Below are 57,671 nucleotides of genomic sequence, written 5' to 3' on the forward strand. Positions count from 1 at the left end.
TTCTTTGAAGCTTTTGCTAAGGAGAGATGGAAGGAGAAGTCTGCTTCTTCACCAGTTTCTTTATGTGCTTCTGCGAGTTTCATTTGTTCAAGTGCCTCACGCAGCTCATGAAGGTCATCGTCCGTTCGGAGCAGCGCTGCCTTTTTAACAGCACCCGTCTCAATAATGGATCTTAATTCAAGGAGCTGTGTGATATCATGCTGCTTCATCAAAAATGCAGGAGACAGACTAAATGTGAGCTGCTCAGGATCGAACTGCTTCACATATGTACCTTCCCCTTGCTTCATCTCTATTAATCCGATCGCTTTGAGAGCAGACAGCGCCTCTCTTACAGCAGAACGGCTGACTTGAAAGCTTTCTGAGAGCGCTTGAACCGAATCTAATTTTTCCCCCGGAAGAAGCTCACCTGTACGAATGGATTCAATTAATGCATCCGCAATTTCTTCATATATTTTTTTCGTTTTGATTTGTTTATATTTCAATTGGTCTCACCTCATCACTGTTGTCTATCCTTATCGGCTCATGCCCTATCTTATACTTTACCCCAAAATTTCCGATCACACGTCTCCCCTCTTTAATTTTCAAGAAATCTTCGGGCTGCCTTGCTTTCAACAAAAAAAGAAGCACGTGCCATGTTCTGGCAAGTACTTCTTTTTAATCGTATCGCTTCCGCAGCGTAGAGGACGGAAGATTCATTTGTTCGCGATATTTCGCAATGGTTCTGCGCGACGCGCGGATGCCGAAGGTTTGCTGAAGCAGCGTCATGATTTGCTGATCTGAATACGGTTTTTTCTTGTTTTCCGTTTGGATGAGCTCTGCAATGTGCGTTTTGACTGTGTAGCTGGACGCCTCTTCTAGCGAATGCCCTTCTAATTTCGCTTGGAAAAACTGTTTCATTTCCATAAGACCATAAGGGGTTTGCACCATTTTCCCTTTTACAGTCCGGCTGACTGTTGACTCATGGACTTGCAGTATATCTGCGATCCGCTTCATCGTAAGCGGTTTCATTTTATGTTTCCCTGTTAGGAAAAAATCGGTCTGATGTGAGATAATCTCACGAACGACATGAGTCATCGTTTGCTTTCTTTGCTTCAGCGCTTGGACAAGCCAATTGTACTGCTGCTCTTTTTCCTTTAAGTACGCATATGCTTCATGCCGCTTTTGATCTTGAATCATGGCGAAGTAGCCTTCATTCATTTCAACGTCTGGAAAAGCGCGCTGATTCAGCTCAAATGTGATGTGATCCTGCATCACAGTAATCGTCACATCAGGCTCTATATACACATGCTCTTCATCATATGAGAAATGAAGACCTGGTCTTGGTTCAAGCTGAGACACTTCATCTTGTACCACCTGTAGTGTTTTCATTGAAACACCTGTTTTCGCCGCAATTTCCTTCCAAGCCTTTCTGGCAAAAAGAAAGAAATGTTCTTCGATGATCAGCTCGGCTTCATACCAGCGCTTCTTTTTCCTTCTCAGCTGAAGGAGGATGCATTCCTGCAATGATCTTGCGCCAATCCCGGCAGGCTCCAGCGATTGCAGCTGATGAAGGACAGCTTCTACTTCTTCAGCTGGCACCTCTAAGACAGCTGCCATTGCGTCAATCGGTTCATTTAGATAGCCATTGGAATCAATGGACTCAATCATAAAGTGGAAGATTCTTTGATTCTTTTCACTTAAATTTAAATCAATCGCCTGTCTTTTTAAAAACATTTGCAGGCTTTCTTTTTGATGCGTTCGATACGGCTCTGTCATTCGATCGTGTGATTTTTTATGATAAACTGGTTGATAGCTGTCCGTGTCTTTCCGCTCAATCAGAGGGTTCTCAAGTGCTAACTGGTCAAGATACTCGCCGAGCTCTGTGCAATTCAGCTGCATCAGCGTAATGGCCTGCCTGAGTTCTGGTGTGAGCACCTGCTTTAATACCTGTTCTTGTTGCAGTTTAAGGCTCATTGTCTCCCCTCCCTCTCATCATTTTACATGAAGATTGACGGACCGTATATACGAAATAGGAGTGATTTCTATGTCTGAACTTTTTTCCGTTCCATACTTTGTCGACAACTTGAAGCAGCACATCGCCATGAACCAAAATGAAGACAAGGTTCATGCCATGAATGCCTATTACCGCTCAGTGGTGTCAACGCTTGTTCAAGACCAGCTGACCAAAAATGCGGTTGTATTGAAGCGAATTCAGCATCTTGATGAAGCCTATCAAAAGGTGAAAAAAGAAAGCGAATGAACGAAAAAGAACACCCTTTGTCAAGATGACAAAGGGTGTTTATCATATGCGAAAAGTTTCTGATCCAGCCTCGATTTATACATCATCAAAAAGCCAGACCGCCCGACAGTATAAATGATAAAGGCAAACCATAGGCCATGATTGTGCCAAAGGGGCGTGACCGCGGTTTGAACGACGATAAACAAAATCATCGCAAACAGCATCGAATTTCTAACAGGGGCAATTTCTGTCGCACCTGTAAATACGCCGTAAATGACCAAACCGAAACAAGCCGCAAACGGAAAAAGAACGAGCCAGTTTGCATAGCGTAATGTCACATCTAGCAGCTGAGGGAGATTTGTAAACAAGCTCAATATCGGCTCTTTTAATAAAAAATAAACCGCCGCAATGACACATGCCATGACAAGTGCCCACTGCCTCGAAAGGGTTATGGTTTTTTCATAGAGGGTGCGGTCATTTGCACCAACTGATCTGCCAACTAGGATGCTGGACGCATTGGCAAAACCATCGAACAAATAAGCCATGATGTAGTGAATTTGAAATAAGATGGCATTGGCTGCCAGCAGCTCTGTACCAAAAGAAGCACCTTTTGCCGTAAACATATTGATGACCACTAGCAGACAGATCGTACGAATAAACAAATCCTTATTCACATGAAACATTTTCTGCACTGCCTGAGTATCCATGATTTTCTTGATGGAAGGCATCTGGAATCCGTTTGACGAATGCTTCATGATGATCCATGCCCCTAACACAAAAGCGGTTATTTCAGATATCAATGTCGCAGCCGCAACTCCTTTGACTGCAAACGAAAACACATGAGCAAGCAGAAATGCGAGGGCCATATTCATAACATTGATCAAGATTTGTAATGAAAGAGCTTCTTTCATTTTTGCCATCCCCATCAGCCAGCCCAATATGACATAATTCATTAAAGTAAATGGCGCTCCCCAAATGCGAATATGAAAATAGTCTGCGGCGAATTGACGGACATCAGCATCAGGAGAGATCACTAGAAAAGCAGATTGAATGATCGGCCATTGCAGGGCAATAAAACAAAGTCCGACAATGATGGCAACGAAAAAAGGTCTTAGAAAAGCAAGAACGCCCTGCTCCTCATTCTGTGCACCGTTTGCCTGGGCGGCAAAAGCAGATGTACTGACCCGCAAAAAACCAAACAGCCAATATAATGTACTAAAAATGAGACTGCCAACCGCAACGCCTCCAATATAAGCGGGATTTGCGAGCTGACCGACAACCGCTGTATCAACAGCTCCCAGTAATGGGGTGGTCATCGTTGAAATTGTTAAAGGAATGGCCAAAGCCAAATACGCTCGATGGTTCACACTGCCACCTGCCTTTCATGAAAAATAGCCTCTTTCCTAAAAGAGGCGCAGATTGCCTGCAAAGGGCTAAAATCTTTCTTTTCGCCCTTTGTCTTTTTTTCAGCTTGAGACCTACACGCTGAGGCATTGATAAAATGAAGATTTACCGAACCGGTCTGCCAATCGTTCGTGACAAAGGATGGTCTGCGAGCATTGCATTTCTCATTTTCCGCACCGCTTCCTTTTCTGATGAAAAAAATTCATCCTTTGATTGAAATTGGGCAGCAAGCTCTCCTTGATCAAGAATCGCCAATTGATCACATAAGTGATAGGCTGCTGTTATATCATGTGTAATAAATAAGTAAGCCACACCCAGCTCCTTCTTTAATTCTACTAATAAATCTAAAATGACAGCCTGCGTCACCATGTCTAAGCTGCTGACAGATTCATCAAGTACAATGAGCTTTGGCTGGAGCAATAAAGCTCTAGCGATGTTGATCCTTTGCAGCTGGCCGCCGCTGAATTGGTGCGGATATTTAGACAAATCCTTTTCACCGAGCCCAACTCTTTCCAGCCAGTGAATCAGTACGTTTTTACGTTCCTTCCGGCTCATAGATTCATAGTTTTCAAGCGGTTCAGATAAAATTTGTTCAACTGTCCATCTTGGATTTACCGCGGAATAGGAATCCTGAAACACTGCTTGCACATGCCGGCGAAAATGCTTACGTGTTGGCTGATCTGCACGATAGACATCCTGACCTTCAAAAAGCACCTGCCCAGCTCTTGGTTTCTCTAAACCAAGTATGATGCGGCCAAGTGTACTTTTTCCTGCACCGCTTTGTCCCAGCAGCCCAAGGCAGGTGCCTTCTTCAATAGTTAAATCGACGCTTTTCAGAACAGGGGCTGCGCCTTTTTTTCTCATTAGAAACGACCGGCTGTTGTATGCATGACTGACTGCTTTCACTTCTAATAAATGCAAGGGACTTCTCACCTCAAATCGGACAAACAGCTGGGATGGATGGACGAGCTGCTAATAGTTTTTTTGTATAATCATGCTTTGGTTGTTCAAAGAGTTCAAGAACTCCTGCCTTTTCAACAATTTCTCCTTGTTTCATGACGACAACTTGATCTGCCATTTCAGCAATGACACCAAGATCGTGGGTAATGAGTAAAATGGCCGTTCCATGTTCATGACGAATTTGGTTCAGATGCTGAAGCACCCGTTTCTGATTGTGTACATCTAATGCGGTTGTCGGCTCATCTGCAATGATGAGGGGCGGGTGCATACAGGCAGCCATGGCGATCATGACACGCTGCAGCATCCCTCCGCTTAATTCAAAAGGATAGTTATTGAACAGCTGATCTGGCTGCGGCAGATTCATTTGCGCTAACGCATCCATTGCCTGTGCTTGTGCCTGCCTTTTACTGACAGCAGTATGCCGGCGGATGGTTTCAACCAGCTGATGACCGATTGTCCATACCGGCGTAAAGCTGTTCATTGGATTTTGCATAATATACGAGATGTCTTTGCCCCGAATGGAACGCATATCCTTTTCACGTATACCGATCAATTCTCGTCCCTGTAATGTGATACTGCCAGTGACTTCAGTTGTTTTTCGATCAAGCATACGTAAGATCGACATACTTGTCACTGTTTTCCCGCAGCCGCTCTCACCAATTAATCCAAGGATTTGACCGCGCCCTACTTCAAACGAGACTTCTTGAATAAGAGGGCTTTTCCCTTGAGGTGTTTTCGTCTGCACATGCAGGTTCTCTACTTGTAAAATGGACTCTTGCACATTGATCATTCCTTTACACACGGCGTTTGATGCCATATTTCTCTGAAAGGGCTTCTCCTAGTAAATTAAACAGAATCACCACAGCCATGATCACAAGACCTGGGTACAGCATTAACTGAGGGTTCGTTTGAATGTAAGATTTCCCTTCATGAATCATCGCTCCCCATTCAGGCATAGGAGGCTGAACCCCTAATCCGAGGAAAGACATCGCAGAAATGTCCATAATCGCCCATCCCATTTCGAGTGTTCCAATGACTGCTAATGGCGGCAGGACATTGGGAATCATATGCTTTCTCATGATGTTCCAATGCGAGGTTCCACTGATTTTTGCAGCTGCAATAAAGTTCTGTTCTTTTAAACTCAGCACCATTCCTCGGAAGACGCGGGCATAATATACCCATTGCACAAGCATCAAGGCAAGTACGACTTGAGGAAGTCCCGGACCGAAGATGCCGACTAATCCAAGGATCAGCACCAGGTTGGGAAATGCCATGACGCCGTCACAGATTCTCATCAAAACATGATCGATCCAGCCGCCTTTGTATCCTGAAAAGAGGCCGACAATTAAACCAATGAATAACGAAGAAAGAAAGATTAATAACGCACAGCCGAGCGAAACACGCGCACCATATAAAATACGAGATAAATTGCATCGTCCTAATTGATCCGTTCCAAGAGGATACTCCCATGAAGATCCCTTTAGCTTCATTGCTAGATTGACAGCTGCCGGATCATGTGGAGCGATCCATGGTGCACATATTGTCACAATCAGCAGGAGACCGAGCAGCAAAGCGCAGATCGAGATCATCTTTTGATGAGAGAAGAGATGTTTTACTTTTGTCATCATTGCTGGCGGCCTTCCTTTCTAGAAATACGGGGGTCAATGATCAGCTGAACTAAGTCAACGATCAAGCTGCTCAAGATAAAAATACAGGCTGACATGAGGACATAAAATTGAATGACAGGCAGATCCCGGTTAAAGATCGCTTCAATAAAAAAGCGGCCAAACCCTGGCCATGAGAAAACGGCCTCTACAATAATGGTTCCTGTTAACAGCTTGCCAAGGTTCACACCTAGTCCGGTCAGCATTGGCGATATCGCCATTCTGAACACATGCTTGAACATGATCGATTGTTCCTTCAATCCTCTGATTCTCGCATATTGAACGAAAGGCTCTTGAAGCGCCTCACTCACACTTGACCGTAACAGCCTTGTATACGTAGCAATTAAAGGGACTGCCAGTGTGATCGACGGCAGAATGAGATGCTCCCATGTTCCAATCCCTTCAACTGGTAAGAGGTCAAGCTTCACTGAAAAAAAGAAGATGAGCAAATACCCCAAGACAAACGTCGGGATAGATGCTCCTAAGAAAGAAATGAGCCGGCTCACATGATCAACGGCACCATTTTTCCTCATACCGCTGAAAAAGCCGAGCGGAATGCTGACACAAATAGCGATCAGCAGACTGGTAAGTGCCAATTGAATCGTCGCCGGTATTCGATAAATCACCTCATCAACGACAGGCTGATTGGACATATACGACCTGCCGAAATCAAGGTGAATGACTTTTTCAATGGTATGAAGATACTGCATATAAAACGGCTCATCTAAGCCGAATTCACTTCGTTTTTGCGCTAATATTTCATCTGTAGGCTGGATATGAGCCGCTGCTAAATATGCCTCAGCCGGGTCAACTGGCGAGAGGTGAATCATACCAGTTGTGAGCAGTGTGGCTAATAAAAATACAGGAATAATTGATAGCACTCGTTTGACGATATAGCGGCCCATTTCCTTACCTTCCTTCTGTTACTTCAGCTTAATGCCTGTGAAAGGATGTTCATCACGATTTGCAGGGAATTCAAAGTCCTTCACAGCTTTTTGATAAACGGCTGTCTTTTTAAAATAAGAGATTGGCACAATTGCCCCTTGATCCTGTAAAGAGGATAAGACAGATGAATACAGTGCTTTGCGTTTCTTTTCATTTGTTGTGGATGGAATTTCCGTCATTTCTTTGATCAGCTTTTCCTTATTTGGGTAGGCTGAAATGGCTTCTTTGAATCCAAAACCATCTGATGAGAGAACGTTCATAAATGTATGCGGATCATACGGCGCTCCGTAGTTGCTAAAGAAGTTCATATCAAACTTATTGGCTTTAAAGCGTTGAACCTGTGTTGCCAAATCCACACCCTCAAGCTTGACGCCGACACCAACGGCTGCCCATTCTGCTTGCAGCGTTTCCGCCATCGCTTTTTGAATTGATTCCGCTGAGTCATACATCATACTAAACTCAAGCTTTTTCCCATCTTTTTCACGAACGGATTTTCCTTTTGGAAGTGTCCAGCCCGCTTCATCCAGCAATGCTTTGGCTTTGTCCACATCATATTTGAAAGACTTCACTTGAATGTGTGACGTATACGGCATGTTAGTCGGCAGGATGTGATCTGCTTCATCCTCTAAACCTGAGGTGACTCCTTCTACCATTGATTTTTTATTGAAGGCATATTGAAGGGCATGACGCACTTTCTCATCTGACAGCTGATCCACTTTTGTGTTCATAACAAGCTGTCTCGTTGCAACAGGCTCTGACATTTTCGTTTCATACTTGCCGCTTGCCTCAAGCTGTTTGTAAGAATCAAGGCTAATGGTTCCTTCTCCGTAAAGTAAATCCACATCACCTTTTTCAAATGCCATGACTCTCGTTTCCGCATCTGGGATGACCTTTACCTTGATTTCTTTTACCTTTGGTTTTTCTCCCCAATAATGATCGTTTCGTTCGAAAATGGCATAATCATCTTTCTTATATGTTTTTAAAACCCAAGGGCCTGTCCCCACTGGTTTTTCAATTCCTTTTGACGTATCTCCGTTTTTAGGGAAACCTGCTTCACCTAAGAAACGAACTGGACGAACAACGGCTAATTCTTGCACAGTTGGATAATATGGTGCTGTTAATGTGAGTTTAAATGTCTTTTTATCAACGGCTTCTGTCTTTTTGATTTTCTTAATGACACCTAACCAGCTATGTAAATCTTTATTTTTTAAAATTGTATCGAAGTTCTTTTTGACAATGTCCGCATTAAATTCAGACCCGTCTGAGAATGTCACTCCGTCTCTTAAATGGAACGTATACACCTTGCCATCCTTTGAAACATCCCATGATTTCGCTAATTCAGGTTTCAGCTTACCATTCTTTTGATAGCTGACCAATGGCTCATAAATCATTGATTGCGCAAATAATTGTGATGGGTTGTATACGTGTGGATTCATTTCACCAATATCTCTTGGCCACGCCATTGTGATCATATCAGGATGATCCTTATTTCCTTCTGCTCCATTGTTTGTTTGAGAGCATCCTACTAGTAAAAAGAAAATAAGCAGGAATGGTAACACTGAATTTATTTTAATTTTCGGAAAATTTCTCCAAATAGACATAAGTTGTTCCTCCTAATTGATGCTGATAATCATTTTCATTTTAAGGAGGAAGGAAGCCGTTGTCAATATCATATTTGAAACGAAATAACAATACTTATTCCTATTTATTCCATAAATTGAGGAATTTGATAGAAAGAGAGGCAGGCTGCTTACGAATGAGCAGCCTGTGAAGAGGTAAATGATTTTTCTCGCAGCATGTCATGGAGTATATGGATGATACGTTCCTGATCTGCATCTGTCATGCTCGTTCCAGACGGAAGACAAAGCCCCCGCTCAAATAACAGCTCAGATACAGGAGTGCCTTTTTCCGCAGTATAAAAAGGGCAATGACGAAAGAGCGGCTGCTGGTGCAGCGGCTTCCATACATGCCTTGCTTCGATTTGTTCTTTTTCTAAAGCACCAATGATATCTGCTGGAGACAATTGTTTATCACGATCAATGGTCAATGCCGTCAGCCAGCGGTTGGATTTCGTTTCTTGATATTCTGGCATCAAATGAAGTCCCTCTGCTTCTGATAAAGCGTCCTGATAACGCTGGAAAATGCGGCGCTTTTGTTCAACACGCTCGTCCAGCACTTCCATTTGAGCAATCCCGACCCCTGCTAAGAGGTTGCTCATGCGATAGTTGTATCCCATCTCTTGATGTTCATAGTGCATGGCTTGTTCTCTGGCCTGTGAAGCAAGAAAGCGGCATCGTTCAATCGCAGCTTCATCATCACTCACAAGCATTCCGCCCCCTGATGTTGTAATGATTTTATTTCCATTAAAAGAATAGATACCGAACCTGCCCATTGATCCGCTTTTTCTTCCTTTATAAAGCGTGCCTAACGATTCAGCGGCATCCTCAATGACTGGTACATTATATGCTTCACACAGAGCCATGATCTCGTCCATTTTTGCACTTTGTCCATATAAATGGACAACGATGACCGCGCGGGGTTTTTTCCCAAGACGTTTTGATTCAACAAAGGCTTTTTCTAAAGCAAGCGGGCACATATTCCATGTCTCCCTTTCAGAATCAATAAAAACGGGCTCCGCTTGTTCATATAAAATCGGATTTGCCGTTGCAACAAACGTGAGGGTGGAACAAAAGACAATGTCTCCTTTTTGAACACCTATCAGCTTTAAAGCAAGGTGAATCGCTGCTGTTCCTGAGGATAAAGCAGCTCCTGTCTTCACTCCTGCATAGTCCGCCACTGCCTGTTCAAATTCATTCACAAGCGGTCCAAGCGGCGCAATCCAGTTGCTCTTGAAGGCTTCCTCTATTTTGAGATACTCTTTTCCGCTCATATGCGGAGGAGATAAGTAAATTCGCTTCCTTTTTTCTTTCATTAAATTCCACCTTCTTTCCGATTTTTGATTTCCATTGCTGGAATACCTACAGCGACCTTCTGATCATGTATATCTCTTGTCACTGCTGCTCCAGCGCCAATGACAGACCAGCTTCCGATCGTTGTACCGGGTGTCACCACGGCACCAGCCCCAATATGGGCACCTTCCCGCACGGATACACCGCCAGTCAGCACCGCGCCTGGTGACAGGTGCACAAACGATTCGAGCATGCAGTCATGCTCTACGATAGACCCTGTATTTATAATCGTATGCTCACCGATAGCTGCATCTGCTTGAACCACTGCCCTTGCCATCACGACAGTCCCCCTTCCAATGACAGATGACGGACTCATGACCGCCTCTGGGTGAATGAGTGTGGCATATGCTGTGTCTTCAAATGAGAGGCGTTCCTTCATGAGCTGTCTGATCTCATTTTGTCCGATCGCAATCAGCCATTTCATATGAGGCATTGTCTCTCTCAGCTGCTCACTCATGGAGATCGGTCCATACAAAATCCCGCTTTGAGTGACCGCCTCTTCAAATTGATCATCTAATACCGCACATAATAAGTAATCGGCATGTGCAAAAATGAGATCTTGGATGACTTTGCTATGTCCTCCGGCCCCAATTAAACCAATGGTTTGCTTCTTACATATCGGTTCCTTTAAATTTTTCAGCTGTGGCATGATCCGGCTGCTGCACCCCCTCTGTTTTCATGACTTTCAGCAAGGTCATCCATAAAATTTTCATATCGAGCCAAAACGATTGATGCTCGACATACCAAAGGTCATAGGTGAATTTCTCCTCCCATGAAAGCATGTTTCGGCCGTTCACCTGTGCCCATCCTGTTATGCCGGGCTTCACAAGATGACGTCTTGCTTGTTCTTCTGTATACATAGGCAAATACTCCATCAAAAGCGGTCTTGGCCCGACAAGACTGAGCTCTCCTTTGAGTACATTGACTAGCTGCGGCAATTCATCAAGACTAAGCTTTCGAATCAAGGCGCCGGTTTTTGTTAATCGCAAATGATCTGGCAGCAGCACCCCATGTTCATCGCGTTCATCGGTCATCGTCCGAAATTTATATAGCATAAAAGGCCGGCCATACAGACCAGGCCGCTTCTGCCGAAACACCACAGGCGTTCCAATTTTCCATCTAATCAGTCCATAGATGAGAAGAAAAAGAAGACTGCCTGCGATGAGCAGCGTCAATGCCACCGTCACATCTATCATTCTTTTCATCATTGCATCTCCTTTTCATATTAGCGGGAGACCGCATGTTTTACCTTACGCATCAGCTGCATCCGCTCTCGTTTCGTTCCTGCAAACAGATACAAGTAGCCCATATAGAGAATGAAACAAAGCCCGCCAATACAAAACAGCTCCCACCATGAAGTCACGTTATATACCGCCTGAATCCCCGCACAGATGCCCCAAATGATTAGCGCTCCAGCAAGTGGAACCAGTGTATGCTTGTAAAAGATAGTGCGTTTCTGATTCGTGATCCTGGCCGTATAAAATGGCAGAAACACAATATTTTTAATCAATAAAACCATTGCCCCCGCTGATGCAATGCCATATAAACCAAGCTGCAGCATATGAGTCAATCCATAGGCAAAAAGTACATTAGACACACCTAATATAAGGGTGACAACTGCAGGAACTTTCAATCGATTAAACACGGTCGGCACATATGTGAGCGGTAAAAACATCAAGGTCAAACATAAATAAGCCGCATGAATCATGAGAAGCCATTTCAGCTCCTCAAAGGCAGGCCCAAGCCATAAAAGCATGAGCGGACCAGCGAGACCTCCTAGAAGTGCGGCTGGAAACGCAACAAATAAGCCGCTCCACTTAATGGCGTTTGCAGCATATTGAATGAGTCCCTCTTTGTCCTGATTCGAATAAAATTTCGTGATCGTTGGTGCAAACACAACGGCCAGTGTTCCTGCCAGCGTGCGTAATAATAATGGAAACTGTAAAATTGCCGCATATTGGCCCGTCGCTTCCGCTCCAATGAGCAAGTTGGTCATCAATAAATCAATTTGTAAAAACAACAATATCCCCATTTGCTCAAATGAATGCCAGACCCCTGATCGAACAAGAGTGAGACTAGACGATAATGAGACGTGCCGCCACTTAAACGAAAACCAAGGGATGAGTTTCTTAAAATAATAGATACCGATTCCCATAGCCGCTAAGCTTCCTATGACGGCCGCAAGCGGGATATGCCAAATGGCTGGTGTCGTCCATGTAAACAGGATGACAATCATCAGCGCCCTCAAAAACATTTGAATCGCCTGTCCAACACTTGATACATAGAGCTTATTCGCATAAAACGGTGCAGCCCCAATGCCAGACATGACGAAATTGAGCATAAATAAAAGACCCCCTAAAATAAAGGCGGTCTGTGTGTCTTTTGCGAGATGAACAGGCACATGAAGCCACTCAACCAGCTGATGAGACATGAAAAGACAAAGCAAAAAGAGACTAATAGATAGTAAAAACGAACTAACGAAATAGGAAGCGAGATAGCGCTGCGCCTTTTCCATCTCTCCTTTATGAGCCGCCACAGAAAAAAAACGCACAACAACCGCACTTAACGAAGCCGTAATGACCGATAAATAGTTAATCATATTTTGCGTCAAATGGATTAAGCCGAATGCTTCCACTCCAAGCGTATGAACAATAAAAGGTGTTAAACAAACAGACATAAGCATCATCAGGATAAACGTGATTAAGTTCGCACTGGCATTGTAAAGAAACGCTCGATTCATTGTGCTTTCACGCAGCGTTTAAGAGCCCTCATCCAGCTTCCTCTCCCTTTTGACTGCTTGTTTTCATCAACTGATGAACGGCCTCTTTCACGGCTGCCTCATTTGGTTCTTTTAAAAGGGTCATAAACGGAAGGTGAGCCACCCACTCAAATCCCTCCATCACCTTATGATCAAACGATCTCAGGACAACACACGGTGTATGAGTGATCGCACAAAAGATCATGCCATGCAGACGATCTGTCACGACGACCTGTGCTTGTTTTAACTCCGTCCACAAAGCCGTTAACTCCTCTAAGCGAGTTGTTCGATCGACTCGTATGCCAATTGTCGTTGTGATCAAACCGACTTGATCATATGTCTCTTGGATATGCTGCTGCAGCTGCTGGCGCTCCTCCATTGTGAGATATGCTTCTTGATCCTCACGCAGACAAAGCAGAACCCCTTCACGTGTTTCATCCTTCGATGATTCGTCTAATGACAGCACCATATCAGGCTGTTTCCACACATCTTGATCAGGAAAATGAAGCTTCATCCATTCATAGGTTGTTTGATCTCTTGCCATGAGGAGCAGTCTCGGGTGCTGCTTATACGTGTGAATGGCGCGGCGTTCCTCTCGTTTCCCTCTCTTTGTTTCTGTAAAATGTACAGTGGCAGGCAGCTGGATCATGGGATAGGACTTGAAGGTCTTGATGATAAATTGTCTCGTCCATTCTTCGTACCGGTATAAATCCCCCATGTTGCCCCCACCGATGATACAGACGATGTCTTCTGGATGCCGGCTGCGCTTTAGCGGACGGGCGAGGCGATAGATCTCTTTCATGTCCACTTCTATGATGTCATAGGCTGGAAAGTGTTTCTTTAAAAAACAATAACTCGCATAGGCAATCGCATGATCCCCTAAATTATCATGTCCCGGCAGCAGCGTGAGAATGATTTTCTTCTGATGACTCAGCTCTGGCAGCCTTTGGCGGCTCAGTCTATACTCAAGCGGATATTTGACCTTTAAGAGCAGCCACTCTGCGGCTTTTGCCTTCAATTGATGCACTGTCAATCCCATCACCCCTATTTCCTTGTTTGATATTCGATCCATTTTTGATAGCTAGAAGCCGCGGCAGAAAGCGGATAAACCAATCGGCACTTAGCAAGAAATAAAATCATTCGCTTTTGAACTGTGAGCTTTGATGGTTCCACTTGTTTGACGGCATGCTGAAAAGCCTCGTGTGTCACCATTTCCCGCATGTGATCAAGCTTTTCCTGAATAGAGAGATCATTTTGGCTCTTCCATTCGTTGAGCATACAATGAAGCGTATGATTGACGATAAAAAAGTCTAATGCTTTCTCATACAGAGAGATGTCATCATGCTCTTTTAAAAACGAGCGCTGTGCATGATAAAAGGTCAGTCCATGATGAAAATACTGCTTCTGATATCGCTGTACAATAGATGACAGATGAATCCTGTAATAATAAAGGGGCTCATGAACAAAAGCGATGCTGCGTGATAAAGAAAAACAGCGCAGCGTCACATATTGATCTTCAATGTTCTCAAGCTCACCCCGCAGCGGAAATCGAATGTGGTGTTTTTCCATAAAGGCACGCCGATACAGCTTATTCCATGAGAATCCAGTCAAGTCTCCGTGTAATAACGCTTTGATTAAATCCGTTTTTTCGGCTGAGCGCTTGTCTAACAGCGTCGTTGGTATCGTTCGCTTTGACTGTTCAAATTGAATCCAATACTCACTCACAACAAGATCTGCCCCGGTCATTTCGGCTTTTTCATACATCGCTTCACAGTAATGAGGAGCGAGAATATCATCTGAATCCACAAAGGCGAGATACGTCCCTTTCGCTTCCTCGATGCCCCGGTTTCTCACAGCGCCTAACCCTTGATTGGATTGATGGATTACCCGGAAACGCTCATCACGCTCAGCAAATGCTTCAAGCCATTCACCGCTGCGGTCGGTCGATCCATCATTGATAAGAATGACTTCTATATCGGAAAAGCTTTGATCTGCAATTGATTGAAGACATTGCTCCACATATTGACTCGTATTGTAAACTGCGACCAATAGACTGATAGCTGGCATTACAGCATGCCCCACCTTTCTTCAAATCTACTTTGTAAAAATCGTTCTATACGGCAAAACTGAAGAATCGAACGGCATCAGCATGATGCTGTACAGAATATAGCAAACAGCAATCCCTACATACATAAACACATTAGACCGCTGATCAAAAATGCGTGTGAAATATGGCAGTAAAATGAGCTGATACAAACCAAAATAAATATGAAATCTTGCATAAATGACATCCTTCGTTGCAAGGATGCCAAACAAGAAACCAAGCAAACAAAAATTCACAATGTAATCACTCTCAGGTGTCAGCTCACGAAGTCGTTTTCGATACAAGAAAGCAAGCAGAAGCGGCAAAATCAAGACACCAATTTTGGTCACATTCATTCCATTCGTATTCGTTGTGAGCCATTCCTCGTAATGACCATATGAACTGCCTTGCAGCATCACGACAAACACCGAGACAAAACGATCATAAAGAGCAGTTAAGCCTAAGAACATCAGGCATAAGACCAGCATCATCCAAGACCAAGCCTTTGTTCTCACAATAAAATACACAGGAATCATGATGAGAGCGGATGAATGAAACAATGAACATACAAGGACGAGCGGAAAATACAATTTCCACTGGCCATTGATCACCAACCGGATGGCATAAAAAAGAATCGCTGCCACCATATACTGACGCATACCATTAAACGACGCATAATAATGAAAGGTCCCAAGAAAAAGCAGCATACTCAGCTCAAATGGACGGCCATATTGAACAAGCGTCTTGATGATAAAAAAATAAGTAATGGCGCCAACTGAGATATACATGATTTGCGGATCATGAGACAGTTGATTAAGCATCCATAAAATAAACGTAAACCCCGGATCCGTTGCAGCCTTCTCCACACCGAATCCGAATATATGCCAAGGCTTTTCGTAGTTGATGGAGAACTCATACATCTGGCCATATGTGACAAAATCGGTTCCTACTTTATACCGAATACCAGCTACGATACAAAGAAACAGAAACGGAAAAAACACCAGAATCTTATTAGGCCGCCATCCGCTTTGAATGGTATCATCACGCCTGCCGTAAAATGCGGCAAAGCTCGACCATAAATAGACCATGATCATGTTCACCAAATAAACTGCCATCTGCCCTTCCTTCCTTACAGTCCATATAGATTCATCACACGTGTAATATTCTGTTTCACATCAAACCCTCTTTTTTCAAGCTGAGAGGTAATGGTCTCTTGAAGAGGAGGTTCTGCATGATATGCTTCAAGCACCGCCTTCATCCATTCATGCGCGGAATCTCGCAGGGACATCCTTTTCACAAGCCCGCAGCCTAAATCTACTTCCTCTGTAATATGATCTGAAATCACACAAGGCAGACCAGACGCCTGTGCTTCCACTAATACAAGCGGAAGGCCTTCAAACAAGGAAGGCATCACAAATACATCAAATGCTTTCATATACTGTGGAACGTCTGATACGACGCCTGTAAAGACAATGTCCTCCATCAAGCCTGCCTTCTCTGCATACGATTCGACTACTTGCTTCAGCGGTCCATCTCCTACGAGGACAAGCTGAAATGAAACCCCTTGCTTCTTTAAGGTCTGTGCCAGCTCCATAAAAAAAACATGATTTTTTTGCTCATGGAACCGCCCAATATGACCGATGATCATGTTTTTTTCGTGAAGATGGAGCTGCTTTTTCATCTCTGCCTTTTCGTCTGGATCAGGCTGAAAAAAAAGGGATAAATCTATCCCATTTGGAAGCACCTCAACTTGCCCGTTCTGCATTTTTTTCTGTCCAAATAAAAAGACACCGGCATCCTCGCCGCATGCAACAAGCTGTGTAGAGAATGCAAAGATCAGCTGGCGAAATCCTTTGAGCATCATATGATCCAGCCAGTTTGGCGACTGCTTCCACGCTGTATTATGTGAATGGCAAATGCGCACCTTTACACCCGCTAGTTTGGCAGCAAGTGCGGAAAAACCTGTCTGAAAATCCGTATGTGCATGCACTGCCTGATAGGGCCCTGTTTGCCTAATTGTCTTGGTCAATGTTTTCACAAAAGCAACCGGAGAGGACGCCCCAATACTTGGGACGTAAAAGATGCGTCCCCCAAGCCGGCGAATTTCCTCATCATAATCACAGACGTCCTGCCGGTGAGTAATGAAATCAAATTGAAGGACATTCCTGTCGAGTGCACGATAGATATTCATAATCATCGTTTCAGCTCCGCCGCGGTTCATCCCGCCCACAATATGAAGCACGCGCCTTGGCTCACTCATCCCGAATCGCCCTCCTCTTCAGCATAGACGACGCCAGCTTCCGGCGATGATAAAGCTTCATGACCTTCGGTGACAAGCAGGCACGGACCACCGGCTTTAGAGCAAATAAATAGTCAAGCGGCGACAGCTTTAATAGCCAGCATGCTTTCAAAACGAGCCAGGCATTATCCATCGAATATCGAAACTTCCGCCGCTGAAAGGCTGCTTCATCCTCTCTCACCAGATATAACGGCTCTTGTAAATTAAAGCCTTTCCTCCCAGTAGCAAAAAAGCGGATCCAAAGATCGATATCTTCCATCCGCCTTGTTGTTTTTACAGAACGATAGCCTTGTAAAGCCTTGTAAGCAGAAGCCCTCATCATAATGGTCCCATGACAAAAAGGAGTCCCTCTTGCCAACACCTTCCGATTAGGCTCTGACACAAGTGCCCGTACACCCTTTGTTCCCGATTCATCAAAAACCGTCATCGCCGTACCGACCACATCATATTCAGGATATGTATCGAGGAAGTGAACCTGTCTTTCTAAACGAACAGGCACTGATAGATCGTCGCCATCCTGCCTTGCAATCAACTCTCCCCTCGCTTCAGCCAGGCAGCGATTGAGACTGGCAGCGAGTCTTTGATTTTGTTTATTGCGGATTAGGCGAATTCTTTCAGGATGTCGTTTTGTATAAGACAGCACTTTCTCATAAGTGCCATCTGTTGATGCGTCATCACATATGATGAGCTCCCAGTTTTCATATGTTTGATGAAGAATAGATTCAATGCTTTCTTCTACTGTCTCTTGGCAATTGTAGACGCCCATGATCATAGACACCTTTGGTTTATGCATGCTGTATCACCTTCTCTGCTTGATCCATATAGATTGTATAAATTTCTTCCATTGCACTGACCGTCTGCTCCTGTGCAAATGCATGAGCCATAGAGCGTCCCGCTTTTCCCATGAGGGGCAGCTGATCTTTTTTGTCATAGAGCTGCTGCAAGTAATCAGCTAAACCATTCACATCTTGCGGTTTAACTAAAAAACCATTGACGCCATGTTTGACAAGCTCACAATGTCCTCTATTCTCCGTTGCAATCACAGGTTTTTCTGCCGACATCGCTTCAAGCAGGTTCATGCCGAGCCCTTCTCTCAAGCTGGTGGAAACACATACATCGCTCATATGCATCCATTCCTCTATTTGTTTGCAAAACCCAGCAAAGTGGACATGTTTTTCAAGATGGAGCTGGCGGGTAAGCTTTTCATAGTTCGGCCTCATGGTCCCTTCCCCCGCAAACACGATCTTTATATTTGGTATTTTCCTAGACAGCTGTGCACATGCTTTGATGAGCATCCCTTGATTTTTATTCGTATTTAATTCACCAGCACACAGCACGATAAAATCTTCCGAGGGAAAGCCATAGGCTGCGCGAAGGCGCTGCTTCTCATTTTCATCGACAGGTGCGAACCGTTTCATATCCACACCCATACCGGGAACATAATATACAGATGCCCGCTCTTTTGATAGACGGTCGGCTCTTTTAAAATCTTCTCCATTAATGGTGATCAGAGCGTCTGTATAGCGGGCGAGAAATCTCTCAATTGGATAATAGAGCAGCCAGTTTTGAAGCGGCGCCCCCTGCCAAAAGTGAAAGCCATGTGCCGTGTAAAGAACCTTCGTTCCTTTTTTGCGCGTGCCTTTGGCTGCGAGCCTGCCAATGACACTTCCCATTGGGGTGTGACAATGGATGAAATCATAGTGCTCTTTCGCTAACAGCTTCTTCAGTTCTACATACGCAAGCCGGTTGCGTACATGAAAAGGAGAGCGCTGAATCGGAATTGAGTGAGCTTGATTCACATAGGGCAGCTTCAGCTGGCCGTTTGCCGCTGTATGCACTTCCCATCCTTGTTCCTGAAACCACCGGAAATACGGAAGATGAAAGGCCTTAAAGTGATAATCAACCGTTGCGCAAAACAAGACTTTTTTCTTCATTGGCAAGCGGCTCCTCCTCTCGTGTCATCTGTTCGGACAACATATCATGCGACTCAATGGCAGCAAATAATGCTTGTCTCATTTGCTCTTCACTCATCATGTCAAATTCATGGATAAAGCGGTTCAGCACATATGGGTCACCATCCAGCGCATGGCCGATGTGAATTTTCGGGAAGATTTGCTCCTGCGCTTTTTCATGCTGGTTGAGTAATTCCTCGTACATTTTCTCTCCAGGACGAATGCCTGTGAAAGTGATTGGAATCTGGTCTGTGGTGTAGCCTGAGAGGTGAATGAGGTTTTCTGCGAGGTCCACGATTTTCACTGGCTCCCCCATATCTAAAACAAAAATCTGTCTTCCTTCTGCCAGTGCACCTGCCTGAATGACAAGCCTTGATGCTTCTGGGATGGTCATAAAATATCTTGTCATGGCTGGGTGCGTGACCGTCACCGGCCCGCCTTGCTCGATTTGTTTCTTAAAAATAGGGATGACGCTCCCTCTGCTTCCGAGTACATTTCCAAATCGAACGGCAACAAATTTTGTTTCGCTGCTTGCCCCCATTTGCATGATCAGCATTTCAGCAAACCGCTTTGTGGCTCCCATCACATTGGCAGGGTTGACCGCTTTGTCAGATGAGATGAGGACGAATGTTTCAATGCCGTGCTCGTGTGCGGCTTCTGCGACATTTTTTGTCCCGATAATATTGTTTTTCACAGCTTCTTTCGGACTGATCTCCATGAGCGGAACATGCTTATGTGCCGCAGCATGATAAATCATATCCGGCTGAAATTGACCAACGATTTCACTCATTTTCTGTTTATCTTGAATATCCGCAATTTGTGGATAGAGTCTGATGCTGCCTCCATACAATTCTTTCAGCTCTAGTAAAATAGAATGAATGCTAAATTCTCCATGTCCCACAAGTACAATCGCTTGAGGAGCAAACACACAAATTTGACGGCAGATTTCTGATCCAATCGATCCGCCTGCCCCTGTGACCATGATTGTTTTTCCCTTTATATGAGCAGATAGACGGCTCGTATCTAATTGAATCGGTTCTCTCCCTAGTAAATCCTCTGGCTGTACATCCCGTAATTGATTCAGCGCATGGGTTCCTTTTAAAATCTGCTCCATTTCCGGCATGATCTGTGTTTTGACTCCGGTCGCGACACATTCCTTATACAGCCCTTTTAAGGTGTGGCTGCTTTTGGACGGAATGGCGATGATGATCTTCTGAATATCCATCATGACGACAGCTGTTTGAATTTGTTCTTTTCCTCCTATAACAGGCAGACCCATAATTTCAAGCCGATGTTTCGTCTTGTCATCATCGATGAAGGCGACCGGCTCAATATGTACATCACTCGATTGCTGAAGCTGACGAACGAGCATGGTTCCCGCTGATCCGGCGCCAATAATTAATGCCCGCTCTTTTTCTGCCTGAAGCCGTTTTGCCCCGTCGTGAAATAACCTAGAAGCCATACGAGATGCACCGATGAATAAAATATGAAAAAGCCACACGATGAATAAAAACCGAAATGGCCATGTCTGCACGAAAAGGTACAGCACCGTCATCGAAAATAAAAAAGAACACACAAAGGTCTTCATTAAAGAAAATAACTCTCTTACTCCTGTATAAGCCCATACTTGCTTGTACACATGAAACATGCAGGCAAATATATGGTGCCCAATGAGCAGACTGAGTGAAGAAATGGCGAGCATTTCAAATGTATAAACGGTTAAAGCCGCCTCTTGGACAAATTGAAAACCAAAAAAGACGGCAACTAAGATGAGATATGAATCTAGTGCTACGATGATTGATAATCTTTGGGCGTAAGTCAACGCTCCTCCCCCTTTTTAAAGCATCACTATTCTTACGTAACATGGGCATCAAACCCGTCCTCACATCCCACTACTGATGACGAGCATCTAAGGCACGGTTATGCCCACAGCAGGATCGAGTGCCTCCATTGTTAAAGATTAGGAGACATCACCTATCAATCTTTTTAATACATATACAGCCTGCCCTTTTTCTCTTTCTTGCCATTTAGCATAGCTCCAAGCAGTTTACTTGTTGTTCCTTCTAATACTTCTTTTGATTTCTTCACAGCAGCAATCTTTGTTTTGCCGCTTAAGACAACGAGAATGCTCCCATCCGTCCGGTTCGCCAAGATCTTTGCATCTGCAACTGGCAGAAGCGGCGTGGAATCAACAATCACCATGTCATATTGCTGTTCAATCTCATAAAATAGCTGCTTCATCACAGAAGAGGAGAGCAGCTCAGCTGGATTCGGCGGAATGGTTCCGCTCGGAAGCAGCTCTAAATGCTCAATCGGTGTCGGTAAAATAGCTTCTTCCAAGCTGCAATTATTTAATAGCACATTCGTCAAACCGGTGTGATGACTCAGGTCAAAATATTCATGGACGGCCGGCTTTCGCAAATCAGCGTCCATGAGCAGCACCCGCTTGTTCTGCTGTGCAAAAACAGCTGCTAAGTTTGCAGCCGTAAATGATTTCCCTTCCTTCGGTAAGGAGGAGGTCACTAATATCGATTTCAGCCTTGTTTGGATCGATGTGAATTCGATGTTTGTTCGGATCGTACGGAATTGTTCCGCAATGACAGAGTGAGGATTTAATGCAGAAATACAGGATAAATCTCTCTTTTCTCTTTTCTTCCTCTTAAAGATCAATGTTCTGTCCTCCCGTTATGACGGACTGCTTGTCTTTTTTGGCCCTCCTGTCTGCCTGCATCTGATAGACACTGCCAAGCGACGGCAATCCGATCTCTTCTCTTATTTGATGTGTTCGTTTTACAGTATCATCGAGTAAATTCATTAAGAAAATGAGTGTCATGCCCCCTAATAAGGAGGCGCCTAGTGCCAGAACGATATGAACGAACTTCCTTGAATTCATCAGAATCGTGTTGGACAGCTTGGCTTCAGACAAAACATTAATGCGATCCATATTCATTGTTTTTTTGATTTCTTCTTGCAGCACCTCTGTTGCGGTATTCGCAATGGCGACTGCCTTCGCGCGATCCTCATCTTGTACAGAAATATTGATGACCTCAGACTCATTTTCAGTACTTGTGGCAATTTTGTGTTTTAGTCCTTCTGCTGATTCTGTGAGATGGAGTGTTTCTTTTACTTTTTCAATGACGATTGGGCTTTTTAATAAAACTTGAAAGGTACGTGTATATTGAAGGTTCATCTGAATATCGTTTAAATCTGCTTGTGCGTCATTGCTGCGTTTATGAACAAGAATTTGAGTGGTTGCCTGATATACAGGAGTCGAGACATAGAACTGATAATAGGCTGAAATGCCCGTTACGATCAGGACAATCAGGATCAGAAGGGCCATTTTCTCTTTAATGACAGAAAACAGCTGCTTAAAACCTATATTCTCATTCATAGATACCTCCCGATTTCATCATAAAAAGGTTATATATGGTTTCTTTTTGTTAATGATTGGATTATAAAAGATAATACCCGCAAAGAAAAATGTCATAATAGGTCTTATAGTTCTTTTTAAAGAACGAAATCGTTCGTTTTCTTTTGTTTACTTCCTGATTCTTACGTTTTTGAATTTTATAAAGAACAATTTATTTCTTATAATGAACGAAAAAGGTCGCAGAACTATTCGCCGGTGAGAAGGGAGATCATTGATCGAATGATAGGCAAGGTGATACGCATTTACCGAAAGAGAAAAGGATACTCGATTCAGCAGCTGGCTGAGGATGCTCATGTCTCTAAGTCATATTTGAGCAAAATTGAGCGTGGTGTCCACAGAAATCCATCTGTCCAGTTCTTAAAAAAGGTATCCTCTTCACTAGAGATTGATTTACAAGAGCTGTTTGATGCAGAGACGATGATGTTTCATTACGCTGAGGGTGGTGAACACGAATGGCGGGAGCATATTGTGAGTGCCGTCCAATCAGGCATGCCTAAAGAAGAGCTCTATCAGCTGCTCCAAACGTACCGAAAGGAGCAGGAAGAAAAGTCGTTACATGTCACCCATAGAAAGCTGACCGATTCAAATATCGCAGAGTGGAAGCGTCTAATGAGTGAAGCAAAGGCAATTGGCTTAAGCATTGAGGAAGTAAAAGCTTTCCTCAACAACATGGGAGAACGCCGGGCGTAAGCCTTTCAGGAAGAATGATTGCGGGGAGAGGCGTTTGACGCTTCGATGAAAAAGAGCCTTTGATTCATGAAAGGCTCTTTTTTCTGTTATTCTTCTTTTTTTGTTCGTGCTTTTTTCGTTATATCATTATTTTTCCAATAGGCCCATAGTGATGTAATTCCCAGAAAGGCCAGCGTGATGAATTGCTGAACGCCTTCTTCATCAATAGGAATTGGACTTTTTCCCGCAGCAGTTAGCGCACTGTTAACAAGCGCCAGTAAAAGCAGCACAAGCCTTGCAATTGTACCTGCACTAATTTTTTGAATCTCCAACTGTAACCCCTCCCTTTCCTCTTCTCACGGGCGGTATTGCTCGTTCTCTCTCATATGTATGCATCAGCCGAATGAATAGAAGAACGAATCAAAAAAAAGAGACATCATTCCTATATGCGGAATGATGCCTGATTTCATTTGCTATTTATTTAGAAAACATCTCTTTTGCTTCATCCAATGCCATTTTATTGCCTAGAGCTGAGTAATCGAGCCAAGGCTGATCGGCAATCGGATAGACTTGGTTTTTCTTCACTGCTTTTAGACCCTTCCAAATCGGAGTCTTTTCTAATTGCTTGAATGCCTGCTGCGCTTTATCATCACGGTTGACAACGACAAAGATCGCATCAGCATCATAATCAGGAAGAACCTCTTGAGAAATCACTTCAAATGGGCGCTTGCTGTCCAGCTTTTTCACACCATCGACAGGTGTCAGGCCTAAATCCTCGTATAAAATAGGACCCATTGGGCGCTTCATGCTAAATACGCGAAGCTCCTTTGCTGTGACACGGATCGCCATGACTTTTCCGTTTCCAATCTTTTTCTTGATGAGCGATTTGACCTCTTTTGCTTCTTGATTGTAATTCTTAATATATTGATCCGCTTCTTTTTCTTTATTGACGTGTTTGGCGATTTTTTTCAAATGATCCCGCCATGTGCCATCATTTAAATTAAACACTTCTGTTTTGGCGATCTTCTTATATTTCGATAAGTCTTGTCCGGCTAATTCTTCATCAACATAAATGACATCTGGTTGTAACGCAAGCAGTGATTCCATATCTGGATCAGCTGCAATGCCAAGCTTCTTCGTCTGACTCAGCTGCTTTTTCGCATGTGGAAGGAAATCTTTTAAGTCTCCTCCTACAACAGAGCCCGCCGGTTTGATACCGAGTGCTAACAAGTCATTTGTTAAATGAATAGACAAGGAAGCAATCTTTGGTGTTCCATTGGTCTTTTCATTTGTTGTATTCTTTGTTTCCTGTTGTCCGCAAGCGGCAAGCAGCAAGAAACAGAACGTTAATCCAAACACTAGTAATTTTTTCATGATGAGTTCCTCTTTCGTGTTTATTTCGTTTTAGTTAATAAATAAAGAAAATATGGGGCACCGATAAAGGCCACGACCACACCCGCCGGTATGGCATTTGGAGCAAAGATGGAACGTCCAATTGTATCGGCACTGACCAAAATCAACAAGCCAAGCAGCGCACTAACTGGTAAAAAATACTGATGCAGTGAACCGACAAGCCTCCTAGCCAAATGCGGGGCGACGAGGCCAATAAAGCCAATACCACCTGTCATTGAAACACTTGCACTCGCGAGGCCTACCGCTAAGGTCAAGAGGAGAAGACGTCTACGCTGGACACGTACACCTACACTTGAGGCGACAGCATCTCCTAATGTCAATGCATTGAGCGTGTTTGTCTGCATCAGCGTAAGCGGCACAAGGCATACAATCCAAGGCAGAAGCGCCAGCACATGAATCCAGTCTCTCCCCCATACATTGCCCACAAGCCACCTTGAAGCAAACGTATATGTATCTTCATCCAGCTTCAATGACAAATATAAGGTGAGTGCACTAAATCCCGCAGCAACCGCAATGCCAACTAAGATCAGACGGATAGGAACAAGCCCTTCATGCCGGTCATATGCAAGAAGCACGATGACCGCTGCCGCAAGCAATCCGCCGCCAAACGTAAAGAGCGGAATAAGAAGAGACGGATTGCCTTCAAGTGCGTGAAAATATGTCACAAACACAATTAAGCCAAAGGCTGCCCCTGCATTCAATCCAATAATCCCAGGGTCGGCCAGCGGGTTACGGGATAAGCTCTGCAAAATGCCGCCAGCAATGCCAAGACCAATACCAGCTAACATCGTCACCACAATTCGAGGCAGACGATAGTCAAACAGCACCGTTTCACTTTGGAAATCTCCAAAGCCAAATAACGTCTTGACGACCATGACAGGGCTAAGTTTCAGCGTACCGGTATTTAAACTATACAGCACAACAGCCGCACTCAGGCAAAGCAAAACGAGTGTCACGACAAGAGCACGCTGTTTCTCTCTCATGACAGGTTCCTCCCTTCTTTTCTGGCAATGTATAAGAAGAAAGGAACACCAACAAGTGCCACCATCACGCCAATGGCAAGTTCTCTTGGCGGATTGACTGTACGGCTGGCAAGGTCTGCAAAGACAAGCAGCATTGCGCCTAGTATCGCTGACATCGGAATGACGAAACGATAGTCTACACCAACAAGCTTTCGTGCAATATGCGGGATGACGAGACCGACAAACCCAATCGATCCGACTGCTGATACAGAAACCCCTGCTAATAACACAGCAGCAGTCATTCCTAGTATTCGCACTTGCCGTGTTTTCACCCCTAAATTTGCCGCTGTATCTTCACCGAGCGATAGTAAGGAAAGTGACCGGCCTAATAGCATGGCCCATACGATTACAATCAGAATAACCGGGGCGAGAATCGTCAGCTGCGGCCATTTCACACCAGCTACCCCGCCTGCATACCAAAAAGCCAGATCCTGACTCAGGTCAAAATAAATCGCGATCCCAGAGCTGAGCGCATGAAGCAATGCGGCTACAACCGCTCCTGCCACAGTGAGGCGCAGCGGTGTCAATACGCCGCCAGCCGCCCCAATCGCAAAGATCAGCAGCGTACTGAGCACAGCACCAATAAAGGAAAAAAACATCAGTGCTGAATAAGGTATTCCCGGGAAAAAAGCAAAACAGAGAGCGACCACAAACATCGCACCGCCATTAATGCCCAAAATCCCCGCATCTGCTAGTGGATTTCTTGTGATGCCCTGCATTAGAGCACCCGCTACGGCAAACGCCGCTCCCACTAGAGCTGCCCCTAAAACACGTGGAAGTCTTAATTCATGGATGATCTGCTGCTCTGTAACATTTGACTGGTAGTCAAATACAGCTGTCCAAACCGTTTGCAGAGACAATGTTTTTGCACCGTATGACACAGCAAAAAACATGGCAGCCGCTAAACCAATGACGGCGAGAAAAAATATCAAAAAGAACAGAATATGTGATGATCGTTTTTGTTGAGTTCGCTTATCCTGCAAAATCGGTGTCATCCTTTTCTTCATTGAAAGTCAGTTTGAAAATGAGAATCATAATCAACAAAATTATAGCCGCCAGCCTCTAAAAAATCAATGTACACCCTTTTTTTTAATTAATGAAGGTATATGCGGAGCATCGGGGTGGGAGGTTCTTTTTGTCGCTCAGTACGGCCTATCATTTTTTCTCCTAGTTTAATAGGAAAATAGTTGACAGTTCACATGAATATCCCCTAAAATTACAAAAGTAAGTCAAATGTTATAAAAATATTACAAACAGATGTCAAACTAATAAAGAATGACCCGTCATGAGAGGAGATTTGAAAGTTGTGTCAGTAAAGGGAAAATGGAGTATCGTCCTATTTGCGCTTGCAGTCGTCATTGGAGCAGTTGCTTTCTTTCAAAATCAACAAGCAAGCGGTACAGAGAAGAAAAATGTAAAGCAGGATACGAACTATAAAAACGTGGAAATTGTCACTCTCGTAAATGACGGGAAATTTATGAGATATGCAGTCAACTATCCTCTTTTTCATCAAAAAGAGCTAGATGACAAGATTCAAAGCTATGCCAATTCGGCATTAGAGCATTTCAAAAAAACATTCAGTGAAGCAAAGGATATCGATGAACATAAACGCTATGAACTGAATATTGATTATGAAATGGTGCATTATGCGAAGCAGTCTGCTGCCATTCGCTTTACGACCTATACGTATACTGGCCAGCAAAATGGAACCACCAATCACCTCACGATTAACTTTGATTTTCAGAAAAAAACCTTTCTTGACACCAAAGATTTATTTCTGCCTAAAACCAATTATTTAAAGAAATTATCCTATATTACATATACAGAGCTTCGAAAGGATAAAACCTTATCTAAGGATCAGCCTCTCCTTCAGAAGGGAACAGCCCCTGATGCTCAAAACTTCAGTCAATTTGCCTTGAAAGACAAATATGTAGAATTTTATTTCCCTGCATCTCAAGTAGCAGCAGAGGATCTTGGGCCGCAAACACTCGCAATCAAAAAGACATTGCTGAAGGACATATTAAAGCCAGATTATATGGATAAACTCAAAAATAAAAATGAAATGAAAGAACCGAATCCAAAAAGAAAAGCCGTCAAGCTGCCGCAAAAATCAAAGCTTGACCCGAATAAAAAAGCCATCGCACTCACATTTGATGATGGACCGAATCCAGCGACAACCACAAAAATTTTAGATGCGCTGAAGGCATATAAAGGACATGCTACCTTTTTCGTATTAGGCAGCAGGGTGCAATATTACCCTGGAATGCTTGCCGATATTTTAAAAGGCGGGAATGAGATCGGAAACCATTCCTACAATCACCCTTTATTAACAAGACTGCCTTTAGAAGAAGCGGTGAAACAAGTGAAGGACACCCAGCAGCTGATTGAGAAAGCAAGCGGATATACACCTACGCACTTTAGACCGCCATATGGCGGTACAAATCAAGATATCAATCATGCAATTGGGATGAAGGTCACTTTGTGGGATGTTGATCCTGAGGATTGGAAGATCCGCAACAGCCAGCAAATCACAAACCGCGTTCTCTCACATGCAGCAGATGGCAGAACAGTGTTAATGCACGATATTTATGAAAGCTCAGCCCAAGCAGCAGTAAAGATCATCCATGAACTCACCAAACAAGGCTACCAGCTCGTCACAGTGAGTGAACTTGAACAATTAAAAAAAGAACGACATGAACAAACCCCTGTAGAGTAAACAGGGGTCTCAGATTGTTGACAAAGGGCTAAAATGATCTTTATTTTAGCCCTTTGTCTTCTTTTCAGCGTGATGGAAAACCTTTGAAGTCTAGGAAGGACGAGTACTGGAGCGGAGCGAATTGTACATTCGTGAGCACCGGCACGCAGGACTGACAAAGAATGCGAGGGTTTGTCCGCGCGCTGAAACCCCTGTAGAGTAAACAGGGGTTTTCTTTTATGACTCCAAAGACTTTTTTTGTTTCAATAATGCTTGAAATGTCTCTTCAAGCTCTTGCGACGGCTCAATACTTAAACGGCTGAGCACTTCAGACAGCTGCATATCAATTAACAGAAGCTCCTCTTCTCTATTTGTCACAACTGGTTTTTCTTCCTTTTGTTTATAGGCTTCATATGTGCCGTCAAATGCTTCAATACGTTCCTCATGAATATGGAAAATATGAGTGGCAACCTCCTCAATCAGCCTGCGATCGTGGGAAACAAACACAACGGTACCTGGGTAATCCTTCAATAGACCTTCAAGTGCTTCAACTGCCGCCAGATCTAAAAAGTTCGTCGGTTCATCCAGCATGAGAACATTGGCATCACTGACGAGTAAGGAAGCAAGCATCGTCTTCACCCGTTCTCCCCCGCTTAATACATCAACAGGCTTGTGCACATCATCCCCTCTAAATCCTAGTCTCGCCAAAACCGTTCGAACCACTGTTTCATCTTGAACCGCCTCTTTCAGCGCATTTTGTAAAATCGATTCATCTACCTTCAATCCTGACAGATCCTGACGAAAATAGGCTAGCTTGACAGCCTCTGAACGAGTAACTCCGGGATGTCCATTCACTAACATACGGAGAAATGTCGTTTTGCCGCTCCCGTTCTTTCCGATAATGGCAACTTTGTCTCCGCCCCTCACTTCCACATTCGCCTGCCTCCAAAGCACTTTATCTCCCGCCTTGCCATCTACATTTTCCACTCTCAAAATGGTACGGCTTGCTGTTTCCTTCATCGTATGCTGAGTCATTTGAATGGGCTGAATGTCCTTTACCTTCTCCACCTTTTCTAATTTCTCCATCCTTGTTTCAATGGATTTGGCTGTTTTTTGCAGTTTTTTTTGCTTATTTGCATAGTAGGGCTTTGCAATTTTAGGTCCTGAGGATTTCACCTTTTGGGAGGGCTTTGTCGCTTTATCCGCCTTTTTCTTTTTCTTTTCCAGTGCATGCTCTAACTGTTTTTTCTTTTGTGTATAAGCTTCATACGCTTCCACCTGCTGACGATATGCCAGCTCTTTTTGCTGTGCAAAATGCGTGTAGTTGCCTTTGTAATGATGAAGCTGCCCATGATCCAGCTCCCAAATCTCCGTACATATTGCATCTAAAAAAGCACGATCATGCGAAACAACAATGAGAGCTCCTTGATAATGACGCAGCTTTTCTTCCAGCCACTCAATGTGCTCCGTATCCAAATGAGTGGTCGGTTCATCTGCTAATAAAAGGGCAGACGGCCGGCTTAATGCTCTTTCAATATAAGTCTGGGTCATTTCACCGCCACTCTGTCTGCCGTCTCCTTGTTTCAATTGAGGAAGCAGCGTACAGACCGCTGTGGCGGCAACCGTGCCGCTGTCTGGTGTTTCCTGTCCTGCCAGCACATGCAATAAAGTCGTTTTTCCGCTGCCATTTATCCCTACAAGACCAATGCGGTCACCTTGATGGATGGCGAGCTCCTCAATATCAAATAACAAGCGATCTTTTCGAAATACCTTTAACTGATTGGCTTTTAATAACATCCAATCCTCTCCTTTCGTATCAGGAGACATGAAAAAGCCTCCCATTCTCAGAATAGGAGGCAAAATGGTGTACAAAAATAAGCGGATTGATCCAGTATGGTGTGCCGTTCCTATTTGAACACACACATCCCACGTATCAATCACTTCATTTTTTGATTCCCAAGCTGTACCATCCTATTCCGAAGCTAAAAAATGAAAACGCAGCAAACATGGCAAACGGATCGTTTGCTCACTGCCTTCGTTCGTTCATTTTGCTTACAGGTCATAGGATTAGTACTTCATTGCATTGGGTCACCCTTCCGTCGTTTGTTACGTATACGATAAAAGATTGGTTATTTTTTGTCAAGCTGAAATGGCATAAGTGAGTCGATTAACTGGAGTGTAAATGGATGGGACACTTCAAACAGTTCGTCCTTTTTGCATTCTTCCACTAGGCTTCCTTCATGTAAAAATAGGAGGCGGTCACACAGATACACCGCTGCTTCTACATCATGAGTAATGAGAAGCATGGTCATGTCTAGCTCTTGTTTTAATGTCTCAAGCAGCTCCAATATTTGTACTTGAACAGAGACATCCAGTGAGCTCAAGACTTCATCTAGTATGAGAATGGCTGGATGCGTCGATATGGCTCGTGCGATGCACACTCGCTGGAGCTGACCACCGCTTAGCTGATGAGCATATTGATTCAGTACAGACGAGGGCAGTCTGACTTGCTCAAGTAATGACAAAACCTTCTGATCCAGATTCTGATTCTGCTTTAACAAACGCATCGGTTCTGCTATGATCTCTTTCACCGTAAAGGAGGGATGAACAGAAGATAGATAATCCTGAAAGACAACACTCATTTTCCCCCGGTTCATCTTTCGCCATTTGTCAGCTGTCATACCATCAATCTGTACCTCGCCTCCATCTATTTTTTCTAAACCGAGCAGGATCCGTGCCAATGTACTTTTGCCACTTCCGCTCTCACCGACTAATCCGGCACATTGTCCTTTTTCGATTTGAAACGAAACATTTGATATGCGGTCTTTTGGTTTCTTTTGATTTGAAAAAAGACCTTTCTTCTCACCGTGTTTGACTAGATCGAAAGCTGTGATCAACATGGAAACGCCTCCACTCTCTTCTGCTGCCGCAGTGCTTCAGTAGGGGCAGATAATCGAAGCCTCGTCTCAAGTAAATGCTTTGTTTGAGGATGCTCGGGTGATGTGAACACTTCCTTGGCTGACCCATGCTCAAGCATTACTCCTTGGTGCATGACCATCAACTCATCAGCGATTGCCTGAACGACGCCTAAATCATGCGTTATGACGATCAAGGTAACACCAGTTTCTTCCTTTAGACTGTGTAATTGTCTGATGACTTCACGCCCATTAAAGGCATCAAGTGATGCAGTTGGCTCGTCTGCAATGATCACGTCTGGAGAAAGCATCATCGTGATGCCAATCATCACACGCTGAAGCATTCCTCCAGACAGTTCATACGGATACTTTTTCATCAAATCATATGGATTTTTTAAATGGACACGTGTAAGCCCAGCCATAGCATGTGCTTTCCCTTCTTTCCCTCGTAAGCCCAAATGCTGCTGAAATGTTTCCACCATTTGATGACCTATCGTTTCGATAGGGTTGAATGCATTCATGACATCCTGTGAGATGAAACCTATTCGTTTACCCCGCCATTGATGCGCTTCTTGATTTGTTAATGTTTTGCCGTCAAAAATGATCGTTCCTTCCACTTCTAGCGAAGGGGCGACAAGATCAATTAACGCTTTGGCGACAGTTGATTTTCCACTGCCACTTTCTCCAATGACGGCTAAACAGCGTTGTTGATGTAAAGAAAATGTGATATTCGTCACTATATTCTTTTGCTGCTGTGGATCATGTACGGACAGATTTTTTACGTCGATTAAAGGCAAATGGCCTCACCCCTTTCTTTCTGGTATGATGCATGGCAGGATTCGCGGCATGCTGAAGGCTGTCTCCTAAAAAGCTCAACGCCATGACCACAAACAAGATGGCAAGTCCAGGCGCAAGCATATGGGCTGGATGTGTCACCATGACATTCTTCGCCTCGTTGAGCATCATGCCCCATTCTGGTGTAGGCGGACTCACACCTAATCCAAGAAAAGACAGTGCTGATATATTTAAGATCACCCAGCCCGCATCAAGTGTCGCAAAAACAGCAATTTCTCCTGAGATGCGAGGAAATAGATGTCTCCTCAATATGTAAAAGGGTTTGCCGCCAGTCACCTTTGCAAATTGAACAGAAGGTTCATTCGCATATTGAAGGACAGACGACCGAATCATTCTTGTATACCAGGCCCATTTCGCTAAGACATTCGCCAAAATAATATTGAATAGTCCAGGTCCGAGTATTCCCACAACCGCAAGAATCATCACCTCTGCTGGAAAGGACAGCATGACATCACACAGCCTCATCAAAACCCCATCCACCTTTCCTCGAAAGAAACCTGCCATGAGTCCAAGTGCGCTGCCAATGAGCATCGTGATACACATGGTCAGCATAGCTGCAAGCATTGTTGTCCGAATGCCATATAAAAGCCGCGATAATACACATCTCCCTAGATGATCCGTTCCGAGTGGGTAAGTAAGACTGATACCGGCATATTTTTGGAGAATGTTCGTATTTGTTGGATCATGTGGTGCTAACATTGGAGCAAACAGTCCAGCTAATGCGACAAGCGCTAACAGCCAGATTGAAAGAATCGCCATACGGTCTTTTCTTAATTGATGCCACCCTATCATTGTTGTCATACCTCCTTTCTCAATTGCGGATTCATGGTCATTTGCATCATATCAGCGATGAGATTACACATAACAAACAGGAACCCCATCACAAACAAATAGGCTTGAATAATGGGGAAGTCCGCATGGAAAATAGCCGTTACACACAACCGGCCAACCCCAGGCCAAGCAAAAAGGTTCTCAATAATAACAGTTCCCGCAATGAGCTTTGGAATAGACATGCCAAGTGCTGTTACCGCTAATTGCAGGGCATGCCTCAAGATTTTCAGTTGAACGGTTCGTTCCTTTAAACCACGTGCTCTTGCATAAAAAACAAAGGGCTCGTGCTGAAATTTTAGAATTTGATTACGTATTAGTCTCACATAGGTCGATAAGTAGCCAAATGATAATGTGACAGCTGGAAGAAGAATCGATTTGAATCCTTCCATTCCACTCGTATTGACCCAATTGAATTTGACAGAAAAAAGCCAAATCAACAAAATCCCTAGCCAAAAACTAGGCATTGAAGCGGCGATAAACACAAAGGCTCTCAATAAACGGTCCACCCAAGTGTGAGCAGCATATGCACAAATCACTCCAAATAATAAACTCAACACAATGATGAAAAAAAGCGCTGCTCCTGCAAGCTGCAATGTCGCAGGCAGCGCCTCCATGATAAGATCAAAAACGGGCTCCTGATTGACATAGCTTCTGCCAAAATCACCTGTTAATCCATTTTTTAGCCATGTGGCATAGCGGATGAAAAATGGCTGGTCTAAGCCTAACTCCTGCCGCATCGATTCAATCATTTCTTCTGTTGGAGTGACTTGATTCACCCGCAAAGCGACCTCTGCTGGATCACTTGCCCGCATCGTCAGCAGTACAAAAGCAAAGAAGGTGATGAAGATCATAAGCGGAAAAAGCATCAATATTCGTTTTAAGAGATAGCGAGTCATGTCTCTACCTCCGTTTTATGACGCAAAATACATACGGTCAAATGGGATTTCATACTGAGATACATGAAAACCTACGCCTTTCAGGCGCTTATTATAAACAGCCTTTGTCACAGAATATGAGATTGGGAGGTAGACATTTTCATCATGGATATACGTCAATATTTCTTGATACATTTGTTTCCGCTTTTGCTCATCTGGTTCTACTAATACTTCCGTAATCGTCTCGTCCAGCCACTTTTTCTTTTTCAGTCCTAATTGAGCTTGATAATCAGCATGGGATGCTACACGGAATGAAGAGACATAAGTTTGTGGATCATAAGGAAGCCCCCAAGACAGCGAGTACATCAGATCGAACTTTCCTGTTTTTTGGCGATCTAAGAATGCCTGTTTTTCTTCTCCTCTAATATCCAGCTTGATCCCCACCTGCTTGAAATCTTGTTGAATCGATTCACTGATCGTTCTTTCGCCTGCATTATCGGAATTATAGTAAATAGCCACACTCAGCAGTTTGCCATTTTGATAGCGATACCCGTCTTCTTTCATCTTCCAGCCTGCATCATCCAATAATGCCTCTGCTTTCTTCTTTTGATAAGTTTTCTTTTTCAATGGAATATCTGCGTAAGGGACTGAAGGGGCAAGCAATGTGTGTGCCACCTTTTCCGTTCCATTTAAAATGCCTTCTGTGATCATGTCCTTTTGAATGGCGTATTGAAACGCTTCTCTTACTTTCGGATCTTTTGTGATTGGCTGGTTTGAATTAATAACAATCGATCTTGAACCAACAGGAGGGCTCACGGTTACACCATATTGACCTGCTTCTTTTAAAGCCTGGAATGAGTCTCCATCGATCATGTCACCATCTGCTCCAAATAAAAGATCAATCTCTCCTTTTTGAAGCGCAAGTAAGATGGTTTGGTGATCCGGCATGACTTTCCATTTCACAGTTGAAATTTTCGGCTTTTTCCCCCAATAGTGGTCATTCATTTCAAAAACAGCATATTGATTTTTCTTATGTTCCTTTAGCACATAAGGACCTGTACCTGCATAGCTTTTGACTCCTTTTGCAGTCGTTCCATCAATGAAGCTTTTTGGAGAAATAAAACGGAAGGGGCGTGTTAAGCCCAGCTCTTCTAACGTAGGATAATAAGGCTCTTTCAACGTGAGAACAAATGTATCGTCATCTACCGCCTTTGTGGATTTGATTTCGGATACGAGATTAAGCCAAGCGTTCTTTTCAATATTTTTGACGACAGCATCAATATTCAATTTCACTGCCTTTGCATTAAAAGGCTCACCATCTGAAAAAGTCACACCTTTTCGAAGATGAAAGGTGTAGGTCCTTCCATCCTTTGATATGTCCCAGCTTTTCGCTAAGGCAGGCTGAACACCCTTCTCTGTATTGACGACAAGCGATTCAAACACCATATTTTGAGCAGCCATCTCTCCACCGTATAGATGGGGATTGATGTCCCTGATATCTTTTGTACTTGCATACACGAGCTCATCTTCTTCTCTATCATTGCTGGAAGATGCTTTGTTTTCAGAGCATGAGGCCAATAAAAAACAAGCCATCACTGAAAACAGCATCAAGGTGTATGTCACATAGGGATGCCTTTTCTCATATTTCTTCTTTATGTAAACAGGTTGATCACTCATATGTACTTCCCCCAATTCAAAATTATCGTAATCATTACGATTATTAATCGAAATGATTACGAATTGAATATTAGCATACAGAAATGGGAAATACAACGTCTTTTCATAAAAAAAACAGACTCATGATTGAGTCTGTTTCGCTTGTATAAATTGATCAATCACCTTTAATGCTTTTTCTGTTCCACCTGCTGCTTGGAAGCTTTCTTCAATTTTCTCAATACCGGCACGGTACGTGTCACTGCCTAAAACCGTCTCAACAGTTTCTCTTAGCTGCTTTGCTGTCAGCTGATCTTTATCAAGTGCACAGGCAGCAGATAATTCGGTCAGTCTTTGTGCCACCATCGGCTGATCTTTGTCGACTGGAATGACGACCATCGGAACGTGGTAATGAATACCTTCATTGACACTATTCATCCCGCCGTGCGTTATAAACACATCTGTCAGTTCGAGCACTTCAAGCTGCGGTACATAAGGCTCGATTAGAAAATGAGCAGGCGCCTCTTTTAAGAGAGAACGATCCACTTTTTCACCTGTTGCGATAATCACTTTTCCGTCAAAGTCTGCGAAAGCATCTATACACATATTAAAAAATGATTCTGTATCACCAAGAACGGTGCCCATGGAAATAAAAACGACTTTTTCTTGCTCAAGTGCTTCCAGCGGGAAATCATGCTGATCGGCTCTTTTTAAAAAGCTCGGTCCAATGAAAACAAACGAATCGTTTAATGAATCAACAGACGGCTGGAAATATTCACTTGTATAGACGATATTCAGTTCTCCACGGTTTTTCATAAATTGCATCAAACGCGTTGGCTGAACGCCAAAACGCTCTTGTATATTTTCTAATAGATGATCGGCTTTCTCATCCTTTCTGTATAGCGGTGTATCAAAATGCGCCTCTTGCAGCACAAAAGATGGGTTGGAACCAATGCTCGGAATGTGCAAATAATCTCGAACAAGCTCCCCTGCCCCAAACATATCAAAGTAGACCAAATCAAATGAATGCTTCTCGGAAAGTGTTTCCACCACCTCTAAAATATCATATGACGTTTGCAGCATGGCATGAAAGAACGGCTGCATAGAATCTAAATCTCCTTCTTCCACATGTAATGTCCGAATATAGTCTGGATGTATATGTACGTGAGCGCCTAAGCGTTTGATTCGTTCCTCATAATGTACAGTTGTGACCGCATGCACTTCATCGCCTCGATCCGCCCATGATTTAATCATTCCTAACATAGGGTTCACATGTCCTTCAGCTGGAAACGTAATCAATAAAATCTTCGCCACAAGAAATTCCTCCTCATTGTCAATTCCCTTCCATGTTAATCATATACAGCAAGCCGGCTCAACAAATACGCCTGAAAAGGGAAGAAATGAGTCTTATGTCTAGTATTTCATAGAGGGATTGAACATAACGTCCTTCTTACGAGCAAACATCCCAATATAACCCTTTATTATTTATTTTTGTATAATTAGTCATAATATTATTTTTAGATTCATATTGGAGGGATATTTGTGAAAGTCTTGGAGAAATACAGTTATTTGATCATCATTCTTTGTCTGGCGGCAATGATCGTGACAAACTTCACCGTAAATGACAATACAATAAAAAATACTGTATCCGTGATTGGATTTATCATTGTTCTTCTTACAATTATACCTGCGGCTATTTACAGGAAAGGCCAGAAAGGCAGATAACCCTTTATTCTAAAGCAGTAACCCCCACTCTTAACATAACTTTATTATACTCGGATAAATGTTGCTGGCTTGCAACCAGATCATTTTTTCACTTCCCTCACCCTAGTGAACGATAAACCCGAATGAACACAAAAACCCCTCTCCATATGAAGAAGGGTTCATGACAGACCTTTATCTTATCTACCTAGCAAGGTCAAGTACGCGCTCGGAGGGATTCGAACCCCCGGCAGACGTGGTACCGGAAACCACCGCTCTATCCAACTGAGCTACGAGCGCACGATATGTTTTTTGAACGTCAGCATATCAAATTATAAGGGAAATGCTGCAAGAAAGCAATGATTAATCATTCGTCATGATGATGTATTTTCTTACTTTGTATTCATACACTAATATGATGGTTTGAAGTGGAATGATTTTGGGGAAAATGGATAGGGGTATTTGAATTTAGGTCAGCGTTTTGTTTGACCTTTATTGACCAAAAATGTATCATTGAATTACATACTTACCTAAAAGGTGAAGGAGGAACATTATGAATTTAATACCTACAGTCATTGAGCAAACAAATCGTGGGGAAAGAGCTTACGACATTTATTCTCGTCTTTTAAAAGACCGTATTATCATGCTTGGTTCTGCGATCGATGACAATGTTGCCAACTCCATCGTGTCACAGCTGCTTTTCTTAGAAGCTGAAGATCCAGAAAAAGATATTTCTATCTACATTAACAGCCCTGGCGGTTCAATCACAGCTGGTATGGCCATTTACGATACGATGCAATTTATTAAACCAAAGGTATCAACTATTTGTATTGGTATGGCTGCATCTATGGGTGCGTTCCTGCTTGCTGCTGGTGAAAAAGGTAAGCGTTATGCTCTTCCAAACAGTGAAGTCATGATTCACCAACCACTAGGCGGTGCTCAAGGTCAAGCAACTGAAATTGAAATTGCGGCAAAACGAATCCTTTCTTTACGGGATAAACTGAACCAAGTACTTGCTGAACGTACTGGTCAGCCAATTGAAGTCATTGAGCGCGATACAGATCGTGACAACTTCAAAACAGCGGAAGAAGCACTTCAATACGGACTCATTGACAAAGTCTTGACCCGTAATACAGAAGACCAAAAATAATGATCACAACACAAACCGTCTGTTCTTGAACAGACGGTTTTTTGTTTTCATCATACTTTAAGACAGCTCCGTCCATTTCTGCTGAAGAGACGGTGTTTGATAAGAAGCCATCTTCGTGATTAATTCCTCCGGTTCACTCGAAGCATGTAACAATTGAAGGTGTGATTCATTCGAAAAACCTTCTTGTATACTAAATTTCACCATGTCTATGAGCGGGTTGAAGTAGTCATTCACTTGATACAATCCAATCGGCTTTTGATGGATGCCGATTTGTGCCCAGCACAGCACCTCAAATAATTCTTCATATGTACCAAAGCCGCCTGGCATCGCAATAAACCCATCGGCCAGCTCGCTCATTTTCGCTTTTCGTTCATGCATACCTGTTACCTCAATTAGCTCTGTCAGCTCTTGATGCACGACTTCTCCTCTAAAAAGTCCCTTAGGCATGACCCCGATCACTTGCCCGCCATGTCTCATGACCTCATCGGCAATCGCGCCCATTAACCCAATACGCGATCCTCCGTAAACAAGACGAATGCCCTGCTTCGCCATATAAGCACCCAGCTCTACAGCCTTTTGTTTGTAGACATCATTTACACCTGGATTCGAACCAGCAAACACACAAATCGTTTTCATCAAAACAGCCCCATCTCTCTCTATGATTTCTTCACCCACTCATTCTACTATAATGATTTGTAAAGAAACAGCCGTTTCTTCTATATATAGTGTAAAATCAAAAGAGTGAACACCATATAAGGAGCTGTATAAAGAGAATGCAAACAACTGAAATGGAGAAGTGGATCAAGGATTTTTATCAAACGAGAAATTGGACAGAATACGGACCGTTTATCCGGTTAGGCTTCTTAATGGAAGAAACGGGAGAACTCGCTCGCGCTGTTAGAGCAATAGAAATCGGACGAGACCGGCCTGATGAGCAGAGACAGGAATCATCTGAGCTGAAGAAAGAACTCATTGAAGAAATGGGAGATGTTTTAGCAAATCTCCTCATTTTAGCAGATCAATATGATGTCACAGTAGAAGAGGTCTTCAGCGCTCATCAACAAAAACTCACAAAGCGTTTTTCTGGAGAAAAAGAGCCAGTAAAAAACACGTGACCAAGCTGTCACGTGTTTTTTTACGCCTTAAAGATGCTGTGGTGAGATGTCATCCGTTCGTTCAAAGAAATGCTGTTTTCCGATATGATGGAATAGACCTGTTCGATGCAAAAGCTCCTTAGGCTGTGATTGAAGTCCAACGATCATCAGCTTTCCATTATGATGCTTTAACCGATTGGAGATATTCATGAGAACCGCTTCTGCCGATGTGTCCATATAATTGACTTTATTCATAAGCAGAATGAGCGTTTTCGGTTTTGTTTGAACATGGTCCAATATCGAATTTTCCAATGAATCTGTTGTTCCGAAAAAGAGCGGCCCTTCAATGGAATACATACTGATCCCTTTCTCCTCTGTCTGTTTTTCTAAAGCAGCTGCTGTTTCCATTTGAGGAACGGCGACATTTGTATGGATATTGGTCGTCTGGCTCATTTTTTTGATAAAAGCGATAAACGCTAAAATGAGACCAGCAGTGACGCCAATAATCAAATCACCAATCACTGTGAGCAGGAAGGTTACGACAAGTACAAGCGAATCAGCATTTTTCACTTTCAAAATATTGATAAACTCTTTTCTCTCACTCATATTCCAAGCAACAAACATTAAAATCGGTGCCATTGCAGCAAGTGGAATCATCGACGCATACGGCGCAAATACCATTAAGATCAGTAAGACGACAACGCCATGTACGACACCAGAAATCGGACTTGCCCCGCCATTTTTTATGTTCGTTGCCGTTCGGGCAATAGCTCCCGTCGCTGGAATTCCTCCGAAAAGCGGTGCCGCCATATTGGCAATTCCTTGCCCCACAAGCTCTTTATTGCTGTCATGCTTAGAGCCTTTCATATTATCAGCGACCATTGCGGACAAAATCGATTCCACGCCGCCTAAAAGCGCAATGACAATTGCTGGAGGCAGGAGGTATATCATTTTTTCAATCGTCAATTCAGGAAAAGCGAAGGTTGGCAGCTGACGAGGGATTTCACCATATGCAGAGCCAATCGTTTCAACTTGTCCTTGAAAAAAGAGAACGGCGAGAAACGTAGAAGCCAATAAACCTAATAGAGCACCAGGTATTTTGGGAATGTATTTTTGTGCCGCCAAAATCACGATGAGCCCGATGACGGCTGTGATAATGGCGAGACTGTTTGTGGTACCAAGATGGACCACGATTTCTCTCATATTGAGGAAAAAGCTTTCATGTTTTTCAACACCCTTTAATCCGAGGAAGTTGGCAATCTGTCCTGAAAAAATAATGACAGCAATGCCAGCAGTAAAACCGATGATAACCGGACGAGGAATAAATTTCATGAGCTTTCCTAATTTGAATATTCCGAATAATACAAGCATACAGCCTGCCATAAAACCGGCAATGAGCAAGTTTTCAATGCCGTACTGGCTGACGATCCCGAATAAAATGGGAACAAACGCCCCGGTCGGCCCGCCGATCTGATACTTTGAACCACCAAACAATGAAATCAAAATGCCGGCAACGATGACTGTGTATAATCCATATTCTGGTCCGACACCAGATGCTATGGCAAATGCCATGCCTAAAGGAATTGCCACAACGCCCACGACAAGCCCAGCGATTAAATCGCGTCTAAACTTTGATGAATTGTACCCTTCAAATCTTCCATAAAAACGCATGGTATGTGTTGGCCTCCTTCAAGTATGTGTAGATGATTTAGGTATACTGCGGGTCAATCAGTTTATCTTTCACAACGACATCCAGCTTTCCTGTTGCTGGGTGAATCACCAGTCCATGAACAGCCACATCACTTGGCATCAGTGGATGCTCTTTCACTAATTTCACACTTTGGGCCACGCTCTCTTCAACTGAATCAAAGCCTGTCAGCCAGCCCTTTAAATCAACTCCTGAATTTTTCACAATGCTTAAGCATTTCTCTTCAATTCCGCGTGCTTTCGCCTTTTCAAGTAAAGGGTCCGCCGCAAGACCTGCCATTCCGCATTCATGATGCCCTACAATGCATACTTCCTCTGCCTTTAGTTCATAGATGGCTAGCAGGATACTCCGCATCACACTGCCGAACGGATGTGTCACGATGGCGCCCGCATTCTTAATGATTTTCGCATCCCCGTTGCGCAGTCCCATAGATTGCGGCAATAATTCCAAAAGACGGGTATCCATGCACGTTAAAATAACCAGTTTTTTCTCAGGAAATTTCCCCGCTTTGTAAGGCTCATACTGTCTCTCATTCACAAACTCTGAATTGTGCTGAAGAATCTGTTCTAATTTTGACTCCATTTTGCCATCTCCCATCTTTTTTAAGTAACGTAAGCTCGTGCCTGTCCTCCTTTTCTTTCTTGTGTTCTCAAGAATAGAGAAGAAAAATGATAGAAAAAAAAGAAAAAAATGAGAAAACGATGAGAAGAAATATCATCATTTTCTCTATTTTACGCTGCATCCCAACGGCTTCGCGGGTTTGTTTTCAATCTATTGTTCTCATCACACCAAAAGACAATAAAATGGTTTAGTAGAAAATGACCATCCCGTTTAATACATTTCAAATATAATAAATTTTCTATCAAAAAGTCTCTATCTATTTTCCAGTTTGTCAGATAATCTCTCGTAAAATCTTGCAATTTCACATGTCTCATCTACTATCAGCTTATTTTTATATAGATAAAAAATGCATCAGATGGCATAAGAATCTACTTTTTCACTAAGAAAATGTCTTTCTTTACCGTTATTTCAGTATATTAAATATTGAGCTGCTAACATTCAAACGTGTTCTGCCGAAATGGTTGCTTTATAATAAAAGGAGTAAGATGACCATGTGAAAGGAGCGAATTGACTGTGACACCACACATTTTTGTCGCCAAACCCTTGCCTGCCTCTTTTGAGGAAATGCTAAAGGAACATTGTACATACGAGGTTTGGCAATCCAAAGACCCTATTCCAAGAGACATTTTGTTTGAGAAGCTGCAGCACGCTGATGGTCTTTTAACGTCTGGAACAAAAATCGATCAAGAGCTGTTAGATCACGCACCAAAACTCAAGGTGGTGAGCAATAACTCTGTCGGCTATGACAATTTTGATATAGAAGCGATGAGGCAAAGAGGCGTGATTGGTACGCACACTCCTTATACGCTCGATCATACCGTGGCTGACCTTGCCTTTTCGCTCATTCTCTCCTCTGCGCGAAGAATCGCCGAGCTTGACCGTTTTATCCGTGAAGGAAAATGGACGAAATTCGTACAGGAAGAAGAGATCTTTGGCATCGACGTACATCACCAAACGCTCGGTATTATTGGCATGGGACGTATCGGAGAACAAGTGGCCAAACGGGCAGCACATGGTTTTGATATGAACGTTCTTTATCATAACCGAAGCCGGAATGAAAAGGCTGAAACGGCGTATGGCGCTGTCTATTGTGCACTTGATGATCTTTTAAAACAAGCTGATATCATCGTGTTGATTACACCGCTGACCGAGGAAACATATCATATGATTGGGGAACGAGAATTGAAGTTAATGAAGCAAACGGCTTTATTTGTAAACATTTCCCGCGGGAAAACAGTGGATGAAAAAAGCCTCATTCAAGCACTTCAGGAAGGATGGATCAAAGGCGCTGGTCTTGATGTGTATGAGCAGGAACCGCTTCAAGAGGATCATCCTTTCAAAGAGATGAACAATGTCACCCTAGCCCCTCACATCGGTTCCGCTACTGAAACAACTAGGGATCTCATGCTGAAACGAGCCATTCATAATGTGATTCATGGAATAGATGGGAAGGCGCCTGTTGATGTTGTGAAGGAGCTTGCTTCATCTTGAACAGCAAAGACGCAGAAACTGCGTCTTTTTATTTATTTCTTTAGAAGACATCAGGAGAAAAGACTCATTTTAGCAAAGATCCTGATTCTTTACATTTCCTTCATGTTCGGGTGCTATAATATGAGCTAGACAAGCATCAAGAGGACGGCATCCGATTTCCTTAATAGGAGGATGAAGATGAAAAGATTGAGTTCGGTTTTTACTATGTTCGCTCTGATCGCTGCTATTCTGTTTTCTGGATTTGTCCCGCAGCAAGCACATGCAGAAACACCTCTTACACCAACAGCCACAACTGAAAATGCTTCTATTCAGCTCACGCCAGATGTGCGTACCCTTGCCGTCATTAATACGTTTGATGGTGTAGCAGATTATTTAATTCGCTACAAACGACTGCCTGATAACTACATTACGAAATCACAAGCAAGTGCTCTCGGATGGGTGGCATCTAAGGGAAATCTAGCCGAGGTGGCGCCAGGTAAAAGCATTGGTGGAGATATTTTCTCAAACCGGGAGGGACGTCTTCCTTCAGCAAGCGGCCGAACATGGCGTGAGGCAGACATCAACTACGTTTCAGGCTTCCGCAATGCAGACCGTCTTGTGTATTCAAGCGACTGGCTCATTTACAAAACAACAGACCATTATGCAACTTTCACCCGTATTCGATAATCAATAAAAAAGACAGCCCTATTTGATCTGGGGCTGTCTTTTCGTATGGTGGTTTACGGTATAAGCTTTTTCACGTAATCCTCAAAAGGAATCAGCAGCGGCTTTTTCGACACTTCTTCATGTTCATGTGTGGTGACATGATCCTCAGTAACGATCACACGTCCTGTTGGCGTGAGCTTTGACGCAAGCGGTCTTTTGTTAAATGGAGAGGATTCATTTTCATAAATCTCGTGTCTCATTTGGGCCAATACAGCCTCGTCCACCTCGTTCAATGTGAAAGCATAGCCTGTTTCAGCGCCATCTCCCTTATCTAATTGGAGCAGATGTGTCCCTTTTTCGGTTTCCTCAGCTTTGACGCGAAACCGCATTGACGCTCCTTCCACCCAATCTCCTGTAAAAGGCACAGGCTGAAGAGGTAAATTCACACCAAACCCCGCATCAATGAGGAAGTGTTCGTTGTGATGCTTCAACATGATGGCTACGTGCGTGCCATCAATTGCCCACGTACCCGCTTCTTTGTTATACACTGTGCCTTGAAGAAGCTGTACAGAGAGCCCTGCCTCTTTTAACACATAGTATAAGAGAGGATTGAGATCGTAACAAAGACCTCCTCTGTTTTCTTCAAGAAGATGCTGCTTCAACCCTTCTTGATTCAAAGCGTAGGATTGTTTGTTCAAAACAGATCTATTTTCGAACGGAAAGGTATAGGCCATTTTTTTTAATAATACAGGCAAGTCTTTAAAGGTGATGGACTTGCCTTCATATCCGACCTTCTGTAAAAAAGCTGATTGAATCATGACATTCCCTCCTAAAAAAACTGAGCCTTTGAAGAGACTCAGTTTTCTTGATTAATAAAATCTGTTAACGCCTCAATGGCTTCTTGTTCATCTGCACCATCTGCAATCAGTGTGACAGTAACCCCAGAGCTGATCGCAAGACTCATGAGACCCATAATGCTTTTCGCATTGACTTTTTTCCCATCTTTCTCTAGAAAAATATCAGCACCAAAGCGATTGGCTTCTTGTACGAACAAAGCGGCTGGACGTGCCTGCAAGCCTGTTTTCAGCTGGATGGTGACCGTTTTTTCCACCATATGATCTGCCTCCCTTTTTCATTCTCCTATTTGAGTGTAACAGCTTGTCCGTTTCGTAATTGTTCTGCGATTTGATCTAGCTTTCTTAAACGGTGGTTAATCCCTGACTTGCTGATCTTGCCGCTTTCCACCATTTCTCCAAGTTCCTTCAGCGTGACCTCTTGATAGTCGACTCGCAGTTTGGCAATTTCACGAAGCTTATCCGGCAGGGCATCAAGTCCAATTTTTTCATCAATGAATTGAATGTTCTCGACCTGACGCAGTGATGCACCAATCGTTTTATTCAAGTTTGCTGTTTCACAATTGACGAGCCGGTTGACGGAGTTCCTCATATCTCGGACGATCCGCACATCTTCAAAGCGAAGCAGTGAGTTATGAGCACCCACAACGCTTAAGAATTCCGTGATTTTTTCTGCTTCCTTCATGTACGTAATGTACCCTTTTTTGCGCTCGAGTGTTTTACTATTGAGATGAAATTGATTCATCAGCTCACAAAGAGCATCATTATGTTCTTTATATAGTGAAAAAATCTCAAGGTGATAGGAGGACGTTTCTGGGTTATTCACAGAACCGCCTGCTAAAAAAGCACCTCTCATATAGGAGCGCTTGCAGCATCTTTTCTTCACAAGTTCTTCTGAAATATTGCGCTCAAATACAAATTGCTCACCTAATATTTTCAAATCCTCTAAAATGGTTTTCGCTCGTTCTACCAGTCTGACAATATACACGTTATTCTTTTTCAATCTCATTTTTTTACGGACGAGCAGTTCGACTGTCACATCGTATTTCTTTTTGAGCAGCGTATAAATCCGTCTTGCAATGGCTGCGTTCTCTGTCTGTATATCTAAAATCAATTTTCGATTAGAGAAAGATAATGAACCGTTCATACGGATGAGGGCAGAAAGCTCTGCTTTTGTGCAGCAGTCCTTCACGTCCAGATTAGTCAGCTCTTTTTTTGTTTCGGATGCAAATGACATCCTTGCCACCCCCATTCCTATTTTTTCTGATGTAGCAGGTCGACAAGCAGCGAGGCTACTTTTAGCGTGTCATGACGAATGACATGCTGGTCATATGTAATGATTTCTCCAGGAATCACTTCTAGTCCCATTGCTTTCAGTGCATCTGTGTCGAATTGTACAGGCTGTGCTTGTTCTTCTGCATATTTCGCTTTGATTTCTTCTGGAATTTCTTTATTGTTCACAAAAATCGTATCGATAAATGGACGATCCATATGATTATTTAATGCCTGAACATGATCAGCTGCACTGTAGGAAAGCGTTTCCCCCGGCTGCGTCATGACATTGCATATATACACTTTTTTCGCCTTAGAGCGAATCACTTCTTCTCCAATATGCGGGACAAGCAAGTTTGGCAAAATACTCGTATACAGGCTTCCAGGCCCAATGACGATTAAATCCGCCTCACGAATGACTTGAATGGATTCTGGCAGTGGTTCAATCGTATCGGGTGTGAGAAACACTCGTTTAATTCGCTCACCATAGGTGGGAATTTTCGATTCTCCTGTCACCATTTGCCCATTTTCTAATTCCGCATGAAGAACAACACTTGAATTTGCTGCTGGCAATACTTTTCCTCTCACATTTAAAACCTTGCTCATTTCAGTGACGGCATGAAAAAAATCACCGGTTATATTTGTCATGGCCGCAAGAATGAGGTTGCCGAGTGAGTGGCCTGTTAAGTCATTCCCTTTGTTAAAACGGTGCTGAAATAAATCTTCTACAAGCGGTTCAACATCAGAGAGAGCCGCAAGAACATTTCGAATATCACCTGGAGGGGGAATATTCAAATCATGCCGCAGTCTGCCTGAGCTGCCTCCGTCATCAGCAACTGTTACAATAGCGGTAATGTCCACTGGCTTCGTTTTAAGCCCTCTGAGCAAAACAGATAAGCCAGTGCCGCCGCCAAGAATGACCACCTTTGGTAGTGTCGTCATCTATTTTCTGCTTCTCTTTTCAATGTCCCGGTGAGTGACATGTGTATAGTAATCGTTTTTAAAATACTCCGATAAATAGTTGGCCAGCGTCACAGATCGATGCTGTCCGCCTGTACAGCCGATGGCGATTACAAGCTGGCTTTTTCCTTCTCGTTTATAGGACGGAAGCATAAAGCTGAGGAGATCGATTAATTTCTCTGTGAATTTTTGTGTTTCAGTCCATTTCATCACATAGGAGCGCACTTCTTCATCGTTTCCAGTCTGTGGACGCATGCTCTCAATATAATAAGGATTCGGCAGGAATCTCACGTCAAAGACAAGATCAGCATCAATCGGCAGTCCGTATTTAAAGCCAAAGGACATCACATTTACTGTAAACACCTGTCCTTGATTCGTGGCAAAGTGCGTGACAATTTTTTCTCGCAGCTGTTTCGGTTTTAAATCCGATGTATCAAAAATCATTTGAGACCGGCCTTTTAACTCCTCTAACAGCTCGCGCTCCATTGCAATTCCTTCGAGCGGCAAACCTGTTGTCGCAAGGGGATGCGAACGTCTCGTTTCTTTGTATCTTGAGACAAGCACCTTATCATTTGCATCTAAAAATAGAATTCTTGGCGTGATCCAGTCAAGATCACCCATTTCATCTAAGGCAGCAATTAAGCTGTCAAAAAATTCGCGTCCGCGCAAATCCATCACAAGAGCGACCTTGCTCATCTTGGAATTCGATTCCTTCATGAGCTCTAGGAATTTTGGTAAAAGTGATGGCGGCAGGTTATCAACACAAAAGTAGCCTAAATCTTCAAAGCTTTGAATGGCGACGGTTTTCCCCGCACCTGACATTCCTGTAATAATCACAAGCTGAATATCTTCTTGTTTGTGTGTATTCATGCCTGCTTCCTCTCCTTCTTTATGAAAACGGTTCATGTATTATTCTCCCTGAGGATCTAACCGATAAGCAATCAGCTCAAAATCGGGTGTATACGTAAAAGTGCCGTGCAGAAGTCCTTTTCCTTTAAGCATGAAATCAAGAATATGGGAATCTCCTGGGGCCATCGGCAAATGAGGCACATCCTTTACGTCATGCCACTTTAAAATGCCTTCCTCTGACTCTGGTACGTTTTTTCCAGTAAATGAATCTGCCATAAAGGTGAACATCATCCACTCTTGAACGATTTGATCGCCTTCTTTTATGATAAAGGTAAAAACACCTTTCAGCTGCGGATTTAAAATATAAATACCTGTTTCTTCTCTATATTCTCGAACGACTGAATCCTTGACCGATTCTCCGCTTTCCATTTTGCCGCCCGGTGCTACCCACCAGCCCCGTCTTGGCTTTTGCAGCAAGAGAACTTGATCTTCGTGATGCAGCACACAATTCGTTACTCGTTGCATCAGCTGTCACCTACTCTTTTATGTCTTTAACTTATTATACAGGTTCAACCTGACTCCCACAATGAACATGCCCGTTCTTCCCCGAAAACAGACCGGTTTTCGTTTGAATAGTGTAACGGGCCATTTCTCTACTCTTTATTTTACAGCATCTAACGGTTCTCCATGCGTCATTTGTGAACATCTCGTGAATTTCTGATTTTAGGCAAAAAAAAGGACACGGATTCACATCCGTGCCAAACATGTATTCCTTATAAAAGGGGGTCAATTACTAGCTTTATCATAACGGAAAATTATTTCACCCGTGTTACATTCCAGTTAAAAGCCCATGACGCTATATTAAGGATTTACGACAGTCTTTTATTTCGTTGCTTTGAGTTTTTCAGCAAGCTCTTCTACATAATGCTGTGCGCTTTGTGCTGCAATACTTCCGTCACCTGTTGCTGTCACAATTTGACGAAGTGTTTTTTCTCGAATGTCACCAGCGGCGAAAATACCTTCCACTCTTGTTTCCATTCTTTCGTTTGTCTCAATGTAGCCTTCTTTATTTGTAATGCCGAGATTTTCAAATGGTTTAGACAGTGGCAGCATGCCGATATAGATAAAGGCGCCGTCTGTTTTAAAGTCCTCTTCTTCACCAGTCACCGTATCAACCAATGTCACACTGCCGACTTTCCCGTTTTCTTCATTGATCTGTTTGACGGTTTTGTTCCACTTGAAGTCAATTTTTTCATTATCAAAGGCGCGTGCTTGTAAAATGCTTTGTGCACGAAGTTTATCGCGTCTATGAATAATCGTTACTTTAGAAGCGAAGCGTGTGAGATACACACCCTCTTCTACCGCAGAATCACCGCCGCCGATGACGACAAGCTCTTTGTTTTTAAAGAATGCCCCGTCACATACTGCACAATATGATACGCCGCGGCCGCCAAGTTCTTTTTCACCTGGTGCACCGATTTTTTTGTATTCAGCCCCTGCCGCAATAATGACAGAGCGTCCTTTGTATTCTTTTGAGCCGGCTTTGACGATTTTATATTCTTCACCGTTCACGATTTCTTTAATATCGCCATATGCATACTCTGCACCGAATTTCTTCGCATGCTCAAACATTTTATTTGAAAGTTCCGGCCCTAAAATACTTTCAAAGCCAGGATAGTTCTCGACATCTTCCGTATTCGCCATTTGTCCGCCTGGAATTCCTCTTTCAATCATTAATGTTGAAAGATTTCCCCGTGATGTATAAACAGCGGCTGTCATTCCGGCAGGACCCGCTCCAATGATGATCGTATCGTAGATTTTTTCTTCTGACACAACTGTCACTCCCTCTTCAATTGCTGCTCGCATTTCTTATTAGAATGCCCTTGGGTGATGCTTCCATTCATGACAGAGAGCATCATTTCCACTCTTAGCTTTTATTCCTTACCCATATCCTATTAAATCTGCGGGGAATAAGCGAATCATTTGCTCATATCTTCAAAAAAAGAAAAAGCTTCCTTAAACTGCTGTTTAAGGAAGCCTGTTTACGGTTATATAAAAAGTAATGATTTATTCAACGACTCTTCTTACAACGCCATTGAAAGCTTTTTTCCAGTATACGTTGTTCATTGAGTCAACTGAAACACCGCGAGAGCTGTTATCGTTCAAGAATGAACCGTTTCCTAAGTAAATACCAACGTGTCCATTTACTTTATACGTATCAAAGAACACAAGGTCTCCGCGTTTCATGTCAGATGCACTTACAGCTCTTCCTTTACCTACAAGCGTATCTGTTGTTGTACCGCCAACTGGTCCAAGGTTGATGCCTGCTGATGCAAATGCCCAGCGAACGAATGAAGAACAGTCAAAACGACGTGCGTCAATATCGGCTTGTGATCTGCCGCCGCCCCATTTATATGGAGATTGTCCAACAATCGTAGAACCTGTGCTGATCGCACCTTCAATTCCGCCTACGTTACTGCTGACAGGTGATCCGCCGCCAGAAGATGGCTTCTTGCTTGGTGCACTGCTGTTGCTGTTATTGTTGTCATTAGATGATCCACTGTTACTTGAAGACGGGCTGCTATCGTTACTTGAGCTGTTGTCTTCCGCTTGAACACTAGCTTGACGCTGCTGCTGTTGTCTTTGCGCTTTTTCTTCTTTTGCTTTTTGAGCTGCTTCTCTTGCTTCTTTTTCAGCTTGTTTTTGTGCAGCGATTGTTGCGTCTTTTTCAGATGCAATGCTGTTAGCCTCACTGTTTAACTCGCTGATTTCAGAAAAAGCACTTCCTTTTTGCTTTTTCACTTGCTTGAATAGCTTGTCTTTTTCATCAAGCTGTTTATTCAAGTCTGATTGAAGCGTTTCAAGCTTTGCAAGTGTGTTTTGCACATTTTCAAGCTTTGTGTTTAATTCGTTTTCAGACTTTTGAAGTTCTGCTTTGTCTTTTTCCTGCTCTTTAATGATTTCACTGTCTGCGTTGATCAGTGTAGATACTGCACCTGCACGGCTGATGAAATCGCTAAAGCTTTTTGCTCCTAGTAATACATCTATGTATTTCGTAGAACCGCCGCTCTCTTGAAGGGCACGTACACGCTTTTTCAAGAACTCGTTTCTTTCTTCAATACGTTTTTCTGTATCAGCAATTTCTTTTTTCAGTGCTTTGATTTCTTTTTTTGTTTTTTCATTTTCTTTTTGTTTTTCTTCGATTTGATCACTTGTTTTTAAAGCTTTCTCATCAATATCTTTAAGCTTTTGTGCAAGTGCCTCTTGTTTTGCTTCAAGCTTTGAAAGCTCTTCTTTTTTCTTTTGAAGATTCTTGTTTACCTCAGATTGCTTGCTGTCTAGTTCTTGTTTCTTTTGTTCAAAGTTCTGTGCGTTTGCTTCATGCGTAAATGGAATAAATAAACCGCTCGCTCCGATCACCGAAGCTAAACCGAAAGTAATAAACTTTTTCACGAATAGTTCCTCCTTTGACAATTTCCCAAGCGACATTAGAAAGCAGCAAATTCTCTGCGACCAATCTGTGCTCTCTATGTCTTTCTTCCTGATTGTTCAGTCAGATGTTGACCAGATTGTTTCTATCACTAGGTGTTTCATTATGTATAGTAAAATATTTAAATATCTATCTTTGTTTTATCCACGAGTTTCATTATACATGAGACATCGACAAAATGAGCTAATATTTTTATTACATTTATGTTTCAAAAACATGTCGTGATTGTCATACTTCGCCAATTCCTTGCAAATCCCACCTTTTTATCCAAGAAAAAAGCATGACCTTTTCGGCCATGCTGGGATGTTCTGAATCTATTTACCTATTTAATCGATTAACGTACAGATCTCTCGTTCGTATTTAGACAGTGTTTGAACACTGATCTGAAAAGCGGACGCAACATCTTTTTTGCTGACAGCTGCTTCTTGTTCATTCATCCATAGATAATAAGATGCTGCTGCCCAGGCAGGTGCATTTTTCTTATCAATACCAGAAGCACGTGCCTGCTGAATAATATGGAATAACCAAAAATAAGGCATATGGCTGTCAGGCTGAACCGCTTCCTCCAGACTGGATGCCGCTTGTTTTGCAAAAACTGCATCTTCTGAAAAAGACTTTTCTAACATTTCATCTTCATATAAAAGCAGTTCTATGAATTGCTGTTCAAAGGCCGTTTTCGCTGCGCGTGCATCAAGGACAGACTGCAGAACGTCACGTTCCCCTTTTTGTTTACTGACATAGTACGCAGTCAGCCGTTCCTCAATCGAGACCATTGGCTCTGTCACCTCAGGTTTATCCTGCCACGGCTTGATTTCATCTGCATCGATATCTTCTTCGACCATCTTATCCCAAACCGTTTGGGCGAGCGTCTTGTGGCCTGTATGATAGGCTGCGCTTGCAAGCCAGTATAAAAATGTACTATCTCCTTGAAAACCTGTTTTGTACAAAGAATAAAGCCATTTAAAGGCCCATTCAAATTCTCCCACAAGGGCAAATGTTGCACCAAGCTTATAACGCTGTTCACTTAGTATTGGATACACGTGCGTTAACTGCTTTGCTAACACGTTGACCTTTTCTTCTTCTTTTTCATAATGGTAGAAGACTAGCTGATTGCAAAGGGCATGCAGATTACCGGGATTTTCATGAAGGACCCGGTTCAACATTTCTTTCGCCTGATGGATTCGGCCAGAATAAAAATAGGCCAAAGCGAGATTATTATACGCCGACCAAAATTCTGGATACTCAACAATCATCTGTTCCAGCATCTCTATGGCTTCATCGAGTCTGCCGCTTTCTAGCAAATGGTTTGCTTGATCCTGCTTCACAATCAGGTCATCCTGATCATAAGGAAAATCTTCGTCCTCTTCGTCGCTCATATCGAGCAGGTCAAGAAGGTCGTCATTTTCATCCGCAAATTCCCCGTTCTCTTCCAGCGCGGCATAAGCAGTAGCTGATTTATATGCCTCTTGAAACAGTCCGAGATTCGCATAATTATTGGCTTTAAAATAGTGGCACTCAGACATGTTTTCATCGATGTGTTCAAGGATAAAATCAAGCAGTTCGTTTGATTGCTGGTAATGACCCATTTCAGTATAAATAATGGCAAGCTGTGACAGCATTTCTACATTTTCAGGCTCAAGTACGATAGCCCGCTGTATCAGCTTACTTGCCCTAGACAGATTTCTTTCTCTATATGCTTTAAGACCTTTATGAAAAAAGTAATGCCCATCTTGAAATAGCTGGACGACTTGTGTGTGATTATTTTGAGAAGTGTATTTACTCACCGATACCCTCCATTTCGAACAGTGTACCGTGTGTAGTATAACATACTTCACCAGTCGTCACATAGAACAAAAGGAAAGGAAGGATTTGTTTTTCATTTAAACATAAAAAGCCTGGGATATCCCCCGGCTTTTCATTCACCTTGATGACGTTTTTTTAATACCTTTAATACATCATCAAGTGGCAATTGCTGTTCACGTAATAATACAAGAAGATGATAGAGGAGGTCAGCCGTTTCCCATTTTAATTCTTCTTGATCCCGGTTTTTCGCTGCAATGATCACCTCAGACGCCTCTTCCCCTACCTTTTTCAGGATTTTATCGACCCCTTTTTCAAATAGATAGGTTGTATAAGCCCCTTCTGGCATTTCCGCCTGACGCTTGGCAATGACCTGTTCAAGTTCATTTAATATCGCAAAACGTTCCTGCTCTTCGCTAAGGCGTTTTACCCCTTCTTCCGAAAAACAGCTATAGCTGCCAGTATGGCAGGCTGGGCCACTTGGCGCGACAAGGACAAGCAGAGCGTCCTTGTCACAGTCATATCGAATAGAAATCACTTGCTGGGTATGTCCAGAGGTGGCGCCTTTGTGCCAAAGCTCGTTTCTCGACCGGCTATAAAACCATGTTTCACCTGTCTCCAGCGTTTTTTCATAGGATTCTTGATTCATATACGCAAGCGTCAATACTTCCTTACTTTGAGCATCCTGTACAATCGCAGGAATCAGGCCTGCTTCATTAAAGGTTAATTCATTTGCCTGTTTCATCTGACCTTCACCCCGTGTTCTCTCAAATATGTCTTCACCTCATGAATGGAGGTTTCTTTATAATGGAAAATGGAGGCTGCTAATGCTGCATCAGCTTCTCCTTTTGTAAAGGCCTCGAGCATATGCTGGGCATTGCCAGCGCCGCCAGAAGCGATCACTGGCACAGTGACTGCCTCTGATACAAGCTTTGTCAATCGATGATCAAAGCCTGTCTTTTCACCATCAGCATCCATACTTGTCAGCAAAATCTCTCCTGCCCCTCTCTGCACAGCTTCCTTCGCCCAGTCGCTGACCTCTAAATCTGTTTGACGGCGTCCTCCGTGTGTATAGACCATGTATGCTTTTTTCTCTTCATCATATTTTGCATCAATTGCAACAACGATACACTGGGAGCCAAAAAAGTCAGCACCTTCTGAAATCAGTTCCGGCCTTAACACAGCTGCTGTGTTGACAGATACTTTGTCTGCACCCGCTCTTAATATACGCTTCATGTCATCAAGGTGGTTAATCCCGCCTCCCACCGTAAATGGTATCGCAAGAGTGGACGCGACTTGTTTGACCACATCCACCATCGTTTTCCGGCCTTCATGAGAAGCAGAAATATCAAGGAAGACGAGTTCATCCGCCCCTTCCTCATCATAGATCTGCGCTAATTCGACCGGATCACCAGCATCCTTTAAGCCTAGGAATTGCACCCCTTTGACAACACGCCCTTCCTTCACATCAAGACATGGGATGATTCGTTTTGTCATCATATGCGGTCAAGCCCTTCAAATGCTTCTGCTAAAGTAAACTGCTTTGTGTAAAGTGCTTTTCCAACGATCGCACCAGACACACCAGACTGTTTTTGCGCTGACAGCTTTTGAAGATCGGCTACTGCGCTGACACCACCTGAAGCAATCACTTGTTTGCCGGTTGCTTCTGCTAAGCGAACCGTGCTTTCTACATTGGGACCAGACAGCATGCCATCCATTTGAATATCGGTGAAAATAAAGACCTCTGCGCCTTCCTTTGCCAATTCCCTGCCGAGTTCCTCTGCCTTCACTTTAGACGTTTCAAGCCATCCTTCAGTCGATACAAAGCCATTTCGCGCATCAATCCCAATTGCGATTTTCTCTCCATATTGCGCCAGCATTTTTTTCACAAAGGCTGGGTTCGAAACAGCTGAGCTGCCGAGAATCACTCTATCTACGCCGCTCTTTAAATAAAAGACAACGTCTTCTTCCGTCCGAATACCGCCGCCGATTTGTACCTTCACATCTAAGGAAGAAGCAATCGCCAGCACATGCTCATGATTGACACGTTTCCCTGCTTTTGCACCATCTAGATCCACAAGATGAATCCATGCTGCTCCATCCTTCGCAAATTGCGCAGCCATGTCGAGCGGTGAATCTCCATAAATGGTTTCTTGATCATAATCTCCTTGCACAAGACGTACACATTTGCCATTTCTCATATCAATCGCCGGATATAATGTAAACTCACTCATTTGCTCACCCTCTGTTCGTTTGCTAATTGAATAAATTGTTTGAGCAGCGCCATTCCCGTTGTACTGCTTTTTTCAGGGTGAAACTGTGCTCCAAGCACATTTCCCTTGCCAACAACAGCTGGTACTTGAACACCATAGTCCGCGCTTGCTAATTGCTCATCTGGATTCATATCGCTCACATAATACGAGTGAACAAAGTACGCAAATCCTTCTGGTACACCGTCAAACAATGGGGAGGGCTGATGAAATGTGAGCTCATTCCACCCCATATGAGGTACCTTCAGCCTTTGCCCGTCCTGATCACGATCCTTTAAAAGAACGACACGCCCTTTTAACAGCCCCAATCCTTTTGTACGGCCTGCCTCTTCGCTTTCTTCAAATAACAGCTGCATGCCAAGGCAAATGCCGAATAACAACTTTCCTTCCTGCACAACTTGGTGAATAAACGCCTCAAGTCCAGTCTCTTTTAACAGCTGCATTGCATCACGAAACGAACCTACTCCGGGCAATATATAAGCATCTGCTTTTTTCAGCTCCTCCACATCAGAGGAGACGATATAGCGGGCACCTGCTCGTTCCAGTGCTTTTGATACGCTGAACAAATTTCCCATTCCGTAATCAATGACTCCGATCATTAGAGCATCCCCTTTGTCGAAGGAATTCCTTTCACACGTGGATCAATGGTTGTTGCTTCATCTAAGGCACGTGCCATCGCTTTAAAAATGGCTTCAATCATATGATGTGTATTAGTTCCGTAGTGAACAATGACATGAAGGTTGATCCGGGCTTCAAGTGCAAATTTCCACAGAAACTCATGTACTAGCTCTGTATCAAAGGTACCAACCTTTTGACTAGGAAAGGCCGCTCTCATTTCCAAATGAGGACGGTTGCTTAAGTCGACCACGACCTGGGCAAGTGTTTCATCCATCGGAACAAAGCTGGAGCCATACCGCTTAATTCCCTTTTTATCGCCTAACGCTTCCTTAAACATTTGCCCAAGTACAATGCCGATATCTTCTGTTGTGTGGTGATCATCAACATCCGTATCCCCTTTCGCATCGACGGTCAAATTAAAGTGTCCATGCTTCGTAAATAAATCAAGCATGTGCGTCATGAAAGGGACATCTGTTTGAATATCCGCTTTTCCTTCTCCATCAATTTCTAGCGCTAATGAAATGGTCGTTTCATTTGTTTTTCTCGTTGTTTTCGCCTGTCTCATTACGATTCCTCCCGCTTTCTCGCTTCAATCGACCTTGCATGTGCTTCAAGCCCTTCTAATCTGGCAAAAGCCGCAATGCTTTCCCGGTGTGTTTCAAAGGCTTCTTGACTATATGAAATAATGCTCGTTTTCTTTTGAAAATCAGTCACACCAAGCGGGCTGGAGAATCGAGCTGTTCCGTTTGTTGGCAGCACATGATTCGGCCCTGCAAAATAATCGCCCACCGGCTCTGGACTATAGCGTCCCAAGAAAATCGCGCCAGCATGCTTGATTTGACCAAGAAGTGATTCTGGGTATGCTGTCAGCACCTCTAAGTGCTCTGGTGCTAATTGATTGATGACGTCTACTGCACGATCAATTGATTCTGTCACGTAAATACGGCCATGATCTTGTATAGATTTTGCTGCGATTGATTTTCTAGGCAAAGTATCAAGCTGCTTTCTTACTTCTGCCTGCACGCTTTCAGCAAGTGTCTTAGACGGTGTCACCAAAATACTAGATGCCAGCGCATCATGCTCTGCCTGCGAAAGTAAATCCGCCGCTACCTCATGCGCGACTGCTGTTTCGTCTGCTAGAACTGCAATTTCACTTGGACCTGCGATCATATCAATATCTACCTGACCAAATACTTCCCGCTTTGCCAGCGCGACATAAATGTTGCCTGGACCTGTGATTTTATCAACAGGCTTGATGCCTTCCGTTCCATAGGCAAGTGCCGCAACCGCCTGTGCACCGCCCATTTTATACATTTCAGAAATACCAAGCTCCTTCGCCGCAGCTAAGACAGCGTCAGAGAGACGGCCATCTTTCCCAGGGGGAGTCACAAGTACGATTCGTTCAACGCCAGCAACTAGCGCAGGGATCACATTCATTAATACAGATGATGGATAGGCAGCTGTTCCACCGGGGACATACACACCTACCGCATCAAGCGGTGTCACCTTTTGACCAAGCATTGAACCGTCCTTTTGGT

Annotated in this window: 57 protein-coding genes and 1 tRNA gene (2 of these 58 only partly in view); 7 read left to right on the forward strand and 51 right to left on the reverse strand. The window is 43.4% G+C overall.

What is annotated here, in order from left to right; translation table 11 throughout:
* Nucleotides 1-482: the 5' portion of a FadR/GntR family transcriptional regulator gene (locus tag BAE31_RS07825; protein WP_041107850.1), read on the reverse strand. Its footprint begins 256 nt before the window's first position; only the first 482 of its 738 coding nucleotides appear in the window; the start codon lies at nt 480-482; its stop codon lies beyond the left edge, outside the window.
* A gap of 172 nt (nt 483-654) precedes the next feature.
* Nucleotides 655-1,953 (reverse strand): RNA polymerase factor sigma-54, encoded by a 1,299-nt coding sequence (rpoN, locus tag BAE31_RS07830; protein WP_076840066.1) that lies wholly within the window; start codon nt 1,951-1,953, stop codon nt 655-657.
* A gap of 70 nt (nt 1,954-2,023) precedes the next feature.
* Between rpoN and yvfG the strand changes: the two genes are divergently transcribed.
* Nucleotides 2,024-2,239 carry a protein YvfG gene (yvfG, locus tag BAE31_RS07835; RefSeq protein WP_024423509.1) on the forward strand — a complete coding sequence of 72 codons (216 nt, stop codon included), beginning with the start codon at nt 2,024-2,026 and terminating at the stop codon, nt 2,237-2,239.
* A 20-nt stretch (nt 2,240-2,259) separates the two neighbouring features.
* Here yvfG and BAE31_RS07840 read toward each other — a convergent pair whose 3' ends face one another.
* The 19 genes from BAE31_RS07840 to BAE31_RS07930 all read right to left on the reverse strand — a co-directional run bounded on the left by BAE31_RS07840 (nt 2,260) and on the right by BAE31_RS07930 (nt 22,643).
* Nucleotides 2,260-3,585, reverse strand: a complete 1,326-nt coding sequence (locus BAE31_RS07840; RefSeq protein WP_076840068.1) for an MATE family efflux transporter — start codon at nt 3,583-3,585, stop codon at nt 2,260-2,262.
* Between the two features lie 142 nt (nt 3,586-3,727).
* Nucleotides 3,728-4,543, reverse strand: coding sequence for a nickel import ATP-binding protein NikE (gene nikE / locus BAE31_RS07845; protein WP_041107856.1), 816 nt, complete (start codon nt 4,541-4,543; stop codon nt 3,728-3,730).
* 13 nt (nt 4,544-4,556) lie between these two features.
* Nucleotides 4,557-5,372 carry a nickel import ATP-binding protein NikD gene (nikD, locus tag BAE31_RS07850; protein ID WP_170871279.1) on the reverse strand — a complete coding sequence of 272 codons (816 nt, stop codon included), beginning with the start codon at nt 5,370-5,372 and terminating at the stop codon, nt 4,557-4,559.
* A 4-nt stretch (nt 5,373-5,376) separates the two neighbouring features.
* Nucleotides 5,377-6,210, reverse strand: coding sequence for a nickel ABC transporter permease subunit NikC (gene nikC, locus BAE31_RS07855; protein WP_076840070.1), 834 nt, complete (start codon nt 6,208-6,210; stop codon nt 5,377-5,379).
* Nucleotides 6,207-7,151 carry a nickel ABC transporter permease subunit NikB gene (gene nikB, locus BAE31_RS07860; RefSeq protein ID WP_041115631.1) on the reverse strand — a complete coding sequence of 315 codons (945 nt, stop codon included), beginning with the start codon at nt 7,149-7,151 and terminating at the stop codon, nt 6,207-6,209. The genes nikC and nikB overlap by 4 nt, the downstream gene beginning before the upstream one ends.
* Nucleotides 7,152-7,169: 18 nt before the next feature.
* Complete coding sequence (gene nikA, locus BAE31_RS07865) at nt 7,170-8,792, reverse strand: nickel ABC transporter substrate-binding protein (protein WP_041107862.1); 1,623 nt, start codon at nt 8,790-8,792, stop codon at nt 7,170-7,172.
* A gap of 149 nt (nt 8,793-8,941) precedes the next feature.
* The gene (locus tag BAE31_RS07870) at nt 8,942-10,123 is read right to left on the reverse strand and encodes a DegT/DnrJ/EryC1/StrS family aminotransferase (protein WP_076840072.1); all 1,182 of its coding nucleotides are present in this window, start codon (nt 10,121-10,123) and stop codon (nt 8,942-8,944) included.
* Nucleotides 10,123-10,809: an acetyltransferase gene (locus BAE31_RS07875; protein ID WP_076840074.1), complete on the reverse strand. Its 687-nt coding sequence runs from the start codon at nt 10,807-10,809 to the stop codon at nt 10,123-10,125. Before BAE31_RS07875 ends, BAE31_RS07870 begins: the two co-directional genes overlap by 1 nt.
* Nucleotides 10,772-11,365 carry a sugar transferase gene (locus BAE31_RS07880; protein ID WP_083703981.1) on the reverse strand — a complete coding sequence of 198 codons (594 nt, stop codon included), beginning with the start codon at nt 11,363-11,365 and terminating at the stop codon, nt 10,772-10,774. The genes BAE31_RS07875 and BAE31_RS07880 overlap by 38 nt, the downstream gene beginning before the upstream one ends.
* A 20-nt stretch (nt 11,366-11,385) precedes the next feature.
* The gene (locus BAE31_RS07885; RefSeq protein WP_076840078.1) at nt 11,386-12,900 is read right to left on the reverse strand and encodes an MATE family efflux transporter; all 1,515 of its coding nucleotides are present in this window, start codon (nt 12,898-12,900) and stop codon (nt 11,386-11,388) included.
* 28 nt (nt 12,901-12,928) lie between these two features.
* A complete protein-coding gene (locus tag BAE31_RS07890; protein ID WP_076840247.1) occupies nt 12,929-13,951 on the reverse strand; it encodes a polysaccharide pyruvyl transferase family protein in 1,023 nt (340 codons plus the stop codon).
* Nucleotides 13,952-13,962: 11 nt separating this feature from the next.
* Entirely contained in the window at nt 13,963-14,985 is a 1,023-nt protein-coding gene (locus BAE31_RS07895; protein WP_076840079.1) for a glycosyltransferase family 2 protein, read from the reverse strand.
* Nucleotides 14,986-15,012: 27 nt separating this feature from the next.
* Nucleotides 15,013-16,116 (reverse strand): EpsG family protein, encoded by a 1,104-nt coding sequence (locus BAE31_RS07900; protein WP_076840081.1) that lies wholly within the window; start codon nt 16,114-16,116, stop codon nt 15,013-15,015.
* Between the two features lie 14 nt (nt 16,117-16,130).
* Nucleotides 16,131-17,261, reverse strand: coding sequence for a glycosyltransferase family 1 protein (locus BAE31_RS07905; RefSeq protein WP_076840083.1), 1,131 nt, complete (start codon nt 17,259-17,261; stop codon nt 16,131-16,133).
* Nucleotides 17,254-18,093 (reverse strand): glycosyltransferase EpsE, encoded by an 840-nt coding sequence (epsE, locus tag BAE31_RS07910; protein WP_076840085.1) that lies wholly within the window; start codon nt 18,091-18,093, stop codon nt 17,254-17,256. The genes BAE31_RS07905 and epsE overlap by 8 nt, the downstream gene beginning before the upstream one ends.
* Nucleotides 18,086-19,234, reverse strand: a complete 1,149-nt coding sequence (locus tag BAE31_RS07915) for a glycosyltransferase family 4 protein (RefSeq protein WP_076840087.1) — start codon at nt 19,232-19,234, stop codon at nt 18,086-18,088. The genes epsE and BAE31_RS07915 overlap by 8 nt, the downstream gene beginning before the upstream one ends.
* Nucleotides 19,200-21,074, reverse strand: coding sequence for a polysaccharide biosynthesis protein (locus BAE31_RS07920; protein ID WP_076840089.1), 1,875 nt, complete (start codon nt 21,072-21,074; stop codon nt 19,200-19,202). The genes BAE31_RS07915 and BAE31_RS07920 overlap by 35 nt, the downstream gene beginning before the upstream one ends.
* Before the next feature lie 164 nt (nt 21,075-21,238).
* A complete protein-coding gene (locus BAE31_RS07925; RefSeq protein ID WP_076840091.1) occupies nt 21,239-21,922 on the reverse strand; it encodes a CpsD/CapB family tyrosine-protein kinase in 684 nt (227 codons plus the stop codon).
* The gene (locus BAE31_RS07930) at nt 21,912-22,643 is read right to left on the reverse strand and encodes a YveK family protein (protein ID WP_024423528.1); all 732 of its coding nucleotides are present in this window, start codon (nt 22,641-22,643) and stop codon (nt 21,912-21,914) included. Before BAE31_RS07930 ends, BAE31_RS07925 begins: the two co-directional genes overlap by 11 nt.
* Before the next feature lie 258 nt (nt 22,644-22,901).
* On the opposite strand from BAE31_RS07930, the gene slrR reads away from it, so the two are divergent.
* A complete protein-coding gene (gene slrR / locus BAE31_RS07935) occupies nt 22,902-23,372 on the forward strand; it encodes an HTH-type transcriptional regulator SlrR (protein ID WP_024426096.1) in 471 nt (156 codons plus the stop codon).
* 86 nt (nt 23,373-23,458) lie between these two features.
* On the opposite strand, the gene BAE31_RS07940 is transcribed toward slrR, so the two are convergent.
* From BAE31_RS07940 to BAE31_RS07955, 4 genes are all read right to left on the reverse strand, one after another.
* Nucleotides 23,459-23,683, reverse strand: coding sequence for a phage holin (locus tag BAE31_RS07940; RefSeq protein WP_041107886.1), 225 nt, complete (start codon nt 23,681-23,683; stop codon nt 23,459-23,461).
* A 145-nt stretch (nt 23,684-23,828) separates the two neighbouring features.
* Nucleotides 23,829-24,728: an iron-hydroxamate ABC transporter substrate-binding protein gene (locus BAE31_RS07945; RefSeq protein ID WP_076840092.1), complete on the reverse strand. Its 900-nt coding sequence runs from the start codon at nt 24,726-24,728 to the stop codon at nt 23,829-23,831.
* A gap of 17 nt (nt 24,729-24,745) precedes the next feature.
* Nucleotides 24,746-25,747 (reverse strand): FecCD family ABC transporter permease, encoded by a 1,002-nt coding sequence (locus BAE31_RS07950; protein WP_076840094.1) that lies wholly within the window; start codon nt 25,745-25,747, stop codon nt 24,746-24,748.
* Complete coding sequence (locus tag BAE31_RS07955; RefSeq protein WP_170871280.1) at nt 25,744-26,769, reverse strand: FecCD family ABC transporter permease; 1,026 nt, start codon at nt 26,767-26,769, stop codon at nt 25,744-25,746. The genes BAE31_RS07950 and BAE31_RS07955 overlap by 4 nt, the downstream gene beginning before the upstream one ends.
* A 323-nt stretch (nt 26,770-27,092) precedes the next feature.
* On the opposite strand from BAE31_RS07955, the gene BAE31_RS07960 reads away from it, so the two are divergent.
* The gene (locus BAE31_RS07960; protein ID WP_076840249.1) at nt 27,093-28,502 is read left to right on the forward strand and encodes a polysaccharide deacetylase family protein; all 1,410 of its coding nucleotides are present in this window, start codon (nt 27,093-27,095) and stop codon (nt 28,500-28,502) included.
* A 216-nt stretch (nt 28,503-28,718) separates the two neighbouring features.
* Here BAE31_RS07960 and abc-f read toward each other — a convergent pair whose 3' ends face one another.
* The 8 genes from abc-f to BAE31_RS08010 form a co-directional block, all read right to left on the reverse strand.
* Nucleotides 28,719-30,278 carry a ribosomal protection-like ABC-F family protein gene (gene abc-f, locus BAE31_RS07970; RefSeq protein ID WP_212667499.1) on the reverse strand — a complete coding sequence of 520 codons (1,560 nt, stop codon included), beginning with the start codon at nt 30,276-30,278 and terminating at the stop codon, nt 28,719-28,721.
* A gap of 332 nt (nt 30,279-30,610) precedes the next feature.
* Entirely contained in the window at nt 30,611-31,381 is a 771-nt protein-coding gene (locus BAE31_RS07975; RefSeq protein WP_076840099.1) for an ABC transporter ATP-binding protein, read from the reverse strand.
* Nucleotides 31,375-32,193 (reverse strand): ABC transporter ATP-binding protein, encoded by an 819-nt coding sequence (locus BAE31_RS07980; protein ID WP_041107896.1) that lies wholly within the window; start codon nt 32,191-32,193, stop codon nt 31,375-31,377. The genes BAE31_RS07975 and BAE31_RS07980 overlap by 7 nt, the downstream gene beginning before the upstream one ends.
* On the reverse strand, nt 32,156-33,043 hold the full coding sequence (opp1C, locus tag BAE31_RS07985) for a nickel/cobalt ABC transporter permease (protein ID WP_041107898.1): 888 nt from the start codon (nt 33,041-33,043) through the stop codon (nt 32,156-32,158). The genes BAE31_RS07980 and opp1C overlap by 38 nt, the downstream gene beginning before the upstream one ends.
* Nucleotides 33,044-33,048: 5 nt before the next feature.
* Nucleotides 33,049-33,978: a nickel/cobalt ABC transporter permease gene (gene opp1B, locus BAE31_RS07990; protein ID WP_041107900.1), complete on the reverse strand. Its 930-nt coding sequence runs from the start codon at nt 33,976-33,978 to the stop codon at nt 33,049-33,051.
* A gap of 15 nt (nt 33,979-33,993) precedes the next feature.
* Nucleotides 33,994-35,634 (reverse strand): nickel ABC transporter substrate-binding protein, encoded by a 1,641-nt coding sequence (gene nikA / locus BAE31_RS07995; protein WP_041107902.1) that lies wholly within the window; start codon nt 35,632-35,634, stop codon nt 33,994-33,996.
* Between the two features lie 120 nt (nt 35,635-35,754).
* Nucleotides 35,755-36,924, reverse strand: a complete 1,170-nt coding sequence (locus tag BAE31_RS08000) for a macrolide family glycosyltransferase (protein ID WP_076840100.1) — start codon at nt 36,922-36,924, stop codon at nt 35,755-35,757.
* 611 nt (nt 36,925-37,535) lie between these two features.
* A tRNA-Arg gene (locus tag BAE31_RS08010) sits at nt 37,536-37,611 on the reverse strand.
* Between the two features lie 253 nt (nt 37,612-37,864).
* Here BAE31_RS08010 and clpP point away from each other — a divergent pair.
* Nucleotides 37,865-38,461: an ATP-dependent Clp endopeptidase proteolytic subunit ClpP gene (gene clpP, locus BAE31_RS08015; RefSeq protein WP_024427684.1), complete on the forward strand. Its 597-nt coding sequence runs from the start codon at nt 37,865-37,867 to the stop codon at nt 38,459-38,461.
* Nucleotides 38,462-38,518: 57 nt separating this feature from the next.
* On the opposite strand, the gene BAE31_RS08020 is transcribed toward clpP, so the two are convergent.
* Complete coding sequence (locus BAE31_RS08020) at nt 38,519-39,097, reverse strand: LOG family protein (RefSeq protein ID WP_076840102.1); 579 nt, start codon at nt 39,095-39,097, stop codon at nt 38,519-38,521.
* 137 nt (nt 39,098-39,234) lie between these two features.
* Between BAE31_RS08020 and BAE31_RS08025 the strand changes: the two genes are divergently transcribed.
* Nucleotides 39,235-39,576, forward strand: coding sequence for a MazG nucleotide pyrophosphohydrolase domain-containing protein (locus BAE31_RS08025; RefSeq protein WP_025094005.1), 342 nt, complete (start codon nt 39,235-39,237; stop codon nt 39,574-39,576).
* Nucleotides 39,577-39,603: 27 nt separating this feature from the next.
* Here the strand turns inward: BAE31_RS08025 and BAE31_RS08030 are convergent, their stop codons facing one another.
* Both BAE31_RS08030 and BAE31_RS08035 read right to left on the reverse strand, forming a co-directional pair.
* Nucleotides 39,604-41,226 (reverse strand): SulP family inorganic anion transporter, encoded by a 1,623-nt coding sequence (locus tag BAE31_RS08030; RefSeq protein ID WP_024423544.1) that lies wholly within the window; start codon nt 41,224-41,226, stop codon nt 39,604-39,606.
* Between the two features lie 37 nt (nt 41,227-41,263).
* A complete protein-coding gene (locus tag BAE31_RS08035; protein WP_076840250.1) occupies nt 41,264-41,845 on the reverse strand; it encodes a beta-class carbonic anhydrase in 582 nt (193 codons plus the stop codon).
* A gap of 552 nt (nt 41,846-42,397) precedes the next feature.
* On the opposite strand from BAE31_RS08035, the gene BAE31_RS08040 reads away from it, so the two are divergent.
* Nucleotides 42,398-43,375: a 2-hydroxyacid dehydrogenase gene (locus BAE31_RS08040; protein ID WP_076840104.1), complete on the forward strand. Its 978-nt coding sequence runs from the start codon at nt 42,398-42,400 to the stop codon at nt 43,373-43,375.
* A gap of 177 nt (nt 43,376-43,552) precedes the next feature.
* Nucleotides 43,553-44,041 carry a ribonuclease gene (locus tag BAE31_RS08045; RefSeq protein ID WP_076840105.1) on the forward strand — a complete coding sequence of 163 codons (489 nt, stop codon included), beginning with the start codon at nt 43,553-43,555 and terminating at the stop codon, nt 44,039-44,041.
* A 53-nt stretch (nt 44,042-44,094) separates the two neighbouring features.
* Here BAE31_RS08045 and BAE31_RS08050 read toward each other — a convergent pair whose 3' ends face one another.
* The 15 genes from BAE31_RS08050 to hisD form a co-directional block, all read right to left on the reverse strand.
* Nucleotides 44,095-44,838, reverse strand: a complete 744-nt coding sequence (locus BAE31_RS08050) for an arylamine N-acetyltransferase family protein (protein ID WP_076840107.1) — start codon at nt 44,836-44,838, stop codon at nt 44,095-44,097.
* A gap of 38 nt (nt 44,839-44,876) precedes the next feature.
* Nucleotides 44,877-45,134, reverse strand: coding sequence for an HPr family phosphocarrier protein (locus BAE31_RS08055; RefSeq protein WP_024423549.1), 258 nt, complete (start codon nt 45,132-45,134; stop codon nt 44,877-44,879).
* Nucleotides 45,135-45,160: 26 nt separating this feature from the next.
* The gene (gene whiA / locus BAE31_RS08060) at nt 45,161-46,111 is read right to left on the reverse strand and encodes a DNA-binding protein WhiA (RefSeq protein WP_003213321.1); all 951 of its coding nucleotides are present in this window, start codon (nt 46,109-46,111) and stop codon (nt 45,161-45,163) included.
* A 17-nt stretch (nt 46,112-46,128) separates the two neighbouring features.
* Nucleotides 46,129-47,088 (reverse strand): gluconeogenesis factor YvcK family protein, encoded by a 960-nt coding sequence (locus BAE31_RS08065; protein WP_076840108.1) that lies wholly within the window; start codon nt 47,086-47,088, stop codon nt 46,129-46,131.
* The gene (gene rapZ, locus BAE31_RS08070) at nt 47,089-47,976 is read right to left on the reverse strand and encodes an RNase adapter RapZ (RefSeq protein ID WP_041108504.1); all 888 of its coding nucleotides are present in this window, start codon (nt 47,974-47,976) and stop codon (nt 47,089-47,091) included.
* Between the two features lie 39 nt (nt 47,977-48,015).
* Complete coding sequence (locus BAE31_RS08075) at nt 48,016-48,480, reverse strand: 8-oxo-dGTP diphosphatase (RefSeq protein WP_076840110.1); 465 nt, start codon at nt 48,478-48,480, stop codon at nt 48,016-48,018.
* Between the two features lie 357 nt (nt 48,481-48,837).
* On the reverse strand, nt 48,838-49,788 hold the full coding sequence (trxB, locus tag BAE31_RS08080; RefSeq protein ID WP_024427675.1) for a thioredoxin-disulfide reductase: 951 nt from the start codon (nt 49,786-49,788) through the stop codon (nt 48,838-48,840).
* Between the two features lie 234 nt (nt 49,789-50,022).
* The gene (locus tag BAE31_RS08085) at nt 50,023-51,408 is read right to left on the reverse strand and encodes a C40 family peptidase (RefSeq protein ID WP_041107916.1); all 1,386 of its coding nucleotides are present in this window, start codon (nt 51,406-51,408) and stop codon (nt 50,023-50,025) included.
* Between the two features lie 363 nt (nt 51,409-51,771).
* Nucleotides 51,772-53,229, reverse strand: coding sequence for a tetratricopeptide repeat protein (locus BAE31_RS08090; RefSeq protein WP_041107918.1), 1,458 nt, complete (start codon nt 53,227-53,229; stop codon nt 51,772-51,774).
* Between the two features lie 131 nt (nt 53,230-53,360).
* Nucleotides 53,361-53,990 (reverse strand): bifunctional phosphoribosyl-AMP cyclohydrolase/phosphoribosyl-ATP diphosphatase HisIE, encoded by a 630-nt coding sequence (gene hisIE, locus BAE31_RS08095; protein ID WP_024423556.1) that lies wholly within the window; start codon nt 53,988-53,990, stop codon nt 53,361-53,363.
* Nucleotides 53,987-54,745: an imidazole glycerol phosphate synthase subunit HisF gene (gene hisF / locus BAE31_RS08100; RefSeq protein ID WP_039181656.1), complete on the reverse strand. Its 759-nt coding sequence runs from the start codon at nt 54,743-54,745 to the stop codon at nt 53,987-53,989. Before hisF ends, hisIE begins: the two co-directional genes overlap by 4 nt.
* On the reverse strand, nt 54,742-55,479 hold the full coding sequence (gene hisA, locus BAE31_RS08105; RefSeq protein WP_076840111.1) for a 1-(5-phosphoribosyl)-5-[(5-phosphoribosylamino)methylideneamino]imidazole-4-carboxamide isomerase: 738 nt from the start codon (nt 55,477-55,479) through the stop codon (nt 54,742-54,744). The genes hisF and hisA overlap by 4 nt, the downstream gene beginning before the upstream one ends.
* Entirely contained in the window at nt 55,476-56,114 is a 639-nt protein-coding gene (hisH, locus tag BAE31_RS08110) for an imidazole glycerol phosphate synthase subunit HisH (RefSeq protein ID WP_041107924.1), read from the reverse strand. Before hisH ends, hisA begins: the two co-directional genes overlap by 4 nt.
* A complete protein-coding gene (hisB, locus tag BAE31_RS08115; protein WP_076840113.1) occupies nt 56,114-56,698 on the reverse strand; it encodes an imidazoleglycerol-phosphate dehydratase HisB in 585 nt (194 codons plus the stop codon). The genes hisH and hisB overlap by 1 nt, the downstream gene beginning before the upstream one ends.
* Nucleotides 56,698-57,671, reverse strand: partial view of a histidinol dehydrogenase gene (gene hisD, locus BAE31_RS08120; protein ID WP_076840114.1) — the 3' portion only. It continues 313 nt past the right edge of the window; only the last 974 of its 1,287 coding nucleotides appear in the window; its start codon lies beyond the right edge, outside the window — the gene reads right to left on this strand; it ends in the stop codon at nt 56,698-56,700. The genes hisB and hisD overlap by 1 nt, the downstream gene beginning before the upstream one ends.

The organism is Bacillus sp. I-2 (genome assembly GCF_001974945.1).
GTDB lineage: Bacteria > Bacillota > Bacilli > Bacillales > Bacillaceae > Bacillus > Bacillus safensis.

What these genes read in the sequence shown, in the direction of transcription:
- rpoN (WP_076840066.1), bottom strand. Translation starts at nt 1,953, where the DNA reads ATGAGCCTTAAACTGCAACAAGAACAGGTATTAAAGCAGGTGCTCACA.
- yvfG (WP_024423509.1), top strand. Translation starts at nt 2,024, where the DNA reads ATGTCTGAACTTTTTTCCGTTCCATACTTTGTCGACAACTTGAAGCAG.
- nikD (WP_170871279.1), bottom strand. Translation starts at nt 5,372, where the DNA reads ATGATCAATGTGCAAGAGTCCATTTTACAAGTAGAGAACCTGCATGTG.
- nikC (WP_076840070.1), bottom strand. Translation starts at nt 6,210, where the DNA reads ATGATGACAAAAGTAAAACATCTCTTCTCTCATCAAAAGATGATCTCG.
- nikB (WP_041115631.1), bottom strand. Translation starts at nt 7,151, where the DNA reads ATGGGCCGCTATATCGTCAAACGAGTGCTATCAATTATTCCTGTATTT.
- nikA (WP_041107862.1), bottom strand. Translation starts at nt 8,792, where the DNA reads ATGTCTATTTGGAGAAATTTTCCGAAAATTAAAATAAATTCAGTGTTA.
- BAE31_RS07870 (WP_076840072.1), bottom strand. Translation starts at nt 10,123, where the DNA reads ATGAAAGAAAAAAGGAAGCGAATTTACTTATCTCCTCCGCATATGAGC.
- BAE31_RS07875 (WP_076840074.1), bottom strand. Translation starts at nt 10,809, where the DNA reads ATGCCACAGCTGAAAAATTTAAAGGAACCGATATGTAAGAAGCAAACC.
- BAE31_RS07880 (WP_083703981.1), bottom strand. Translation starts at nt 11,365, where the DNA reads ATGAAAAGAATGATAGATGTGACGGTGGCATTGACGCTGCTCATCGCA.
- BAE31_RS07885 (WP_076840078.1), bottom strand. Translation starts at nt 12,900, where the DNA reads ATGAATCGAGCGTTTCTTTACAATGCCAGTGCGAACTTAATCACGTTT.
- BAE31_RS07895 (WP_076840079.1), bottom strand. Translation starts at nt 14,985, where the DNA reads ATGCCAGCTATCAGTCTATTGGTCGCAGTTTACAATACGAGTCAATAT.
- BAE31_RS07900 (WP_076840081.1), bottom strand. Translation starts at nt 16,116, where the DNA reads ATGGCAGTTTATTTGGTGAACATGATCATGGTCTATTTATGGTCGAGC.
- BAE31_RS07905 (WP_076840083.1), bottom strand. Translation starts at nt 17,261, where the DNA reads ATGAGTGAGCCAAGGCGCGTGCTTCATATTGTGGGCGGGATGAACCGC.
- epsE (WP_076840085.1), bottom strand. Translation starts at nt 18,093, where the DNA reads ATGCATAAACCAAAGGTGTCTATGATCATGGGCGTCTACAATTGCCAA.
- BAE31_RS07915 (WP_076840087.1), bottom strand. Translation starts at nt 19,234, where the DNA reads ATGAAGAAAAAAGTCTTGTTTTGCGCAACGGTTGATTATCACTTTAAG.
- BAE31_RS07930 (WP_024423528.1), bottom strand. Translation starts at nt 22,643, where the DNA reads ATGAATGAGAATATAGGTTTTAAGCAGCTGTTTTCTGTCATTAAAGAG.
- slrR (WP_024426096.1), top strand. Translation starts at nt 22,902, where the DNA reads ATGATAGGCAAGGTGATACGCATTTACCGAAAGAGAAAAGGATACTCG.
- BAE31_RS07950 (WP_076840094.1), bottom strand. Translation starts at nt 25,747, where the DNA reads ATGAGAGAGAAACAGCGTGCTCTTGTCGTGACACTCGTTTTGCTTTGC.
- abc-f (WP_212667499.1), bottom strand. Translation starts at nt 30,278, where the DNA reads ATGTTATTAAAAGCCAATCAGTTAAAGGTATTTCGAAAAGATCGCTTG.
- BAE31_RS07975 (WP_076840099.1), bottom strand. Translation starts at nt 31,381, where the DNA reads ATGTTGATCACAGCTTTCGATCTAGTCAAACACGGTGAGAAGAAAGGT.
- opp1C (WP_041107898.1), bottom strand. Translation starts at nt 33,043, where the DNA reads ATGATAGGGTGGCATCAATTAAGAAAAGACCGTATGGCGATTCTTTCA.
- opp1B (WP_041107900.1), bottom strand. Translation starts at nt 33,978, where the DNA reads ATGACTCGCTATCTCTTAAAACGAATATTGATGCTTTTTCCGCTTATG.
- nikA (WP_041107902.1), bottom strand. Translation starts at nt 35,634, where the DNA reads ATGAGTGATCAACCTGTTTACATAAAGAAGAAATATGAGAAAAGGCAT.
- clpP (WP_024427684.1), top strand. Translation starts at nt 37,865, where the DNA reads ATGAATTTAATACCTACAGTCATTGAGCAAACAAATCGTGGGGAAAGA.
- BAE31_RS08020 (WP_076840102.1), bottom strand. Translation starts at nt 39,097, where the DNA reads ATGAAAACGATTTGTGTGTTTGCTGGTTCGAATCCAGGTGTAAATGAT.
- BAE31_RS08025 (WP_025094005.1), top strand. Translation starts at nt 39,235, where the DNA reads ATGCAAACAACTGAAATGGAGAAGTGGATCAAGGATTTTTATCAAACG.
- BAE31_RS08030 (WP_024423544.1), bottom strand. Translation starts at nt 41,226, where the DNA reads ATGCGTTTTTATGGAAGATTTGAAGGGTACAATTCATCAAAGTTTAGA.
- BAE31_RS08035 (WP_076840250.1), bottom strand. Translation starts at nt 41,845, where the DNA reads ATGGAGTCAAAATTAGAACAGATTCTTCAGCACAATTCAGAGTTTGTG.
- BAE31_RS08045 (WP_076840105.1), top strand. Translation starts at nt 43,553, where the DNA reads ATGAAAAGATTGAGTTCGGTTTTTACTATGTTCGCTCTGATCGCTGCT.
- BAE31_RS08050 (WP_076840107.1), bottom strand. Translation starts at nt 44,838, where the DNA reads ATGATTCAATCAGCTTTTTTACAGAAGGTCGGATATGAAGGCAAGTCC.
- BAE31_RS08055 (WP_024423549.1), bottom strand. Translation starts at nt 45,134, where the DNA reads ATGGTGGAAAAAACGGTCACCATCCAGCTGAAAACAGGCTTGCAGGCA.
- whiA (WP_003213321.1), bottom strand. Translation starts at nt 46,111, where the DNA reads ATGTCATTTGCATCCGAAACAAAAAAAGAGCTGACTAATCTGGACGTG.
- BAE31_RS08065 (WP_076840108.1), bottom strand. Translation starts at nt 47,088, where the DNA reads ATGACGACACTACCAAAGGTGGTCATTCTTGGCGGCGGCACTGGCTTA.
- rapZ (WP_041108504.1), bottom strand. Translation starts at nt 47,976, where the DNA reads ATGAATACACACAAACAAGAAGATATTCAGCTTGTGATTATTACAGGA.
- BAE31_RS08075 (WP_076840110.1), bottom strand. Translation starts at nt 48,480, where the DNA reads ATGCAACGAGTAACGAATTGTGTGCTGCATCACGAAGATCAAGTTCTC.
- hisIE (WP_024423556.1), bottom strand. Translation starts at nt 53,990, where the DNA reads ATGAAACAGGCAAATGAATTAACCTTTAATGAAGCAGGCCTGATTCCT.
- hisF (WP_039181656.1), bottom strand. Translation starts at nt 54,745, where the DNA reads ATGATGACAAAACGAATCATCCCATGTCTTGATGTGAAGGAAGGGCGT.
- hisA (WP_076840111.1), bottom strand. Translation starts at nt 55,479, where the DNA reads ATGAGTGAGTTTACATTATATCCGGCGATTGATATGAGAAATGGCAAA.
- hisH (WP_041107924.1), bottom strand. Translation starts at nt 56,114, where the DNA reads ATGATCGGAGTCATTGATTACGGAATGGGAAATTTGTTCAGCGTATCA.
- hisB (WP_076840113.1), bottom strand. Translation starts at nt 56,698, where the DNA reads ATGAGACAGGCGAAAACAACGAGAAAAACAAATGAAACGACCATTTCA.